Here is a 54,751-nt window from a genome sequence, read left to right as displayed (position 1 = left end):
GCTTGGCGGCGGCGTAGGACGACCAGGCCGCCACGTCCTCGCCCACGCCGGGCACGATGCCCACGCCGGTGCCGATCAGGCCCGAGCGCAGGATGGTGCGCCAGTACTGCAGCACGTCGCGCACCTTGGGGATCACGGTGTCGAAGGGGCTGATCTTCACGGGTGCCTGCCGTTCGCGCATGGCCGTCAGCAGCTCGGCGAAGCCGAAGGCGCCGACCAGCGCGGGCACCAGCTGGATGCCGCCGGCGAGGTCGCGCAGGCCCCAGGCGAAGCGCTCGTAGCCGTACTGCGGCTCCTGGCCGACGGTGGCGATGAACAGGCCCGCGATGCCGGCGATCCAGCCCTTGAGCGGGTCGTCGCCGGTGAGCGTGCCGGCGATGATGACGCCGAAGAACGCCAGCCAGAAGAACTCGTAGGCGCCGAACTTCAGCGCCAGGCCGCCGAGCACGGGCGTGAGCGTGGCCAGGAAGAACATGCCGATCAGCGTGCCCATGACCGAGCCAGTGGTGGCGATGCCCATGGCGCGGCCGGCCATGCCCTGGCGCGCGAGCGCGTAGCCATCGAGGCAGGACGCGGCCGAGGCCGGCGTGCCCGGGATGTTGAGCAGGATGGCCGAGCGCGAGCCGCCGTAGATGCAGCCCACGTAAGTGCAGATCAGGATCAGCAGCGCCTGGCTGGGCGGCAGCTTGAGCGTGAGCGTGGTCATCAGCGCCAGCGACATGGTGGCGGTGAGGCCGGGCAGGGCGCCCATGACCACACCGACCAGCGAGGCCAGCAGGGCGTAGGCAATCGTCTCGGGCCCGCTGAAGCGCGCGATCGACTGCCCGAACATGATCAGTCCGTCAAACATGGTGAGTCCCTAAGGCAGACGGACGAGGAAGACCTGCTCGAACACCAGGGTGACGACGGCCGAGGTGAGCAGGCCGGCCAGCAGCGCCACCGTGGCGCGGCGCGTGGGGGTCGTGTCGGTGGGGGTGAACACGGCCACGAAGGCCGCGACGAACAGGGCCGTGACCAGCCAGAACGGTGCGCGCCCGATCAGCAGGCCGGCGTACACCAGCGTGAGCGCCATGGTGATGCCGATGCGCCGGTTGAGCAGCGGTTCGACCGGTGTCGCCGCGTCCGTGGCGGCCTCATGGGCCCGGCGCGTCCAGCCGCGCAGCATCAGCACGAGGCCGAGCAGGGCCACCACGCCGCCGATCATGCCGGGCACGAAGCCGGGCATGGTGTAGAGCTGTGCGCCCATGGACTCGAAGCGCTCCATGCGAATGGAGCCGATCACGATCACCAAACCGAACACCACCCAGCCCGCACCGCCCCAGAGGTCGGAGCGGGCGGTTTTTCCACCCTCGCTCATGTTGTGTTCCGTGTGGGGGATCAGGGCTTGGGTATGCCGACGGTGTCGGGCGACACCTTGGCCTTGCCGGCGGCCTGCTGCGTCCAGGCGTAGGACTGGATGGCCGGGAACACGGCCTTCTGCGCCTCTTCACCCGCCATCGGCGCGAACATGGCGCCGCGCGCCTGCGCGTACTTGCGCAGGGCTTCGCTCTTGACCATCTCGGTGGCCCAGATCTTGTCCAGCGTCTGAGCCACCACCGGCGGCGCGGCCTTGGGCACGAAGATGCCGAAGTAGTTGATCGGGTCCTTGAAGCCCGGGATGAATTGCGACAGCGGCGGGATGGTGCCGAAGCCCTCGATCTCGATCGACTTGTCGCCCACCACCGCCAGCGGGCGGATCTTCTTGGCGCGGATCATGTCGGTCTGCTCGGCCGCGAGCTGCGTGGTCACTTCGGTTTCGCCCGAGGCGGCGGCCACGGCGGCCGGTGCGCCCCCGTCGTAGGTGACGTGCTTGTAGGTGACGCCGGCGGCGCGCGCGATGGCTTCGATGGCCGAGTGGCCGCTGGAGTTCACGCCCGCCGTGGCGACCGAGACCGCACCGGGCTTGGCCTTCATGGCGGCCAGCAGCTCGGTCATGGTCTTGTAGGGCGCATCGGCGTTGACGCCGACCACCGCGATGTGCGCCACGTTGAGGTACAGGTTCCAGTCGGTGGCGGAGGTGTCGAGCATGCCCAGCACCTTGTAGGTGCCCAGGTCCTTGGCGCCGCCGGCCGTCCAGGTGTAGCCGTCGGCCGGCGCGGCCATGGCGTTCTTGGTGCCCACCGAACCCGAGGCGCCGGGCTGGTTCATGACCACGATCTTCTGGCCCAGGTGTTTTTCCAGTTCGGCGGCGGTGACGCGCGTGACCTGGTCGGTGGAGCCACCGGGCGCCCAGGGCACGATCAGGGTGATCGGTCGGTCGGGTTTCCACTGGGCCATGGCGCTGGCCGAGACAACGGCCAGCAGGGAGGTGATCAACAGGTGGCGAAGGGGCAGGGCGGTCTTCATCGTTGTCTCCAGGGGTTTAATTCACCGAGCAGTTAATACTAGAAACCGCCCCCTGCGACGTCAAGCCGCCAGCCGCCTCAGCTCATCAGGACATACCCTAGGATCACGTCGCACATGTGGGAGAGCCGCTCGCTGTGCGCCTTGGGCGTCATGAGGTCGCGCCCGAAGATCGCCGAGAGCGTGTGGTTGTTCGAGAGGTAGAAGTAGGACAGGCCGGCGATCGACACGTAGAGCTGCAGCGGATCGACACCGCCGCGGAAGGTGCCGTCGGCGCGGCCGCGCTCGATGACTTCGGTGAGCGTGGCGATCAGCGGCGAGTTGAGCTGGCGCGCTCGCTCGGACTGCGCGAGGTGCCGCGCGCGGTGCAGGTTGGCGCTGTTGAGCAGCGTGAGGAACTCGGGGTGCTCCAGGTAGTAGTTCCAGGTGAACTCCACCAGCCGGCGCAGCGCGGTCTCGGGCTTGAGGTGCAGCAGGTTGAGCTGGCGTTCCTCTTCGCGGATGTCGCGGTAGGCCTGCTCCAGCACGGCCTGGAACAGGCGCTCCTTGTCCTCGAAGTAGTAGTAGATCAGGCGCTTGTTGAGGCCGGCGCGCTCGGCGATGCGGTCCATGCGCGCACCGCCCAGCCCGTGCTCGGAGAACTCGTCTCGCGCCGCGTTCAGAATGGTATTCTGCGATCGGTCCGCGTCTCTCAGACGCTCTTCCGCGACCGGTGTGGGTGGGATGCTCATGCCCAGATAATTCTCTAATTGGTTAATAAAGTCAAATGACCCGGATTGCTGGCCATCTGCTCGTGGAATGCCTCATTGTCCAGGGTGTGACCCATGCCTTCGGTGTGCCGGGCGAAAGTTATCTCGCGGTGCTCGATGGTTTTCACGTCCACGCCGATCGCATCCGCTTTATCACCAACCGGCAGGAAGGCGGCGCGGCCTTCATGGCCGAGGCCCACGGCAAGCTCAGCGGTCGGCCCGGCGTGTGTTTCGTGACGCGCGGGCCCGGTGCCACCAACGCCTCCATCGGCCTGCACACCGCGTTCCAGGATTCCACGCCCATGGTGCTGTTCGTGGGCGACGTGGCGAGCGAGGCGCGCGACCGCGAGGCCTTTCAAGAGGTGGACTACGCGGCCTTCTTCGGCCCGTCCACCAAGGGCATGGCCAAGCGGGTGGAGCGCATCGACGATCCGCGCCGCATCCCCGAGTACGTGGCGCGCGCCTTCGCCACCGCCATGAACGGCCGTCCCGGCCCGGTGGTGCTGGTGCTGCCCGAGGACATGCTCACGCAGGCGGTGGACGCCGAACCGCTGCCGCGCGTGGAGCCGGTGCAGGCCTGGAGCGACCCGGGCGCGCTGCGCGAGCTGCGCACGCTGCTGCTGGCGAGCGAACGGCCGCTGGTGATCGCCGGCGGCGGCGGCTGGACGCCGCAGTCCGCCGCCGCGCTGCAGCGTTTCGCCGAGAACTGGCAGCTGCCGGTGGCCAACGCCTTCCGCTTCCAGGACACCTTCGACAACCACCACGCGCTGTACGCGGGCGACGTGGGGCTGGGCATCAACCCCGCGCTGGCGCGCCGCGTGCGCGAGAGCGACCTGCTGATCGCCCTGGGTCCGCGCCTGGGCGAGGCCACCACCGGCGGCTACACGCTGGTCGAAGCGCCGGTGCCGGCGCAGAAGCTGGTGCACATCCACGCCAGCGCCGAGGAGCTGGGCCGGGTGTACCAGCCCACGCTCGCCATCCACGCCACCATGAACGCCGCCGCGCGCAGCCTGGAGGTGCTCACCGCGCCGCCCTGCGTGCCCTGGAGCGCCTGGGCGCAGGCCTGCCATGCCGACTACCTCGCCAACATCGACGTGGCCAACGGCGGCATCACGCTGCCCGGCACCATCGACATGCCGGCGATCATCCACACCCTGCAGCGGCACCTGCCGGCCGACGCCGTGCTCACCAACGGCGCGGGCAACTTCGCGAGCTGGCTGCACCGCTTCTTCCGCCACTACGGCCTGGCCAAGGGCCACAAGACGCAGCTGGCGCCCACCAATGGCGCCATGGGTTATGGCGTGCCGGCCGGCATCGGCGCGGCGATCGTCAGTGGGCGCACCGCGTTCACCATCGCGGGCGACGGCGACTTCCTCATGAACGGGCAGGAGCTGGCCACCGCCACGCAGCATGGCGCCAAGAGCATCGTGCTGCTGCTCAACAACGGCAGCTTCGGGACCATCCGCATGCATCAGGAGCGCGAGTACCCGGCGCACGTGAGCGGATCCGGCCTGGCCAACCCCGATTTCTGCGCGCTCGCCCGGGCCTATGGCTACGCGGCCGAGCGCATCACCCACACCGCCGAGTTCGAGCCCGCGCTGCAGCGCGCCCTGGCCGCGCCGGTGGGCACGGTGATCGAGGTGCTGCTGGACGTGGATGTGATCACCACGCGCGGCACGCTCGGCGCGATCCGCCAGGCCGCCCAGCGCACGGCCATGTGAATACGTCACAAAGTCCGGGGCAGCTTCACACACCCCGTCGGTAGCGCCCCTGCCTAGACTGGCCCATCCATCAACGGGGGTTGGTCATGTGGCAAGCAACGGACACGGTTTGGAATGGCGGCGCGGATGTCGCCGGCGGCATGGGCCTGCGTTCGGGCCTGGGCGCGCAGCACCTCATGCGGGTGTTCGACGAGATCGACTACGGCATGTTGATCATCGATGCGCAAGGGCACATCCTGCACGCCAACCACCTGGCGCGGCACGAACTGGCCAATGGGCGGGTCATCATGTCGTACGGCAACAGCCTGCTGGGCAGCAGCGCCGAATTCACCTCGCAGATCCAGCTGGCCATGGAGTCCTCGTTCCGCGGTCAGCGCAAGCTGCTCATGCTGGTCTCGGGCGAGAAAGAGCTGTCGCTGGCGTTCACGCCGCTGAGCCACCCGCTGGAGGCCGACGCGCCCTCGGTGCTGGTGCTGCTGTCGCGCCAGAACACCTGCGACAACCTTGCGGTGCGCATGTTCGCCCGCTCGCTCAACCTGAGCCCGAGCGAGGAGTCGGTGCTCATGGGCCTGTGCCGGGGCCTGCAGATCACCGAGATCGCCACGCAGCACGGCGTGGCCGAGTCCACCGTGCGCAGCCAGATCAAGACGTTGCGCGAGAAAGCCGGCGCGCCCAGCATCCGCCGCCTGCTGCATCGGGTCAACAGCCTGCCGCCGGTGGTCCCTGCCTTGCGCATCATCACGCCCATGCCTCACAATGCCACGGAGTTTTCCCACCCGTGACGTGAGCCTGGATGCCTGCCCCTGCCGTTTCCTTCGTAACCCCTCCCAACTCCCCCCACATTGAAGCGCTCGCGACCCTCGGGGTCGCGCGGCGCTATCGGCGTGGCGCGCTGCTGATCCAAGAAGGCGAAACCGGCGACACGCTGTACATCGTCCTGCAGGGGCGGTTGCGGGCCTTTGTGGCCGACAACCAGGGACGCGAGCTCACGCTGGGCATGTACGGCCCGCTGGAGTACGTGGGCGAGATGTCGCTCGACGGCGGGCCACGCTCCGCGAACGTGGAGGCCGCCGAGGCCAGCACCTGCGCGGTGGTGTCGCGCGCCACCTTGCTCGAGTACATCGCGGCCCACCCCGAGTTCGCGCTGGAACTCATGGCCCGCCTGATCCGGCGCGCGCGCCTGGCGACGGACAGCGCGCGCAGCGTGGCGTTGATCGACGTCTACGGCCGCCTGGTGCGCCTGCTCAACGAGCTGGCCAGCAGCAAGCCCGACGGGAACGGCGAGCGCCCCCTGAAGGAGCGCCTGACCCACCAGCAGATGTCGCAGCACCTCGCCTGCTCGCGCGAGATGGTGAGCCGCCTGCTCAAGGACCTGGAGACCGGCGGCTACATCGCGGTGCGCGAGCGCTGGATCGTGCTGCGCAAACCCTTGCCCGCGCGCTGGTAAACCGCCTCAGAGGCCGTTGACCATGTCCCTCGCCTGCAGGGGCGTGGCCGAGCTGGTGCCCGCCAACCGCACCACGCTGCCGCTGCGGCTGCCCGCGCCGAGCACACCCCAGAGGGCCGGGTTGTCGTCGCAAGGCTTCAGCGTCTCGGGCACGTTCTTCACGCCCGGGCGTTGCGGTCGGCCCGCGTCGGGGTCGGGCTTGCGCGGGGAATACAGCGCGAAATGCCCACCTGCCGAGGACTGCGCGCGCAGACCCCCCACGCTCACCGTGTTCTGGCCGGTCGAGAGGCTGTTGAAGGTGCCGCTGCGGCGCACGGGCGTTGGGTTGTCGGCGTGGTCCACGAAAGAGCCCAGGTTGCCGCTGGTGTCGTAGAACACGTCTTCCAGGTAGGACTGGCGCGCGCCCGTGTTCTGGCCGATCGCCACGTCGTCGCGTTCGATGTAGGCGTCGAACAGGGTCTCCGTCAGGCCGGTGTTGCTCAACACCACCTTCCAGGTGCCGAAAGGCCCGGTGACCACCGATCGCCGGCGGCTGAACGTGGGCGCCAGCGCCAGCAGGGCGCATGTGCCGTGGCTGCCCAGGGCCGAGGTGGTGGGGTAGATCAGGCCGCACAGCGGTGCGCCCTGCGCGTCCACCCAGGTGCCACCGTGGCCCATGGCCATGGGCGGCAGGGGCTGGGTGTGGCCCGGTGGCGTCACGCTGATGCGCACGTTCTGCGCGCCCGCGGGCAGCCAGATTTCCAGGTAGCTCTCGGTGCGGTCGTCGGGTTGCACGCGCCAGTGCAGTGCCACCGAACCGCCTGGCGGCAGCGTGGCGTTGGCGTGGGTGCGGCTCTGGTAGGCGTTGCCGGCGGGCACGGCGATCTGCAGGCGGCCGCCGAGCAGCGCGACCAACTGGTCCATCGCCGCTTCCAGCACCGAGGTGCCGTCGTGCGGACCGGCCAGCGTGCCCCAGCTGATGTTGACCACCAGCTGGGCGCTGGGCGCGCAACGCGCGAGGATGTACATGAGCCCGTCGAGCACGCTCACGTTCATCGCGCCGCCCGAGGTGTCGAGCACGTTCGACCAGTCGAGCTGCACCGCGACCAGGTCGCAGCGGCTGGCCTCGTCGTCCATCGGATGCAGCAGGTTGCCTTTGCCGCAGGCCAGGCTCATCACGTGCGTGCCGTGGTTGACCGGGCGGGTCAGGTCCCAGAGCTGCAGGTGGGCGTAGAGCGCGTCCTCGTCCAGCTGGCCGTGGCGCGTGTAGGTGGCCATGGCCGCGTCGATGTCCGCGCCCGAGAGTTCGTGGCCGTAGCCCATGTCATCGGGTGTCGGGCCGGCGCGGGCCGGGTCCAGCGGCACGCAGTGGTGCGGCTGGTTGCCGGGCCAGTTGCCATTCACCGTGTCGTCCTGGCGCCAGAAGTGCTTCACGCGCGTGTGGCCGAGGGCGTCGAGGAACTGGTCGTTGGCGAAAGCCAGGCCGCCGTCGATCAAGCCCAGCACCTTGCCGTCGAGCAGGTCGGGCGCGGAGACCGGTTGGCTCTCGGGCGTGCAGGGGTCGATCAGGGGATGCGTGTGGTGGCCCACCGGCAGGCCGAGTTCGAAGCGCAGGATCAGGCCGCGCAGGTGCGGGTTGCTGCGCAACTGGTCGAAGAAGCGCTTCTTCACCCGCGCGGTGCAGAAGCGCAGCCCGGGCACATTGAGGTACACGCGCGGAATCTGCAGCCAGGCGGTGGAGGAGGCCGCCACCAGCGCCGGCACATCGGCCTCGCTGGTGAGCTCGATCACGATCGGCAACCACTTGGGTGGCCTCTTGCCGCGGCCGAGGTGGTAGCCCGCGAACTGGTCGGCTTCCGCCCAGATCAGGTAGGGGTCTTCACCGTCGATGGCGCCCGGCGCGTTCCAGTCGATGCCGGTGAACTCACCGGTGGGCAGCGGTTGCCAAGTGGGGCCGCTCATGCCCACTCCTTGAGTGCTTCCCCCCAAAGCCAGGCCAGCAGTGGCGCGTTGCCCACGGCGGTGGACGTGGCCGAACGCGTGTAGGCGTTGCCGCTGGTGTGGTCCATCGACTGGTTCAGGCTGAAGTCCAGCGGCTCGCCGTTGGGGCCTTCGAACAGGCGGCCGTCAAAACCGCGTTCGTGCACACGCGTGCCGGTGGCGCGCGCCACCAGGAACTCGGCCAGCGCCGTGCCGAGCAGGCGCCCGCCCGCGCTGTCCACGGGGTAGTGCACGCCGGCCACCACGCGGTTGGTCGCGATGCGCGCGGCCAGCCGCTGCATCTGCTCGCGGTTCAGCGTGCCGTTGGGCGGCGAACCTGTACCCGGTACAGCATCCAACAAGGCCTCAAGAAGCGCGGCCACGGCAAAAGCCTCCGTGGCATGGCCGCTGGGCCAGCTGCCATGCCCCGGGGTCTCGATCATGGGCTGGATCTGCGGCGAAAACGCCACCGGCCGGATGCTGGCGAAGATCTGCTTGAAGCGCATCTCGACCAGCACGGCCAGGGAGAACACCAGGTCGATCAGCTGCAGGGTTTTCTTGTGGCGGTGTGCCGTGAGCCCGACCACGGACGACCAGAACAGGATCGGCGGGGTGCGCTGGTCCACGATCTCGATCGCGCGGTCGGCCCGCAGGTCCGCGTACGAGGCCACCAGATCGAGCTGCTTCTTGAACTGCGCCTTGGTGGGTGCGCGCATGCGCACGAGCGGCTTGCGCTGGATGGTGCTCGCCTGGAGGTTGGCGAACTCGAGCGTGGCGTCCTTGGGGCCGCTTCGGGTCTTGAACAGCAAGCCCTCGACGAGCTGGGAGAAGACGGCCTCGTGGCGCGGGCCTTCGGCCCACAGCGCGAGGTTGGGCGGGCTGTCGAACGCCGGCTCGTTGACGTGCAGCACCGCCCCGTTGAAGGGGCCCACGATGGCGGCGCGGCTGAGGATCAGGGCGTCGGCCGACACCATGGCGCCACCGCTGATACCTCCGCTGATGCCGCCGCTGATTCCCCCACTGATACCGCCGCTGATACCGCCGCTGATACCGCCGCTGATACCTCCGCTCATATGTATTCCCCTTGTTGGTTGGTTAATGCAATCGAAGACCGAGATGGGTGAGTGCTTTGGCGACACGCTGTCGAAGCGGGCTTTCGCCGCCAGCAGCCAAATACTGCTGCACCGTCAAATGCGGTTGCAGCTGCATCAACAGAGAGAAGGTTTCCTTTGCCTCGTTCTCGAAACCCAATTCATGTTGAGCGATCAGAAGCGTGCGTATGGTCGGTAGGTGGTAACGGTTTTTCTGGAGCGAAGAGCGACAGAGTTCGATGGCTCTTTCCCATTGCTCCAGGGACGCGCAACTCGTCGCCAGCATCATCTCAAAATAGTATTTCTGAGGATCCAGCGGAGACAGGTGCAATGCCTTCTCCGCCTCTGTCATCGAATCCTCGGGCGTGCCCCACATCGTTGACCACACGCTGTTGTACAGCCAGGCCATGGGATCGTTCGGGTTGCTCTGCGTGGCCTCCTGCAGCAGCCGGTGCGAGGCGTCCACGTCTTCGCCGAGGTGGCACAGCGCATGGCCCTTGATCGCCATGGCCAGCGAGCTGCTGGGTTCGAGGTCGAGCGCGCGGTCGGCGGTGTCGATGGCGCGCTGGAAGTCGCGCGCCGGCTCACTCGAGAGGCCTTGCACCACCTGCATGATGTGCCACTTGGCCAGCCAGGCCCAGGGCGTGGCCACGCGTTTGTGGCGCTCCACCACGGCCTCGATCAGCTGCAGGCTGCGCTGCAGGTCGCGCGGCGTGGAGCGGTGCATGAGCGTGATGCCGCCGAGCATCAGGGCATTGCTGTCGAGCTGTGGCACGGGCAGCACCAGCGTGCGCTGCACCACGTCGTTGAGCAAGGCCTTGGCGCAGGCGGCGCACAGGGCGTCGAGCAACTGGCTCTGGGCTTCGAGCAGGTCGCGCGTATCGCCGGTGAGCCGGTCGGCCCAGATCACTTCGCCGCGCTTGCGGTCGGAGAGCTCGGCCATGATGACAACCTTGTCGCCGTAGGTCACGTAGCTGCCGCCGAGCACGAAGGCCGCGTCCAGGCGCTGGCCGATCTCGTCCGTGCTGCTCTGGCGGCCACGGAAGGCGGTGGTGGACATGCGGGAGATCACGCGCAGGTTCTGGCTGCGCGCGAGTTGCGCGATCACGCCGTCGGCGATCAGCTCGCCGATCACGAACTGCTCGGCCGCGTGGCTGCGCGTCTCGAAGGGCACGACGGCGATGGAGGGGCGGAAGTCGGTGGCGGCGCCTTCGGGCACGCGCGGGCGCACGGCCGCCGACGTGCTGGAGACCGGGTACAGCTGCCAGGTGCGCACCGGCTCGGGCCAGTGCTTGAGGTAACTCTCCCCGCGGTCTTCGACCTCGGCGTCCACGCCGACCACGATGCCGTCGAACACGCTGGTGGTCACCAGGGTTTCACCGGGCGAGGCGAGGTCGGCCACGCGCGCGGCCAGGTTCACGCCGTGGCCGTACACGTCGTTCTCGTCCACATACAGATTGGTGGCGTTGAGGCCGGCGCGCAGGTGCAGTTGTTGGGCGGGCGGCAGCGTCTGGTTCAGTGGCGCGAAGTATTGGTGCAGGGCGAGGGCTGCCCGCACGCCGTCGGTGGGTTGGTCGAACTCGACCAGCATGCCGTCGCCCAGGCTCTTGACCAGGCGACCCCGGCACGCGGGCAGCACCTGAGAGGTGGCGTGGTGCATGAACCCGCGCCATTGGTTCACCACCGCAGCTTCGTTGGCCGCCATGAGCCGCACCGACTCCACCAGGTCGATCACCAGCACGACCTTGTGCCGTTGCTGTGGCAACGGAGGCATGGTCGTCGATGGTGGGTCCTGGCCTTCTTGAAATTTCGAAGCGGTCACGGGCTGGCGGGCGGTCATGCCTGAGGGATTGTCAAAATTTTGTTGCAGTTTCTCACATGTCGCGCGCGATGCTGAGACGCGAAGGCGCAAAAACAGCAAAGCCGGCTGGCGCCGGCTTTGCTGATCTTCATTGCACCCGTGAAGGTGAAGAAGGAAGGCTTACTTCAGGTGGTCGTTGACCAGCTTGGTCATTTCGAACATGGACGCCTGGGCCTTCTTGAAGATTTCCTTCAGCTTGGCGTCGGCGTTGATCATGCGGCGGTTGACCGAGTCCTGCAGCTTGTTCTTCTTGATGTAGTCCCAGATCTTCTTGGTGACTTCGGTGCGCGGCAGGGGCGAGCTGCCCACGATGGCGGCCAGAGCGGCGCTGGGGGTCAGCGCTTTCATGAACGCGGCGTTGGGGGTGCGCTTCTTGGCCGGAGCGGCCTTCTTCGCAGGAGCTGCCTTCTTGGCCGGAGCGGCCTTCTTCGCAGGGGCTGCCTTCTTGGCCGGAGCGGCCTTCTTCGCAGGGGCTGCCTTCTTGGCCGGAGCGGCCTTCTTCGCAGGAGCGGCCTTCTTGGCCGGTGCCGCCTTTTTAGCGGGCGCTTTTTTCGCAGTTGCCATGATTGAATTTCCTTCTAGAAGTTGACGATTCGCCAGCGGAAAACGCGCTTTCTCACTGGTGTCTCGGATGCTAATGGAGATGCACCCGCAATCCAAGGTGGAGAACGCGCTTTTTTCAAGCTTTGCGCAGGGGAGACGCGGGTTTTTGGCGGGGAAAACAACACTTCCTCGCGAGGAGGCCGCTCAGTGCCTTGGCGGGAGGGCGTTTTTGCACGGCTCCACGGCGGCTGGCTTCGTGTCTCGATCAGGCGGTGATGCCCTTGTAGAGCATGTAGGTGGCGAGCATGTACAGCAGGCCGGCGAACACGCGCTTGAGCGATTTCACCGGCAGCGCATGCGCCGCCTTCACGCCCACCGGCGCCATCAACACGCTGAAGAGCGCGATCACCACCAGCGCGGGCAGGTAGATGTAGCCGAACGAGCCGGCCGGCAGATCCTTCAGGCCCTGGCCCGCGATCACGTAGCCGACGGCGTTGGCCAGCGCGATGGGAAAACCGAGCGCCGCGCTGGTGGCCACGGCGTTGTGGATGCTCACGTTGCACCAGGTCATGAAGGGCACGCTGACAAAACCGCCGCCCGCGCCGACCAGCCCGGAGAGCATGCCGATGACGCCGCCGGCACCCACCAGGCCCGGGGTGCCGGGCAGGGTGCGCGTGGGCTTGGGTTTCTTGTCGAGCAGCATCTGCGTGGCTGAGAAGCCGACGAAGGCCGCGAAGAACAGCGCGAGCCACGAGCCCTTGAGCAAGGCGAAGATGCCCAGGCTGGCAATGGCGGAGCCCAGCACGATGCCGGGGGCGAGGCCCTTGACGATGTCCCAGCGCACGGCGCCGCGTTTGTGGTGCGCACGCACGCTGGAGATGGACGTGAAGATGATGGTGGCCATGGAGGTGGCGATGGCCATCTTGACCGCGAGATCCGCTTCCACACCGCGCCCCGCGAGGATGAAGGTGATGAAGGGCACCATCAGCATGCCTCCACCGATGCCCAACAAGCCGGCCAGGAAACCGGTGCCCAGGCCGAGCGCGGCCAACTCGAGAATCAGGAGGGGGTCTAAAGGCATGAAAGGTGTCTGCAAGTGCCGCCGGACCGGCATCCTGAACCGGGGTTCAGGTGGGCGAGGGCAGCGGGGCTTCGGGTTCGTCTGACGCGAGACGCTCGCACCAGCCACGCAATGTACCAAGCCCGGGCTCTATGAGCATTGGTTCAAGGAAATATAAAGCCCGACGCGCACTGCAGACGGTTCAAATTGTAGGCGCTGCATGCGGCCCACGAGGACCATCGGTCGATAAATTCTCGCGCAGTGACCAGCGGCGCGTCAGAGCAGGCGCCCGTCCTTGTCGAGCGTCTGGTCCAGGCGGCGCATCAGCTCTTCCACGCGGGCCTGCGTCTGGGGGTCGAGCGGCTCGCTGTCGAAGCCACCACCGGCTTCGGCGAACGCGCTCTGCTCGGGCTGGCCGAACGACGAGGCCTGGAAGCTCTCGGCTTCCTTCTGCGAGAGTTCGAACGCGAGGTTGAGCGAGGCCAGCACCGCGATGCGGTCGCGCGCCTTCACCTTGCCCGCATCGCGGATGCGGCACATGGCGGTGTCCACGCGCTCCACCGCGTCGAGCAGCGAGGCCTCGCCACCCGGTGGGCACGAGAGCAGGTAGCTCTGGCCCATGATCTGCACTTCAATCTGTTTGCTGCCGGGTTTGCTCATTGGAATACCTCCGTGCTTCGCACTGCGGTGCGAGCTGGCTTGGGGCGGCCCGACGCGGCGCTCATGACCGTTCCTTGCGGGTGTCGGGGGCGACATCGGTCATGCCGGGGGGCAGGCGATCGAGCAAGGCATCAATGCGGGCGCGGGCGGCCATCAGCCGGGACTTGAGCGAGTCGCGCTCGGCCTGCAGCGCATGCACCTGTTCCACCAGCAGGCTGTTGGTGCGCTGCAGTTCTTCGTGTCGCAGCAACAGGCGCTCGACACGTTCGGTGATCTGATCAAAGTGCTTGGGATCGGCCATGGTGGGACTCGAAGTTTTCACATTGTAGGGTTGCCCCGGGTGTGCGCGCCGTAGAATGCCGGTTGTTGGTGCTCGCGGTGTGGTTCACATGCCGCAGTTCAACGGGAAGCAGGAGGGTCACACCCCAGGGATGGGACCTAACCTGCGCTGCCCCCGCAACGGTAAGCAGACGAGTGGCCATGAGCGCATGCGCGAACGGTCTCTCAGCCTCCATCCGACAGCCACTGGACGACACGCCGTGTCATCTGGGAAGGCGATGGAGGTCGGTCTGTCAGCCCGGATACCGGCCAACAAGGTGGTGGTGCGTCTGGCGACAGACGCTCCACCGTGATGCCCATGCGCCGTCGGGGAAGATGGCGAGGGTCTCCTGTCTGTTTCTTCATCATGAAAAATCGCACCCTGCGCGCGCCCCTGGCCGCGCTACCGCTGGCGTTGCTGGCGGGCTTTGGCACGTCGGTCGCCCACGCTCAGTCCTCCTCTTCTTCCTCCGCTGACACCACCCTGAGGGAAACGGTGGTCACGGCCACCCGGGTCGAAACCCGCACCGATGCCGTGCTCAGCGACGTCGTCGTGATCGACGCCGACGTGATCCAGCAGTCCGCGGGCCGCTCGTTGTCCGAAGTGCTGTCGCGCAACGCGGGCCTGCAGATGTCGTCCAACGGCGGCCTGGGCAAGCAGTCGGGCCTGTTCATCCGCGGCACCGAAACCCGCCACGTGCTGCTGCTGATCGACGGCGTGCGCTACGGCTCCAGCACCTCCGGTGCGGCCGTGCTGGACAACATTCCGCTGAGCGCGATCGATCGCATCGAAGTGCTCAAGGGCCCGGCCTCGGGCCTCTATGGCAGCGATGCGGTGGGCGGCGTGGTGCAGGTTTTCACCAAGCGCGGCGTGAAGGGTTTCCATCCGCAGGCCAGCGTCACGCTCGGCAGCTTCGGGCACCGTGAAATCACCGCCGGCATCAGCGGTGGCAACGACACGATCACCTACAACCTCAGCCTGGGTTCCTTGCGCGAGGACGGCTTCTCGTCGACCAACCGAAACGTGGCCTTCGGCAACCACAACCCCGACAAGGACGGCTTCGACCAGGACAGCCTGTCGGCCTCGCTGCGCTGGGCCATCGCGCCGGGCTGGACGACCGATGTCAACTTCACCCAGGCCGACGGCGTCAGCCAGTTCGACCAGGGGCCGGGCACCTTCAACGTGCGCTCGGAAACCACCACCCGCGTGACGGGCTGGGGCCTGGAGCGCAAGTGGTCGGCCGATTCGCGCACCCAGCTGCGCCTCTCGCGCAGCGAGGACCGGTCCGACAGTTTCGAGACCTCGCCCACGCCCTCGGTGTTCAACACCGCGCAGACTCAGGCCACGCTGCAGCACGACTGGAACACCGCGCTGGGCAACCTGCTGGTGGGCCTGGAGTCGATCAAGGAAGAGGTGTCGGGCACGCAGGCCTACGCGGTGAACTCGCGCACCACGGACGCGGCCTTCGTGGGTCTGACCGGCCAGGCCGGCCAGCACCTCTGGCAGGCCAACCTGCGGCGCGACGACAACTCGCAGTTCGGCGGCGCCATCACCGGTTTCGCCAGCTACGGCTTCCAGCTCACGCCGAACTGGCGCCCGCACGTGGCCTACGGCACCTCGTTCAAGATGCCATCGTTCAACACGCTGTACTACGTCTCGGCGTTCTTCAACGGCAACCCCACCACGCAACCCGAGCGGGGCAAGAACCGCGAAGCAGGGCTGACCTACACCCAGGGCCTGCACGAAGTGAAGCTCATCCGCTTCGACAACCGGGTGCGCGGCTTCATCACGCTGCAGCCGGCGGTGGCCAACGTGCCTCGCGCGCGTCTCGAAGGCTGGTCGCTGGCCTACACCGGCTCGGCCGGTGCCTGGAGCTGGTTCACCAACCTGGAGCTGCTGGACGCGCGCAACGAGATCAACCAACGCAAGCTGCAGCGCCGCGCCGACGAGGTGTTGACCGCCAGCCTGGACCACCGCATCGGTGCCTGGAACTGGGGTGCGTCGATGCAGCTCGTGGCGGAGCGTTTCGACGACGCCGCCAACACGCGCCGCCTGCCGGGCTTCGGCACGCTGGACCTGCACGCCCGCTACGCCGTGAACAAGGACTGGTCCGTCGCTCTGCGCCTGAACAACGTGGGTGATAAGTTCTATGAGACCGCGTACGGCTACAACCAGCCGGGCCGCGCGGCCTTCGTCACCCTCAACTGGGCGCCGCAGCGGTGACGCGGCATTGCCCGGCCATGCTGGTGGCTGCCCCGGCTTCGGGCCAGGGCAAGACCACCGTGGCCGCGGCGCTCGCGCGCCTGCACACGCGCGCCGGTCGGCGTGTGCGGGCCTTCAAATGCGGGCCCGATTTCCTGGACCCGCACTGGCTCGCGCTGGCCACCGGGCACCCGGTGCACAACCTCGACCTGTGGATGACGGGCGAAGACGATGCCCGCGCCCGCCTGCACCAAGCCGCCACGCAGGCCGACCTGATCGTGGTCGAAGGGGTGATGGGCCTGTTCGACGGCGAACCCAGCGCGGCCGACCTGGCGCAGCGCTTCGGCCTGCCGGTGCTCGCGGTGATCGATGCCTCGGCCATGGCGGGCACCTTCGGTGCGCTGGCATTTGGCCTGCGCCATTTCCGCCCCGGCCTGCCCTGGGCCGGCGTGCTGGCCAACCGCGTGGGCAGCGAGCGCCATGCGCAGATGCTGCGCGAGGCGCTGGCCGGTGACGAGGCCCAGTTCCTGGGTGCGGTCATGCGCGACGCGGCGTTCTCGCTGCCCGAGCGCCACCTGGGCCTGACCGTGGCCGCCGAGCTGCCCGACGCGCTGGCCCGGCTCGACGCCGCCGCCGACGCGCTGTCGCGCACGCCGCTGGGCCGGATGGAGGGTGACGCGCTGGGGCGCTGGTCGGTGGCGTTCGACGCGCCCGCCGCCGTGCCTGCCCAGGCACCTCTGCTGGCCGGCAAGACCATCGCCGTCGCGCGCGATGCGGCCTTCTGTTTCATCTACCCGGCCAACCTGGATGTGCTGTGCGCGCTCGGCGCCGAGCTGGTCTTTTTCTCGCCGCTGGCCAACGAACCGCTGCCCCCGTGCGACGCGGTCTGGTTGCCCGGTGGCTATCCCGAACTGCACACCGACGCACTGGCGGCGGCCACCCGCACCCGCGACGGCCTGCGCGCGCATGCCCAGGCCGGGCGGCCGGTGTGGGCAGAATGCGGCGGCATGATGCCGCTGTTCGATCAAATGATGTCCAGCGACGGCCATGCCGCCGCCACCTGGGGCCTCTTGCCGGGCCAGGTGCTCATGCAGAAGCGGCTGGCGGCCCTGGGGCCGCAGCAACTGCCGCTGCCCGCGGGCACCTTGCGCGGCCACACCTTTCACTACTCGCGCTGCGAGACCCCGCTGCAGCCGGTGCGCCACGCCGAACTGGCGCGCGGTGGTGCCGGCGAAGCCGTGTACCGCGTGGGCCCGGTGCAGGCGAGTTACTTCCACGCCTGGTTCCCGTCCAGCCCGGCGGCGGCCGCCTCGCTGTTCCTTGCAGGAGGTGCCGCATGAACCCGCCGACCCTTGGCCCGCAGCGCATCGTCTGCCTGACCGAAGAAACCACCGAGTGGCTGTACCTGCTCGGGCAGGAGCACCGCATCGTCGGCATTTCCGGCTACACCGTGCGGCCGCGCCGGGCGCGCGACGAGAAGCCCAAGGTCAGCGCCTTCCTGAACGCGAAGATCGACAAGATCCTCGCGCTGCAACCCGACTGCGTGTTCGGCTTCTCCGACCTGCAGGCCGACATCGCCGCCGAACTCATCCGCGCGGGCGTGCAGGTGACGGTGTTCAACCAGCGCAGCGTGGAAGAGATTTTGTCCATGCTGTACCAGGTGGCGGCGATCGTGGGCTGTGCCGACGAAGGCCTGGCCTGGATCGAGGCCACGCGGGCCCGGCTCGATGGCATCCGCGCCGCCGTGCAGGCCCTGCAGGCCGGCGGCAAGCGCCGCCCGCGCGTGTTCTTCGAGGAATGGGACGAGCCGCACATCAGCGGCATCCGCTGGGTCTCCGAGCTGATGGGCATCGCGGGGGGCGACGACGTGTTCCCCGAACTCGCGCGCATGCCGCTGGGCAAGGACCGCATCATTGCCGACGGCGCCGAGATCGTGCGCCGCAACCCCGACATCGTGATCGGCTCCTGGTGCGGCAAGAAATTCCGGGCCGAGAAGGTGGCCGCGCGCGCCGGCTGGCAGGACGTGAACGCGGTGAAGCACGGTCAGCTGTTCGAGATCAAGTCGGCCGACATCCTGCAGCCCGGTCCGGCCGCACTCACCGATGGGGTGGCGCAACTGCACCGCATCGTCACCCAATGGATGGCGCAGCATGGCTGAGATCGCGCGCAGCGAATTCATCCTCGGCGGCCAGCGCAGCGGCAAGTCGCGCCGCGCGGAGTTGCTCGCGCGCCAGTGGCTGGCGACGGACACCGCCCACCGCGCGGTGATGATCGCCACCGGCCAGCCCTGGGACGAGGAAATGCGCGAGCGCATCGCGCGCCACCAGCGCGACCGTGCCGAGCGCGTGCCCGGCATGGTCACCGTGGAAGAACCGCTGGCCCTGGCCGAGGCCCTGCGCGAACACAGCGCGCCGCACACCCTGGTGGTGGTGGACTGCCTCACGCTGTGGCTGACCAACCTGCTGATGCCCGCCGAGGGCGCGGCGGCCGATGCCGCCGGGCCCACGCGCCAGCTGTGCCAGGCGATCGGGGCCGCGCGCGGTCCGGTGGTGCTGGTGGGCAACGAGATCGGCCTGGGCGTGATCCCCATGGGCCGCGAGGTGCGCGCCTTCGTGGACGCGCTCGGTGGCCTGAACCAGGCCGTGGCCGCTGCCTGCGAGCGCGTCACGCTGATGGCGGCGGGCCTGCCCCTGACCCTGAAATGAAAGCCCGATCCATGACCCGCTTCTGGCGCCTTCTCTCACTCGGCCTGCTGATCGGCGGCGCGGCGCACGCCGCCGGGGTGGAAGTGACCGACGACCGCGGCGTGACCGTGACGCTGGCGCAATCGCCGCAGCGCATCGTCTCCCTGCTGCCTTCGTTGACCGAAACCGTGTGCGAGCTGGGCCGGTGCGAACGGCTGGTCGGCGTGGACCGGTACTCCAACCACCCGGCCTTCGTGCGCACCCTGCCGCAGACCGGCGGCGGCATCGACCCCAACATCGAGGCCATCGTGGCCCTGAAACCCGACGTGGTGCTCATGGCCACCTCGTCGCGCGGCGTGCAGCGGCTGGAGTCGCTGGGCGTGAAGGTGCTGGCGATGGAGCCCAAGAGCTCGGCCGACGCGCAGCGCGTCATGGGCAAGCTCGGCCAGCTGCTGGAGGTGCCCGATGCGCAGCGCATCTGGCGCGCGATCGACGCCAGCGTGTCGGCGGTGGCGCAGTCGCTGCCGCCGGGCGCGCGCCAGCTGCGCGTGTACTACGAGGTGAGCACCGGGGGCTATGCCGCCGGCACCGGCTCCTTCATCGGCGAGCTGATGGCGCGCCTGGGCGTGCAGAACATCGTCGCGCCCTCGCTCGGGCCTTTCCCGCGCGTCAACCCCGAGTACGTGGTGCGCGCCAACCCCGACCTCATCATGATCGGCGCGCGCAACGTGCAGGGCCTGGAAACCCGGCCGGGCTGGCGCGGCATCCGCGCCCTGCGCGAGCGCCGCCTCTGCGTCTTCACGGCCGAGGAGTCCGACGTGCTGGTGCGCCCGGGCCCGCGCATGGCCGAGGCCGCGCGCCTCATGGCGCGCTGCATCACCGAAAAGGGCTTGAAGTGAGCGGCGCCCGCCACAGTCTCTGGCTCGGCAGCGCGCTGCTGATCGCGGCGGCGGCCGTGCTGCTGCTGGGCGCGGGCGTGGGCAGCACCGGCTTCGACAGCGTGCTGCACGCCCGGCACGACCCGGTGGCCTGGCAGATCCTGTGGGACATCCGCCTGCCGCGCACGCTCGGCGCCTGGGTGGCCGGCGGCCTGCTCGGCCTGGCCGGCGCGGTGGCGCAAGGCCTGTTCCGCAACCCATTGGCCGACCCCTATCTGCTGGGCAGCGCCTCGGGCGCGGCGCTCGGCGTGGCCCTGGCGCTGGCCCTGTTCGGCACCACGCCGTTCGCCACGCAATGGGCCGTGCGCCTGGGCCTGACCGGCGCGGCCTTCACCGGCGCGGTCGTCGGCGTGGTGCTCACGCTGGCGCTGGCCAAGGGCGTGCAGCACACCCTGCGCCTGCTGCTGGCCGGTGTGATCGTGGGCGTGGTGCTGGGCGCAGCGCGCGACCTCGTCACCATCGCCTCGCCCGACACCTTGCAGGCCATGCAGGGTTTCATGCTGGGCAGCACGGGTTTCGTGGGTTGGGCCGCCTGCGGCGTGATGGCCGCCATGGGGCTCGCCGCGCTGCTGGTGGCCGCCTCGCTCGGCCGCGTGCTCGACGGCCTGGCACTGGGTGAGGCCACCGCGATCAGCCTGGGCCTGCCGCTGGTGGCCGTGCGCGCCGTGCTGGTGGCGGTGCTGGCGCTGGCCACCGGCGCGGCCGTGGCGCAGACCGGCCTGATCGCCTTCGTGGGCCTGGCCTCGCCGCACCTGGTGCGCTCCATCGTGAAGACCACGCACGGCCGCCTGATCGTGCTGAGCGCCTTGATGGGCGGCCTGCTGTTGATGGCCGCCGATGTGCTCGCGCGCTGGATCATCGCGCCGCAGGAACTGCCGGTGGGCGTGCTCACCGCCGTGTTGGGCGGCAGCTACCTGCTGTGGCTGATGCATCGGCGGCGCCGACCGGGGAGTGGCTTGTGACGGCCGCGCTGCAGGCCCAGGGCATCGGTGTGGCGCTGGGCGGCACGCCGGTGCTGCACGGCATCGACGTGGCCTTGCCCGCCGCGCGCTGGACCAGCGTGGTCGGCCCCAACGGCGCGGGCAAATCCACCCTGTTGAAAACCCTGGCTGGCCTGCTGCCGCACAGCGGTGAAGTGCAGCTGCTGGACCGCCCGCTCGCGCAATGGCGCGGCCGCGAGCGCGCGCGCCGCCTGGCCTGGCTGGGGCAGGGCGAGCAGGGCGCGGACGACCTCAGTGTGTGGGACGTGGCCATGCTCGGCCGCCTGCCGCACCAGCCCTGGCTGGCCCCACCGTCCGAGGCCGACCGCGCTGCGGTCGAGCAGGCCCTGCGCGCCACCCAGGCCTGGGACTGGCGCGAGCGCCCGCTGGGCGCGCTCTCCGGCGGCGAGCGCCAGCGCGTGCTGCTGGCGCGCCTGCTCGCGGTGCAGGCCGAGGTGATGCTGATGGACGAACCGCTGGCCAACCTCGACCCGCCGCACCAGGCCGACTGGCTGCTGCTGGTGCGCGAGCTGGTGGCCCGGGGCAAGACCGTCGTCAGCGTGCTGCACGAAATCGGCATGGCGCTGCACGCCGACCAGATGGTGGTGATGGCCCAGGGCCGCGTGCACCACCAGGGCGCCTGCGACGACCCCACCACCCACCAGGCCCTCGAACAGGTCTTTGACCACCGCATCGCGATCCACCCGCTGGGTGACCAGTGGGTTGCCTTGCCCCGTTGACCTTTTTTTTTACGGAGCCCGAACCATGCAGATCGAAGCCCCTCCCGTCCTGCGAGACACCCCCAAACCCCAAGGCGAACGGCGCGGCCTGGTGCTGGTGCACACCGGCACCGGCAAAGGCAAGAGCACGGCCGCCTTCGGCCTGGCGCTGCGCGCCCATGGCCGGGGCAAGTCGGTCAAGGTCTACCAGTTCATGAAGGTGCCCTCGGCGCGCTTCGGCGAGCACCGGCTGTTCGAACAATTGGGCATTCCCATCGAAGGCCTGGGCGACGGCTTCAGCTGGAAGAGCCGCGACCTGGACCACTCCGCCGAGCTGGCGCGCGAGGGCTGGGCCAAGGCCGAGGCCACCATCCGCGCCGGTGAACACTTCATGGTGGTGCTGGACGAAATCATGTACCCGCTGCGCTACGGCTGGGTGCCGCTGGAGGCCGTGCTGACCTGCCTGCGCGAGCGCCCGCCGCACGTTCACGTGGTGCTCACCGGGCGCGGTGCGCCGGCCGAACTCATCGAGCTGGCCGACACGGTGACCGAGATGACGCTGATCAAGCACCATTTCAAGGCCGGCGTTCCCGCACAGCGAGGCATTGAAGACTGATGGGCGCGATGCCGCCCGTGCCGACGCTGGCGATGCTGGGGCTGCTCGGCGGCATGGCCGTGCCCGCGCTCGCCCAGCACCGCATCGTCACGCTCTCGCCGTCGCTCACCGAGGCCGTGTGCGCGCTCGGCCACTGCACCGAGCTGGTCGGCACCGACCGCTATTCGAGCTGGCCGGGCACGGTGGCGAAGCTGCCCAAGGTCGGCGGCCTGGCCGACGCGCAGATCGAGCACATCGTGGCACTGCGGCCCGACATGGTGCTGCTCGGGCCGCGCAGCCGCGCCGGTGAGCGCCTGACCGAACTCGGCGTGCCGGTGCAGACCTTCGACGCGCGCACCCACGCCGACCTCAAACGCATGCTGCTCGCGCTCGGCCAGTCGCTGGGCGAGACGGCGCGCGCCCACGAACTCGTGCGGCGCATCGACCAGGAACTCGAGGCCGCCGCGCGCCGCGTGCCGGCTTCCCTGCGCGGTCGCACGGTGTACGTGGAGGTCGGCATCGGCCCCACCGCCGCCAGCGCCAAGAGCTTCATCGGCGAAACCGTCGCGCGGCTCGGCCTGGTCAACATCGTGAGCGGCGACGCCGGCCTGTTCCCGCGCGTCAACCCCGAGATGGTGGTGCGCCGCTCGCCCGATCTGATCATCGGCCCCCAGTCCACGCTCTCGGGCATGGCCGAGCGCCCCGGCTGGGCCGGCCTGCAGGCGCTGCGCCGCCAGCAGGTCTGCCAGCTCGACGCCGACCGCATGGACCTGCTCTCGCGCCCCGGCCCCCGGTTGGGCGAGGCCGCGCAGATGCTGGTCGATTGCCTGCTCGCCTTGCCCACCCTTCGCCCCTGAATAGGAGACCCCTGATGCAAACCCGCAAGATCCCCGCCACCATCGTCACCGGCTTCCTCGGTGCCGGCAAGACCACGCTGCTGCGCCACCTGCTCACGAACGCGCAGGGCCGGCGCATCGCCGTCATCGTCAACGAGTTCGGCGAACTCGGCATCGACGGCGAGCTGCTGCGCGGCTGCGGCATCGGCTGCGACGAGAACGGCGAAGAGAACGGCCAGCTGTTCGAGCTGGCCAACGGCTGCCTGTGCTGCACCGTGCAGGAAGAGTTCGCGCCTGTGATGGAGCAGCTCGCCGCGCGGCGCGACCAGATCGACCACCTCGTCATCGAAACCTCCGGCCTGGCCCTGCCCAAGCCGCTGGTGCAGGCCTTCCAGTGGCCCGCGCTGCGCAACGCCTTCACGGTGGACGCCGTGGTGACCGTGGTGGACGCCCCGGCCGTGGCCGCCGGCCGCTTCGCCGAAGACCCGGTGGCGGTGGACGCGCAACGCCGTGCCGACGAGAACCTGGACCACGACTCGCCGCTGGCCGAGCTGTTCGAGGACCAGCTCGCCACCGCCGACCTGGTGGTGGTGCACAAGACCGACGGCCTGGATGCCGCCACGCTGGCCGAGGTGGAGGCCATCATCCGCGCCGAAACCCCCGCCGGTGTGAAGCTGGTGCACGCGCAGCACGGCAAGCTGGACCTGGGCGTGCTGCTCGGTCTGGAGCGCGCGGTGGAAGACGTGATCGACCAGCGCAAGACCCACCACGACGAGGAAGAGGACCACGACCACGACGAGTTCGATTCGGTCTCGCTCACGCTGGACGTGCCCGACCGCCAGCGCCTGCTGGACGCGCTCGTGGCCCTGGTGCAGCGCCACGAGATCTACCGCGTCAAGGGCTTCGTGGCCTTGCCCGATGCGGCCATGCGCCTGGTGGTGCAGGGCGTGGGCCAGCGTTTCGACAGCCACTTCGACCGCCCCTGGCGCGCCGACGAAGCGCGCGCGACGCGGCTGGTGTTCATCGGCGACCACCTCGACCGCGACACGCTGCAGAGCGAACTCCAGTCGGCCCTGAGCGCCGACACCAGCCTGGCCTGACATGCACCTGTTGTCCACGCGCCCGGGCGGCCATGTCGAAGACGGCGGGCAGGGCATCGTGCGCGTGGAACAGACCCCCGGCGACATCGTGGTGCTCAGCGCGGCCGACACCACGCTCTCGCTGCTGGCCGACGCGGCCGCCGGCCTGGGCGACGACTTCCCCAGCGTGCGGCTCTGCAACCTGATGTGGCTGCGCCAGCCCGCGTCCACCGACATGTACGTGGACGACGTGCTGCGCCACGCGCGCGTGGTCGTCATCGACCACCTGGGCGCACCGAGCGACTGGGCCTATGTGGTGGAGCAGGCGGTCTCGCTGGCGGCGAAACACGGCCAGTGGCTGGCCCTGTTCTCGGGCGACAACGCGCAGGACCCGCAACTGCTGATGCGCAGCACCGCCGCGCCCGAGGACTGCGACCGGCTCTGGCGCTGCCTGCGCGAAGGCGGGCGCGACAACGCGCTGGCCTTCTTCTCGCTCATCGGCCACGCGGCCTTCGGCCGGGGTCCCCGGCCGCCGCCGCCCCGGCCCCTGCCGCCGGTGATGCCCTACACGCCGCAGGCCGCCGCGCCCTGGCGCGCGGGCGCGCCGGTGGCGCTGCTGGTGTTCTACCGCGCGCACCTGCAGGCCGGCAACACGGCCGTGTTCGACGCCGTGCTCGCCGCCCTGGCCGAGGAAGGGCTCAACGCCCTCGCGGTGGCCGTGGACTCGCTGAAGAACCCGGACAGCCTGGCCACGCTGCAGGCCCTGGCCGCCGAGCGCGGCGTGGGTGTGGTGCTCAACGCCACCAGTTTCGCGGTGGCCTCGCTCGACGGTGAGAGCACCGAGGCGGTGGCGCTGGCCGGCGACGCCCCGGTGCTGCAGCTCATCACCGCCGGTTGCTCGCAGGAACAATGGCAGGCCGACCCGCACGGCCTGGCGCCACGCGACCTCGCCATGCAGGTGGTGCTGCCCGAGGTGGACGGCCGCATCGGCACGCGCGCCATCAGCTTCAAGGGCCTGGCCTGGCGCTGCGAGCGCACCGAGGTGGACGTGGTGCGCTACCAGCCCGAGCCCGAGCGCATCCGCTTCGTGGCCGAACTCGCGCGCCGCTGGTGCGCGCTGCGCGACAAGCCCCATGCCGACAAGCGCCTCGCGCTCATCCTCGCCAACTACCCCAACGACGACGCGCGGCTGGCCAACGGCGTGGGCCTGGACACGCCGGCTTCCACCGCGCTCATCCTGCGCGCCCTGCGCGACGCGGGGTACGCCACCGGCGAACTGCCCGAGGACGGCGACGCGCTCATGGCGCGGCTGGTGCAGGGCGTCACCAACGACACCGACGCCAACCACCACCGGCCGGCCGGCCAGAGCCTGGCCATGGCCGACTACCTGCGCGACTTCCAGACCTTGCCGCCCGAAAGCCAGGCCGCGGTGAACGCGCTCTGGGGCGCGCCCGAGCAGGACCCGATGCAACGCGGCGGCCGCTTCATGGTGCCCGGCCTGCGCCTGGGTCAGGTCTTCGTGGGCATCCAGCCCGCGCGCGGGCGCGACCTCGATCTCGTGGCCAGCTACCACGACGCCGACCTCGTGCCCACGCACGGCTACCTCGCCTTCTATTTCTGGCTGCGGCGCGCCTTCGCGGTGGACGCCGTGGTGCACGTGGGCAAACACGGCAACCTCGAGTGGCTGCCCGGCAAGAGCGTCGCCCTGGGCGCGGCCTGCTGGCCCGATGCCCTGCTGGGGCCGCTGCCGCACCTGTACCCCTTCATCGTCAACGACCCGGGCGAGGGCAGCCAGGCCAAGCGCCGCACGCAGGCGGTCATCATCGACCACCTCATGCCCGCGCTCACGCGCGCCGAGACCTACGGACCGCTGCAGGAACTCGAGCGCCAGATGGACGAGTTCTACGAGGCGCTCTCGCTCGACCCGCGCCGCGCCAGGCTGCTGCGCGAGGGCATCCTGGCGCAGGTGCTGAAGCACCAGCTGCACCGCGAGCTGGGCTTCCAGCCGCCGGCCGACGAGGCGCAGCGCGAACAGCTGCTCGCGAAGCTCGACGCCTACCTGTGCGAGATCAAGGAATCGCAGATCCGCGACGGCCTGCACATCCTCGGCCAGTCGCCGCAGGGCCGCCAGCGCACCGACACCCTGGTGGCGCTCGCGCGTTTCCCCGGCGGCCAGGCGGCAGGGCAGGGCAGCCTGCTGGTGGCGCTGGCGAACGACCTGGGCCTGGACGGCTTCGACCCGCTCAGCCCTGAATGGGCCGAGGCATGGGCCGGCCCCCGCCCCGAGGCGCTGCAAAGCCTGAGCGACGAGCCCTGGCGGCACGCCGGCCACACGCGCGAGCGGCTGGAGCTGCTGGCCGCCGCGCTGGTGGACCAGCACCTGGGTGCGGACGAAGCCCCACTCGATGCGCAGGCCTGGCCCCACACCGCCCCGGTGATCCAGCGCCTGAGGCAGACGCTCGCGCCCCGGCTCGACGCCTGCGGCCCGAACGAGATCGGCCAGCTGATGCGCGGCCTCGCGGGCCGGTTCGTGCCCGCCGGCCCGAGCGGCGCGCCCTCGCGCGGCCGGCCCGACGTGCTGCCCACCGGGCGCAACTTCTATTCGGTGGACACGCGCGCCGTGCCCACGCCCACGGCCTACGCCATGGGCGCGCTCGCGGCCGACCGCGTGATCGAGCGCCACCTGCAGGACCACGGCAGCTTCCCCACGGCGGTCGGCCTGTCGGTGTGGGGCACCAGCACCATGCGCACCGGCGGCGAGGACATCGGCCAGGCCTTCGCGCTGCTCGGTGTGCGGCCCAAGTGGGCGCCCGGCAGCAACCGGGTGGTGGACATCGAGGTGCTGCCCATGGCCATCAAGAACCGGCCGCGCATCGACGTGACGCTGCGCGTCTCCGGCTTCTTCCGCGACGCTTTTCCCAACGTGATCGACCTGTTCGACACGGCGGTGCGCGCCGTTGCCGCGATCCCGGAAGACGACGAGCCGGACGAGGTGAACCCCATCCGCGCGCGGGTGCGGCGCGAGGCCGCCGAAGCGGTGGCGGCCGGCGCGGCGGACGAGGACGCGCAGCGTCGGGCCACCTGGCGCGTGTTCGGCCCGCGCCCCGGCGGCTACGGCGCCGGGCTGCAGGAGCTGATCGACAGCCGGCGCTGGAGCGACAACGCCGACCTCGCGCAGGCCTACCTGCGCGCCGGCGCCTTCGCCTACGGGCAGGACGGGCACGGCACGGCCGCGCGCGACGCCTTCGAGCAGCGCCTGGCGCGCGTGGACGCGGTACTGCACAACCAGGACAACCGCGAGCACGACATCCTCGACTCGGACGACTACTACCAGTTCCAGGGCGGCATGGCCTCGGCCGTGCAGCACCTGGCCGGCGCCCCCGCCGCGCTGTACCACGGCGACTTCAGCACGCCCGGCGCGCCGCGCGTGCGCACGCTCGGCGAGGAAGTGGCCCGCGTGGTGCGCGCGCGCGCCGTCAACCCCAAGTGGATCGACGGCGTGAAGCGCCACGGCTACAAGGGCGCGTTCGAGATCGCCGCCACCGTGGACTACCTGTTCGCCTTCGACGCCACCACCGGCGTGGTCGGCGACCACCAGTACGCGCTGGTGGCCGAGGCCTACCTGCACGACGACGCCACGCGCGCCTTCCTGCAGCAACACAACCCGCTGGCCCTGCGCGGCATCGGCGAGCGCCTGCTCGAAGCCATGCAGCGCGGCCTGTGGGCCGAGCCGGGCGAGCACCGCGAACGCATCGAACAGCACCTGCTGGCGCTGGAACAGACGCTGGAAGACCAAGGACCCTGAGCATGATGAACACCGCCGTTCCCGAACTGCAGGCCGCGTCCCCGGCGGCCTTTCCCTTCACCGCCCTGGTGGGGCATGGCGACCTGCAGCGCGCGCTGCTGCTGGCCGCCATCGACCCCGGCATGGGCGGGGTGCTCATCAGCGGCCCGCGCGGCACGGCCAAGTCCACCTCGGCGCGCGCGCTGGCCGCGCTGCTGCCGCAGGCGCCCTTCGTCACGCTGCCGCTGGCCGCCAGCCTGGAACAGCTGGTGGGCACGCTCAACCTCGAAGACGTGCTGCGCGACGGCCAGGTGCGCCTGGCGCCCGGCCTGGTGGCGCGCGCGCACGGCGGCGTGCTGTACGTCGATGAAGTCAACCTGCTGCCCGATGCGCTGGTGGACGCGCTGCTCGACGTGGCCGCCAGCGGCGTGAACACCGTCGAGCGCGACGGCGTCTCGCGCCAGCACGCCGCGCAATTCGTGCTGGTGGGCACCATGAACCCGGAAGAGGGCGAGCTGCGCCCGCAACTGCTGGACCGCTTCGGCCTCTCGGTGTCGCTCACCAACCCGGACGATGCCGCGCAGCGCCAGGCCATCGTGCGCGCGCGCCTGGCCTTCGATGCCGACCCGCAGGCGCTGCTGGCGCGGCACGCCGAGGCACAGGCGGCACTCGTGGCGCGCCTGGCCAGCGCGCGCGCCGCCCTGAACGGGTTGCCGTGGACCGACGCCGTGGTGCAGCACGCCGCGAACCTCGCGCTGGCCGCCGGTGTCGACGGCATTCGCGCCGACCTCGTCATGCTGCGCGCCGCGCGCGCCCTGGCCGCGCTGGAGCAGCGCGATGCGGTCAGCGTGGACGACGTGGACGCCGTGGCCGAACTCGCACTGGCGCACCGCCGCTCGCCCGACAGCGCCGCCCCGCCGGCCCCTCGCGCATCCAGCCCGCCAGCGGGTGGGCAGGGTGCTGCTCCGTCGAACGGGAGCGCCCCCGAAGGCGACTGGGGCGCGTTGCCGCCGCAGCCCGAGGCCATGGCGCGGGTGAAACACACGGGGGCCTGGCCCCCAAAAAAAGCATGAGCCACCCCGGCCCGCGCGCGCCCACGGCGCCCGACGGTCGGCGGTGGCCCACCCCGAACCTCTCCCCGAAACCGAGCCTGGCCCGGCACGCGGCGCGCCCTGCCGAAACGGCGGGCGCCGGCATTCACTGGTTGCGCACGCTGGTGGCCAAAGGACCGCTGCGCCTGGTGCCCGCGCACCTGCGCCACCAGACCGTGAGCCAGCGCGTGCCCCCGCTGCACCTGATCGCGCTCGACACCTCGGGCTCGATGCGCCGGGGCGGGCGGCTGGCCTGGGCCAAGGGTTTTGCCGCGCGCCTGATCGAGCAGGCCGCGCGCGCGGGCGATCACGTGGCGCTGCTGTGTTTCGGCGGCCAGGGCGTGCAGCTGCTGCTGCCACCCGGCCCGGCCCGTGCGGCCGGCAGCGCGCGCGTGCGGCCGGTGGGCGGGGGCGGCGGCACGCCGCTGTCGGCCTGCCTGCAGGAGGCCGATCGCCTGCTGCGCAAGGCCCAGCGGCAGCGCGGCGCGGCGGGCGGTGATTGCCTGTGGCTGCTCACCGACGGCCGCACGCTCGAACAACCCACGGCCCCGCGCTCGGCGGGCCACATCGTCGTCGTGGATTTCGACGACCCCCTGCGGCCCCTGGGCCGGTGCGCGGCCTGGGCCGGGCGCTGGCACGCCGAACACCGCCTGCCGGCCTGACCACGCTGTTCACACCATGTCCCTGACACCCCTCACCGAAGTGATCGTCTGCACCACCTGCCGCCCACCCGGCGCCTCGCGCGACGAGCCCGCGGCCGGCGCGCTGCTGTTCGAGGCCGTGCAGGCCGCGCAAGGGCGCGACGCCGAGCCCCTGGTGCGGGTGCGTGGCATGGCCTGCCTCAGCAGCTGTTCGCGCGCCTGCTCGGTGGCCTTTCAGGCGCCGGGCAAACACACCTACCTGTTCGGCGATCTGGTGCCCGATGCCGAGACGGCCGAGCACGTGCTCGTCTGCGCCGGCATGCACGCGGCCGCGAGCGACGGCAACCTGCTGCGCAACGAGCGGCCCGCGCGCCTGCGCAGCGGCATCCTCGCGCGCCTGCCGCCCAACCTCATGGTGTCCGACGCATGAGCCCTCGTTTCCTGCCGGAGCGCCGAAAGGCGCGGCGCCCCGGCTTCCTTGTTCGCACGCCTCAACCCTTCTTGAAATGGAGCACCACATGAATGGAACCAGCACCACGGCGCCCTCGGGCGTCACGTCCGCCGTGCGCAGCCTGCTGCTGCAACTGGCCGCCGCCGCCGCCCTCGGGCTGGTGGTTCTCTACGGCGTGGCGTTCGCCGAGAGCCCGGTCGCGCACAACGCGGCGCACGACGTGCGCCACGTGACGGTCAAACCCTGCCACTGAAGGAGCCGCCATCATGATTTTTCAAAGACTGATCTGGGCCAGCCTGGCCGTGGCCTTCGCCGTGGGCGTCGTGCAGACCGGTGTGCAGCAGCTGCAGGCCGTGCCCATCATCCTGGCCGCCGAGGTCTACGAAGACCAGAAGATCGAAGCGCCCGCCACCACCACCGAGGCCGCACCGGCCGGCCACGCCGGTCATGAGGGCCATGCCATGGCCGAGGAAGCCGAAGAGTGGGCCCCGGCCGACGGCTTCGAGCGCACCGCCTGGACCTTCGCCGCCAACGTGCTGCACGCCTTCAGCATGGCGCTGCTGGTGTTCGCCGTGATGGGCGTGGCCCTGTGGCGCGGCACCACGCTGCGCGCGCTGCCACTGGCCCTGGCGACCGCCGCCGCCGGCTGGCTGGTGTTCCACTTCTGGCCCTCGATTGGCCTGCACGCCGAGATCCCCGGCATGGACGCCGCGCGCCTGGGTTCGCGCCAGGGCTGGTGGATCCTGGCCGCCGTGAGCGCGGCACTGGCCTGTGCCTCCGTGGCGGGCCTCAAGAGCCCTCTGCGCTGGCTGCTGGCGGCTGCGCTGCTGGCCTTGCCCTACGTGGTCGGTGCGCCGCACATCACCGCCGACCCGCTGGCCGGTTTCCAGGGCGAAGCCCAGGCCGTGCTGCGCGACCTCGGCACCCAGTTCGTCTGGGCGACCACCTGGGTCTCGCTGACGTTCTGGCTCTGCATGGGCCTGGCCACCGGCCTGGCGTTCCAGCGCTGGGTGCAACCGATCCTGCGCGCCACCTTCGGCGAAGCCGGCAAGCTGCCGCAAGCGGCCTGACAGGGCGGTGGTCTGCCTGCCCGCGAGGACAGGCAGAATACCGCTCCCCTAAGTCGAAAGGACTATGAACATGACGACCATCACCGACACCGCCCCGCCGCAGGCCGCCAGCGCCGCGCAGCCCCTGCATTTCCACGCCAAACCCGCGCCCCAGCCCGCCACCGACGCCGGCACGGACGCCTGGCGCGTGGAAGACGTGCAGGCGCTGTTCGACCTGCCGTTCTCCGATCTGCTGCACCGCGCGCAGACCGTGCACCGCGAACACTTCGACCCCGCCGAGGTCGAGCTCGCGACGCTGCTGTCGGTGAAGACCGGCGGCTGTCCGGAAGACTGCGGTTACTGCCCGCAGTCGGTGCATTTCGACACCGGCCTCACCGCCGGCAAGCTCATGGGCGTGGACGCCGTGCGCGAGGCCGCGCAGCGCGCCAAGCAGGCCGGCGCCACGCGCTTCTGCATGGGCGCGGCCTGGCGCGCGCCGAAAGACCGCGACGTCGATGCCGTGGCCGAACTCGTGCGCACCGTCAAGGCCGAGGGCCTGGAGGCCTGTGCCACGCTGGGCATGCTGTCCGACGGCCATGCCGAGATCCTGCGCGACGCGGGCTTGGACTACTACAACCACAACCTCGACAGCGCGCCCGACTTCTACGGCGAGATCATCACCACGCGCGACTACCAGGACCGCCTGGACACGCTGGCGCGCGTGCGCGGCGCGGGCGTGAAGGTCTGCTGCGGCGGCATCGTGGGCATGGGCGAGTCGCGCCTGCAGCGCGCCGCGCTGGTGGCCCAGCTCGCCAACCTCGCGCCCGACTACCCCGAGTCGGTGCCGATCAACCACCTCGTGAAAGTGCAGGGCACGCCGCTGGCCGATCAGCCCGACCTGGACCCGCTGGAATTCGTACGCACCATCGCGGTGGCGCGCATCACCATGCCGCGCGCGCGGGTGCGCCTGTCGGCCGGGCGCCAGCAGATGAGCGAGGCGGTGCAGGCCCTGTGTTTCCTGGCCGGCGCCAACTCCATCTTCTACGGCGAGAAGCTGCTCACCACCGGCAACCCCGACGTGGCGGCCGACATGGGCCTGCTGGCCAAGCTGGGCCTGCGGCCGCGCCACGTGTCGGCCGACTGAAGCCACCGCGCATGCCCTCGCTCAACGAGACCTGGCGCCAACGCAGCCTCGCGGCGGTGTGGCACCCCTGCACCCAGATGAAGCTGCACGCGCCCGAGGGCGCGGCCTTGCCGCTGGTGCCGGTGGCGCGGGCCGAAGGGGTCTGGCTGCACGACCACGAGGGCCGGCGCTACCTGGACGCGATCAGCTCCTGGTGGGTCAACCTGTTCGGGCACAACCACCCGGCCATCCGCGCGGCGCTGGTGGATCAGTTGAATCGGCTGGACCATGTGATGCTGGCCGGCTTCACCCACGCGCCGGTGGTGGAGCTGTCCGAGCGCCTGTCCTCGGCCACCGGGCTGGGCCACGCCTTCTACGGCAGCGACGGCGCCAGCGCCACCGAGATCGCGCTCAAGATGAGCGCGCACCACTGGCGCAACGCGGGGCGGCCCGGCAAGAGCCGCTTCGTCGGGCTGGCGGGCGGTTACCACGGCGAGACCGTGGGCGCGCTGGCCGTGACCGACATCGCGCTCTTTCGCGAGGCCTATGCGCCGCTGGTGCGCCTGGCGGCCACGGTGCCCAGCCCCGATGCCCGCGCGGCGGCACCCGGCGAGTCCGCCGCCGAGGTGGCCGAGCGCGCCGCCAAGGCGCTGGCCGACTGGCTGGCCGAACACCATGAGGACACGGCGGCGCTGATCGTCGAGCCGCTGATCCAGTGCGCCGCCGGCATGGCGATGCACGATCCCCACTACCTGCGGCGCGCGCGCGAGCTGTGCGACCGCTACGAGGTGCACCTGGTGCTGGACGAGATCGCCGTCGGCTTCGGCCGCACCGGCACGCTGTTCGCGCACCAGCAGGCCGGCATCCGGGCCGACTTCCTGTGCCTCTCCAAAGGACTGACCGGGGGCACGCTGCCGCTGTCGGTGGTGCTCACCACCGACGAGGTCTACGCCGCCTTCTACGACGACCAGGTCGCGCGCGGTTTCCTGCACTCGCACAGCTACACCGGCAACCCGCTGGCCTGCCGCGCCGCGCTGGCCACGCTCGACCTGTTCGAACAGACCGACGCGCTGCGGCGCAACGTGACCACCGCCGAGCGGCTGGCCGCGCAGTTCGCGCCCCTCTCGGCGCACCCGCGCGTGCGCCACGCGCGCCGCCAGGGCATGGTCTTCGCGTGGGACGTGGCCAGCAGCCTGCCCGACTTCGGCCGCCGCTACGCCCGCCACGCGCTGGACCGGGGGCTGGTGCTGCGGCCCATCGGCTCCACGCTGTACGCCATGCCGCCCTACGTGATCGACGAAGCCGAAGGCGACTGGCTGGCGCGGGGCGCGCTGGCCGCGTTGGAAGCCACGCTGGCGGAAGAGGCAACCGGCGCAAGCCTCGCTGGCATCGCGGAGGTGCGCGATGGCGTTTGACGGCTGCTTCGTCACCGGCACCGACACCGGCGTGGGCAAGACCCTGGTCAGCGCGGCCCTGCTGCACACGCTCGCGCGGCACCACCGCCGCGTGGTCGGCATGAAGCCGGTGGCGGCGGGCCTGATCGAGCACCAGGGGCAATGGGTCAGTGAAGACGTGCTGGCCTTGCGCGCGGCGTCCACGGTGGTGGTGCCAGCCGAACTCGACAACCCGGTGGCCCTGCCCGATGCCATCGCGCCCCACCTCGCGGCCGAGCGCGCGGGCCGCACCGTGACCGTGGCCGAACTGCTGGCCGCGCACCGCGCGCTGCGTGCGCAGGCCGACGTGGTGGTGGTCGAAGGCGCGGGCGGCTGGCGCGTGCCGGTCAACGACGACGAAACCCTGGCCGACCTCGCGCGCGCGATCGGCGCGCCGGTGGTGCTCGTGGTGGGCCTGCGCCTGGGCTGCCTGAACCACGCGCTGCTCACGGCCGAGGCGATCCGCGCCGACGGCCTCACGCTGGCAGGCTGGGTGGCCAACGCCATCGACCCCGACATGCCTTGCCGCGAAGAGAACATCGACACGCTGCGCCGCTGGCTGCCGGCACCGCTGCTGGGCCGCGTGCCCTGGCAGGCCGCCGCCCCGAAGGCCCATGACATTGCGCTGGAGCTGCCCCATGACCTGGTTGGATGAATTCGATGAGCGCCTGGCCGCGCTGGACGCGCAGTCGCTGCGCCGCCGCCGCCGCGAGGTGGTGCCGGCGCAGGGCGCGCGGTTGTGTGTCGACGGGGAGTCGCTGCTGGCCTTCTGCAGCAACGACTACCTCGGCCTGGCGCAGGACCCGCTGTTGCGCGAAGCGGTGCACGCCGCCGTGGACCGCTACGGCGTGGGGTCCGGCGCCTCGCCCATGGTCAGCGGCCACAGCGCGGCCAACGCGGCGCTGGAGCGCGAGCTCGCCCAGGCCGTGGGCCTGCCGCGCGCGCTCTATTTCTACGCGGGCTACGCCACCAACGCCAGCATCGTGCCGGCCCTGGTGGGCGAGGGCGATGCGCTGTTCTCCGACGCGCTGAACCACGCCTGCCTGATCGACGGCGCGCGCCTCTCGCGCGCCACGGTGCACCGCTACCCCCATGCCGACCTGGCGCGGCTCGACGCGCTGCTGGCGGCCAGCCCGGCGCGGCGCAAGCTGGTGATCAGCGACGCGGTGTTCAGCATGGACGGCGACGTCGCCGACATCGCGGCGCTGCACGCGCTGTGCGAACGGCACGACGCCTTGCTGCTGCTGGACGACGCGCACGGCTTCGGCGTGCTCGGGCCGCAGGGGCGCGGCGCCCTGGCCGCCGCCGGCCTGACCGGCCCGCAGGCCTCGCCGCGCGTGCTCTACATGGCCACGCTGGGCAAGGCCCTGGGCGTGGCCGGCGCCTTCGTGGCCGGCCCCGATCGCCTGGTGGAGTGGCTGCTGCAGAAAACCCGCAGCTACACCTACGCCACGGCCGCGCCCGCGCTGCTGGCCGAGGCGGTGCGCGCCGGCCTGCGCTGCGTGCTCGGCCCCGATGGCGACCGCCGCCGGCGGCATCTGCAGGCGCGCATCGCGCAACTGCGCGAAGGCCTGGCACCGGGGTCCGATGCCGCGCTCGACGCGGCCGGCTGGACCCTGATGCCCTCGGCCACCGCGATCCAGCCGCTGGTGATCGGCGACAACGCCGCCGCGCTGGCCGTGATGGCCGTGCTGCGCGAACAAGGGCTGTGGGTGCCCGCGATCCGCCCGCCCACCGTGCCGGCGGGCACCGCGAGGTTGCGCATCGCGCTCTCGGCCGCGCACCAGCCGGCGGACATTGACGCGCTGCTGCGCGCCCTGCGGATCGCCGCCGCCACCACGGTGGCGCTGCCGGCATGAGCTTCCCGATGGACCTCCCTCCTTGTCTGGCCCCGGCGTCCATTCTGGTGGCCCTGCTGGTGGACCGTTGCTGGGGCGAGCCGCCCGCGCGCTGGCACCCGGTGGTGGGGATGGGGCGCTACCTCGGGGCGCTGGGCCCGCGCATCGCGCCGGCCTGGGGCGCGCCCGCCGGCACGGTGCGGCCATTCGTGCTCGGGGCCTTGGCCTGGATGGCCGGAGCGCTGCTGGTGGTCGCCATCGCCTTCGCGCTGATGCGGTTGGTGAGCGGTGGGCCGGTGTGGTTGCAAGTCCTCGTCACGGGTCTGCTGCTCAAGCCCCTGCTGGCGTGGCGCATGCTGCGTCAGGAAGTGGTCGCGGTCGAGGCGGCGCTGGGCGAGTCCCTGGTGGCCGGGCGCGAGCGCCTGGGCTGGCTGGTGAGCCGCGACGTGGCCGCGCTGGACGAGGCGCAGGTGCGCGAGAGCGCCATCGAATCGCTGGCTGAAAACCTCAACGACTCGGTGGTGGCGCCGCTGTTCTGGTTCGCCATCGCCGGCCTGCCGGGCGCGGCGCTCTACCGCTTCGCCAACACCGCCGACGCCATGTGGGGCTACCGGGGTGAGCGCCAGGGCCGCGACTGGACCTGGGCCGGCAAATGGGCGGCGCGCGCCGACGACGTGCTCTCGTGGTTGCCCGCGCGCCTCACCGGGGTCCTGCTGGGCTTTCTGGGCGCTTTCCGGGGCTGGCGCGCGCTGCCGGCGCAGGCGCGCCGCACACCGTCGCCCAACAGCGGCTGGCCCATGGCCGCGATGGCGCTCGCGCTGAATGTGCGCCTGGGCAAACCGGGTGTCTATGCGTTGAACGCCGAGGGTCGCAGCCCTGAGGCCACCGATACCGCGCGGGCCCTGCAACTGGCGGGCGGGGTGGTACAAGCCTTGGCGGGCGGGGCCGTGTTGTGGGCCGCGTTCGCCTGGGGGAACACCGCATGACGCACGCACAGTCGACTTTCCACGGAGGCCCCGACGCGCTGGGCGTGCCGACCTGGGACTTCTCCACCAACGCCAACGCCTGCGGGCCCTGTCCTCCCGCGCAGGCCAAGGTGCTGCGGGCCGATGCGCGGCACTACCCCGACCCGGCCTACACCGCCTTGCGCGCATCGCTCGCGGCCTTCCACGCGGTGGCGGTCGAGCGCATCGTGATCGCCGGCAGCGCCAGCGAATTCATCGGCCGCATCACCGCCTGGGCGGCGCGCGAAGGCGGCCGGCGCGTCTGGCTGCCCGCGCTGGCCTACGGCGATTACGCCCGCGCGGCCAGTGCCTGGCGGCTGGAGCGCACGCCGGACCCGGCCCAGGCCGATCTGGCCTGGCTGTGCGAGCCGGCCAGCCCGCTGGGCCAGGCCGAGCCCCGGGCGCGCGCCGTGGCCGCGTCGGGCGCTGCCACGGTCGTGCTGGACCGCGCCTACGAACCCCTGCGCCTGAGCGGGCAGGGCAGCCTCGACCCGGAGGTCCTGGACCGGGTCTGGCAGCTCTGGACCCCCAACAAGGCGCTGGGCCTCACGGGCGTGCGCGGCAGCTACGCCATCGCCCCGGTGGGCGGGGAAAGCAGGGCGCGCGCGCTCGATCGGCTCGCGCCTTCGTGGCCGCTCGGCGCGCACGCCGTGGCCCTGCTCGAGGCCTGGACATCGCCCGACGCGCAGGCCTGGGTGGCGCAGACCCGGCCCACGCTGGCCCGTTGGACGGGCGACCTGCGGGCCTTGCTGGCCGGCCTGGGGTGGGCCGTGCAAGCCAGCGACGCACCTTATTTCTGTGCCACGCCACCGCAGGCACTGGACGCACCGGCCCTGCGCTCGCAAGGCATCAAGCTGCGCGACGCCAGCTCGTTCGGCCTGCCCGGCCAATGGCGCCTGAGTGCCCAGCCACCCGAGGCGCAGGCGGCCTTGCGCGCGGCCCTGGCGGCGCAAGAGGAGCGCGTGGCATGACGGCGCGTTGCGTGATGGTGCTGGGCACGACCAGCGGCGCGGGTAAGAGCTGGCTCACCACGGCGCTGTGCCGGCACTACGCGCGTATGGGGCTCAAGGTCGCTCCGTTCAAGGCGCAGAACATGAGCAACAACGCCCGGGTGGTTGAAGGCGGGGAGATCGGTTCAGCGCAGTACTTCCAGTCGCTCGCCGCGCGCGCCGAGCCCGAGGTGCGCATGAACCCGCTGCTGCTCAAGCCCGAAGCCGACACGCGCAGCCAGGTGGTGCTGATGGGGCAGGTGAACGAAGCCCTGTCCGGCATGCCCTGGCGCGGGCGCAGCCTGCACGTGTGGCCGCAGATCGCCGCCGCGCTCGATGAGCTGCGCGAGGAGAACGACGTGGTGGTGATCGAAGGCGCGGGCTCGCCGGCCGAGATCAACCTGCACGCCAGCGACATCGTGAACATGCGCGTGGCCCTGCACGCGCAGGCGCGCTGCCTGCTCGTGACCGACATCGACCGGGGCGGCGCCTTCGCCCACCTCTACGGCACCTGGGCCTTGCTGCCGCCCGAGGAGCGCGCGCTCATCCACGGCTTCGTGCTCAACAAGTTCCGCGGCGACGCCAGCCTGCTCGCTCCCGCGCCGCAACAGCTGCAGGAGCTCACCGGCGTGCCCACGGTGGCGGTGCTGCCCATGTGGTGGCAGCACGGCCTGCCGGAGGAAGACGGTGTGTTCGACGACCGCACGCGCGCCTCGGGCGCCGTGAGCCGGACCGTGGCGGTGATCGCCTACCCGCGCATCAGCAACCTCGACGAATTCCAGCCGCTCAAGAACGTGCCCGGCGTGCGGCTGGTGTGGGCGCGCGCGCCGGCCGATTGCGCCGGGGCCGACTGGATCGTGCTGCCGGGCAGCAAGGCCACCGCATCCGATCTCGCGTGGCTGCGGTCGCAGGGGCTGGACCGCGCCATTGCCGCGCATGCCGCGCAGGGCGGGGCGGTGCTGGGCGTGTGCGGCGGTTTGCAGATGCTGGGCGAGGCGCTGATCGACACGCACGGCATCGACGGCAACGCACCCGGCCTGGGCCTGCTGCCGCTGGTGACGCAGTTCGAGCCGCAGAAGACCGTGCGCCACACCCGGACCCGCTTCGGCCGCCTCACCGGCGCGTGGGCCGCGCTCTCGGGCGTGGACGCGGCGGGTTACGAGATCCACCACGGCCAGACGCTGCCGCACGCGGCCATGGCCGCCGCCGGCGACCTGGCGCGCGAAGCGCTGCCCGCTGGCCTGGGCTGGCAGAACGCGCAGGGCAACGTGCTCGGCGTCTACCTGCACGGCCTGTTCGAAGACCCGCGCGTGCTGCACGCGCTGTTTGGCGCCACCGCGCCCACGCTGGAGACCGTGTTCGACGGCCTAGCCGATTTCCTTGCCACCCACATCGAGCCTCGCGTGCTCGACCAACTCATCGGGAACTGACATGAACCCCCTCACCGACATCACCCAACCCGACCTCGCCCTAGCGCTGCAGCGCGCGCTGGACAACAAGACCAAGCCCATGGGCTCGCTGGGCCGCCTCGAAGCCCTGGCGCAGCGCATCGGCCTGATCCTCGGCACCGAGCGGCCCGAGCTGCGCGCGCCGCAGATGCTGGTGTGCGCGGCCGACCACGGCCTGGCCGCGCGCGGCGTCTCGGCTTTTCCGAGCGACGTGACCTGGCAGATGGTGGAGAACTTCCTGGCCGGTGGCGCGGCGGTGAGCGTGCTCGCGCGCCAGCACGGCATCGGCCTGAACGTGGTGGACTGCGGCGTGCGGCACGACTTCGCGGCGCGCGAGGGTCTGTTCATCCGCAAGGTCGCGCCCGGCACGGCCGACGCGCTCGAAGGCCCGGCCATGAGCGCGGCCCAATGCGCGCAAGCCATCGAGAACGGGCGCGAGGTGCTGCGCGGCCTGCCGGGCAACGCGCTGCTGCTCGGCGAGATGGGCATCGGCAACACCTCGGCGGCGTCGATGCTGCTCGCGCGCCTGGCCAGGCTGGACGTGGCCGACGTCACCGGCGCGGGCACCGGCCTGGACGCGGCGGCGGTGCAGCGCAAGATCGGCATCCTGCGCGAGGTGCTGGCGCGCCATGCCGAGGCCACCGCGCCGCTGGACGCGCTGGCCGCCTTCGGCGGTTTCGAGATCGCCACGCTCACCGGCGCGGTGCTGCAGGCGGCCGAAGAACGGCGCGTGATCCTGGTCGACGGTTTCATCGCCACCGCCGCCGTGCTGGTGGCCGCGCACCTGCAGCCGAACGTGCTGCAGCGCTGCGTGTTCGCGCACTGCTCGGGCGAGCGCGGCCACGCGCTGATGCTCGCGCACCTCAAGGCCGTGCCGCTGCTCGACCTGGGCCTGCGCCTGGGCGAAGGCTCGGGCGCCGCGCTGGCCTGGCCGCTGCTCGTGAGCGCCTGCGCGCTGCTGCGCGAGATGGCCAGCTTCGAATCGGCCGGCGTCTCGCGCCAGGACGAAACCACGCCCGCGCGCCATTGACATGACCGCTTTCGCGCGCCACTTCCTGCTCGCCTTGCAGTTCTTCACCCGCATCCCGGTCACGGGGCGGCTGGCCGCCTGGGTGGGCTTCAGCCCGGCCATGTTGCGCGCCAGCGCGGCGCATTTCCCCGGCGTGGGCTGGGTGGTGGGCGGGCTCACGGCGGGGGTGCTCTGGGGCCTGCTCGCGCTGCTGCCGCCGGTGCCTGCCGCGCTGTGGGTGGCGGTGGTGCTCAGCACCGTGTTCAGCGTGATGCTCACCGGCGCCTTCCACGAGGACGGCCTGGCGGACCTGGCCGACGGCCTGGGCGGCAGCGCGCAGCGCGAACGCGCGCTGGAGATCATGAAAGACTCGCGCATCGGCAGCTACGGCGCCATCGCGCTGGTGCTGGTGCTGCTCACCAAGGTGGCGCTGCTCGCGCTGCTGGCCCAAGGCAGCGGCTGGCTGGCGGTGGTGGCGCTGTTCGCGGCGCACGTCACCTCGCGCACCATGCCCTTGCTGGTCATCCGAACGCTGCCGCACGTGGGGGACACGCCGCAGTCCAAGAGCAAGCCGCTGGCCGAGAGCCTGTCCAACGCCGGCCTGTTCGCCGGCCTGCTCTGGTGGGCGCTGGCGATGGCGCTGGCGGGGTGGCTGCTGCCGGGCGCGCCCTGGGGGCCTGCCGTGCTGGGGGCCTTGGTCGGCCTGGCCTGGATGTGGCGCCTGCTGCAGCGCCGTTTGCAGGGTTTCACCGGCGACGGCCTGGGCGCCACGCAGCAGGTGTGCGAGTTGCTGTTCTACCTGGGGCTGGCCTTGGCGCTGCCGGTGCTCGCATGAAGCTCTGGCTGCTGCGGCACGCCCCGGTGATGCTGGGCCCGGGGCTGTGCTACGGGTCGAGCGATGTGCCGGCCCATGCCGCGCTCACGCGCGAAGCGGCCATGGCGGTCTCGCCCCTGCTGCCGCCGGGCACGCCGGTGTGGGTGTCGGGCCTGTTGCGCGCGCAGCAGCTCGCGGCCGCGCTGCAGGCCGAGCGCAGCGACCTGGGCGCCGCGCGCATCGACACGCGGCTCAACGAAATGGACTTCGGTGTCTGGGAGCTGCAGCGCTGGGACGCCGTGCCACCCGAGGCCTTCGACGCCTGGATGGCCGACTTCGCGCACCACCGCTTCGGCGGTGTCGAGAGCACGCAGATGCTGCTCTACCGCGTGGCCGCCGCGCTGGGCGAACTGCGACCCGCCACCAGCACCGACGTGCTCTGGATCACGCACGCTGGCGTGATCCGCGCGGTGCGGCACATCCTCGACAGTGGCGGTGTGCACATCCGCGAAGCGGCCGAGTGGCCCAAGGACGCGCCCGAGCCGGGCGGGTGGGTGACGGTCGAGCTCTGAGCGCAGGAGCGCCTACAGCCCGAGCCAGCCCAGCAGCTCGCGCAGCTTCTTCTCGGCGCTGGTGTCGAAGGCCTGGATGCCCACGCTCTTGAGCACGGCCTGGCCGGCCTCGGAGTCGGGCAGGGCGCGCAGGGCCTTCTGCATGGCATCGATCTGGGCCGGGGTGAACTCGCGGTCCACGATCAGCGGAAAGTAGGGCTGCGACACGCTGGTGTGCAGCACGCGGTGGCCCGTCTTGTCCAGCGACTTGGCCACGCCCGAGTACGAGGCCACGCCGCCCACGTCGGCGAACTTGTTGGTGAGGTAGAACGGCACCGCGCCCTGTTCGCGCACGCGCTGCACGTTCTCCTTGGCGATGTCGATGCCCGCGTCGCGCAGGGCCGAGGCGCAGAACTTGGCCATGTAGGCCGCCGGCTCGGGCAGCACCAGGCGCTTGCCCTTGATGTCCGCCACCGTCTTGTAGGCCGACTCCTTGGGCACGACGATCAGGCACTGCCCATCGGGCTTGGCCGAGGCCACGTACTGGTAGCCGTAGTCGCGCATGCCACGCGCCGGGAAATCGCTCGGGCGCGCCATCGCCAGGGCGAAGCGCCGCTCCTTCATGCCTTCCTCGAGCGAGGAGAACTCGCGGATGAACACCACGTTCACCTTCTGGTTGATGCTCTTGCCGATGACATCGGCCAGGCCCTGGTACTTGGCGATCACGCGCGCGTGGTCGGTGCCGCCGGACGTGCCTTCGCTGATGGCCAGGATCAGGTCTTTGGCATGGGCCGCTGTGCCCACGCAAAACGACAGGGCCAGCGCGGTGCGCACAAACAATGCTTTCATTCTGATATTCCCCCGGATGGAAGGTTGCCATCCTAGATGCACCAAAGGCGTGCGTCCCGGTGCGGCGACGAACGTGGCTTTCCAAGCGCCTGGAGGTGGCGCCCGGGGCGGCTCAGAGCGACGTGGTTTTGTCCTTGAAATCGCAACAGGCGATCACCGCGCAGCGCGGGCACAGCGGCTTGCGCGCCTGGCACACGTAGCGCCCGTGAAGGATCAGCCAGTGGTGCGAGTCCACCGCGTAGGCGGGCGGCACGCGCTTCATCAGCTGCAGTTCCACCGCCAGCGGCGTCTTGCCCGGCGCCAGGCCGGTGCGGTTGCTCACGCGGAAGATGTGCGTGTCCACCGCCATGGTGGGTTCGCCGAAGGCCACGTTGAGCACCACGTTGGCCGTCTTGCGGCCCACGCCGGGCAGGGCCTCGAGCGCCTCGCGCGTGCCGGGCACCTCGCCGCCGTGCTGTTCCACCAGCATGCGGCAGGTTTGCATCAGGTGTTTGGCCTTGCTGCGGTACAGGCCGATGGTCTTGATGTAGCCCTCCAGCCCTTCCAGCCCCAGGTCGAGGATGGCCTGCGGCGTGTTCGCCACCGGAAACAGCTTGCGCGTGGCCTTGTTGACGCCCACGTCGGTCGCCTGCGCCGAGAGCAGCACGGCGGCGAGCAGCTCGAACACGCTGGTGTACTCCAGCTCGGTCTGCGGGGTGGGGTTGGCGGCCTGGAGCGTGGCGAAAAAAGCTTCGATCTGGGTGGGCGTCATGGGCTGGGATTCTCGCTCAGCTCAGCCGCGCTCGGCCTCGGCGCGCAGCCAGTTCGCGAAGTCCAGCGCGTCGGGGTTGTCGTGCGCGTGCTCCGCCACTTCCACGTAATACCCCCGGCGCGTGGCCGCGCCGCCGCTGCGGAAGGGCGCGACCAGTTGCTTCTTGTCCAGCAGCGACTGCAGCAGCGGCAACCGGCCAATCACCACCCCCTGGCCGGCCACGGCGGCGGCCACCGCGTCGGCGTACTGGGTGAAGTGCATGGCGTTCTTCATGCGCATGTCCTGCAGGCCCATCACCTGGAACCAGGGGTCCCAGTCCGAGGTGATGGCGTGGCCGGCGGGTCTTTCCACGGTCAGCAGCGTGTGGTGGGCCAGGTCGGCGGGCTGGCGCAGCGGCGCGCCCGGCTGGCGCAGCAGGGCCGGCGCGCACAGGGGCTGCACCACTTCTTCGAACAGCGCCCGCCCGCGGCCAGCGCTGGACGGCACGAAGCGCACCGCCACATCCAGCCGATGGCGCTCCAGGTCCATCATGTCCATCGTGGCGGAGATGCGCACGTCCACCAGGGGATGGTCGGCGGCGAAGCGGGCCAAGCGGGGAATCAGCCAGAGCGAAGCGAAACCCTGTGTGCAGGTCATGGCGACCTGGCGCAGGCGCGGGCCGGGGCGCACGCGCGCCGAGGCGTCGCGCAGCCGCTCCAGCGCATCGCGCGTGGCCCGTTGCATCACCTCGCCGGCTTCGGTCAAGACCAGCGCGCGGTGCCGCCGCTCGAACAGCGGCGTGCCCAGGCTGTCTTCCAGCAGCTGGATCTGCCGGCTCACGGCCGACTGCGTGAGGTTGAGCTCCTGCGCGGCCAGCGTGAAGCTCAGCGTGCGCGCCGCCGCGTCGAAGCAGGGCAGCAGGTCCAGCCGCAGCATCTGCGAGCGCGGCAGCGGGAGCAGTTCGGCGCCGGTTTTCACATTCTTGAATGGCATGCGAAGCATTCGAAATGAACGTTTGTCCAGTATAGGACGGCTCCGTACATTCATGCACATCCCTGATGCGAAAGGAGCGTTCCATGACAACCGACACCTTGACCGTGGACCTGAACATGCCCCACCGGGCCGTGAAGGCCATCCCCTCGGGCGCCTTGCGCCTGGTCTGCCGCGAAGGCAGCGTCTGGATCACGCTGGACCACGACCAGCAGGACGTGATCCTCAACGCGGGCGAGCATTTCGTCGCCCAACCGCACCACCGCGTGATCGCCTACGCCCTGCAGACCGCCGTGCTGCGGCTGGAGCCGCTGCCCTGCGCGCGGCGCGCCACCGCCTCGCGCTGGAACTGGCTGCCCCGGCGCCGCGCGCGCGGTCTGGCCACCGCCTGAGGGCGCCCCACGTCGGTGCGCGAGAATGGAGGCCGTTGTCCATCACGACCTCACGGAAACCGCCACCATGCCCTTCACCATCCCCTTCGCCGACCGCCTCAACAACGTCGAAACCTCCGCCATCCGCGAACTCTTCAAGCTGCTGGGCAAGCCCGGCATCATCAGTTTTGCCGGCGGCTTTCCCGACAGCGCGATGTTCGACGTGGACGGGATCCGTGAAGCGGTGAACGCCGCGTTGACCGAAGAGGCCGGTGGCGCGCTGCAATACGGCGCCACCGAGGGCTACCAGCCCCTGCGCGAACAGCTGGCCGCCTTCATGGCCAGCAAGGGCGCGAAGGACGTGGGCGCGAACGACCTCATCGTCACCACCGGCAGCCAGCAGGGCCTGGACCTGCTGGGCAAGACCCTGGTCTCGCCCGGTGACAAGGTCATCGTCGAAGGCCCGACCTTCCTCGCCACCATCCAGTGCTTCCGCCTCTATGGCGCCGAGCTCATCAGCGCGCCGGTGGACGGCGACGGCGTGAAGACCGACGAGCTGGACAAGCTCATCGCCGAACACAAGCCCAAGTTCGTCTACCTGATCCCCACCTTCGGCAACCCCAGCGGCGGCCTGCTCAGCCTGGAGCGGCGCAGGCGGGTGCTGGAGATGGCGGTGAAGCACGACACGCTGATCGTCGAAGACGATCCATACGGCGACCTCTACTTCGGCGCGGCCCCGCCGCCCAGCCTGCTCGCGCTCAGCCCCAGCGTGCCCGGCAGCCGCGAGCGCCTGGTGCACTGCGGATCCTTGAGCAAGGTGCTCAGCCCCGGCCTGCGCGTGGGCTGGATGGTGGGCCCGGCCGAGCTGCTGGCCAAGGCCACCATGTGCAAGCAGTTCAGCGACGCCCACACCAGCACCTTCGCCCAGGCCACCGCCGCGCAGTACCTCAAGGCCGGCCGCATGCCCGCTACGCTGGACAAGGTGCGCAAGGTCTACGCCGAGCGCGCCATCACCATGGGCAACGCCCTGCGCCGCGAGCTGGGCGATGCGATCGACTTCGTGCAACCCCAGGGCGGCCTGTTCGTCTGGGCCAGCCTCACGGGTGCCGGCGGCAAGGTGAAGGACGGCGGTGAGCTGGCCAAGCGCGCGATCGAAAAAGGCGTGGCCTTCGTGCCTGGCGCGCCGTTCTTCGCGCGCAACCCCGACCACGCGACGCTGCGCCTGTCCTTCGCCACCGTGGGGCTGGAGAAGATCGAGGAAGGGATCGGGCGCCTGGGCCAGGCGGTCTGAGCGGCGTCGTCAGCCAGAGCGCTTCTTGGTGCGGCTCTCGGCCTTGCGGGATTCCAGCCGCTCCGCCTCGGCCACGGCCAGCACTTCTTCCAGTGCCGTGATGGCCAAGGCCATTTCCTGGCGAAAGAGCGGCGCTGCTTGCCTGGCGTTGTGCAGCACGTGCCTGGCGCGCTCCGGGTCGATCTCGCTGCCGTAGCGCCTGCGGCCCACGTGGCGAAAGCCGCGCAGATCATCCAGCAGTTGCTGCAGCGCTTCGCTGATCAAGGCATCGCGTGTCCCGGTGGCGGCAGCGGCGGTCTTGATCAACTTGGCGTGGTAGGCCGGGTCTTGCGCCATGGGCGGGTCCGTCCGCTTGAGGATCGCTTCCAGAATGGTCTCCATGCCGGTATAGACGCTGTTGACCGTGGCGCCGGCCAGCTTGCCGTAAGCCCAGTCCCCTGCGGCGGGGTTCTGAGCTTCCCAGCGCCCGAACTCCTCCAGCTCTTTGTCGAGCTTGGCCATCTCGGCCTCGAAGTCTCTTCTATGCATTCAGGCTGTCCTGTATGCGGGCAAAGGCGTCGGGTCCGATGGTCTCTTCGGCCACGACATCCACCGGGATGGTGAGGCGCTCGGCCAGCGTTTCGGAGACCGCGCGCATGGCCCCCAGCGGCCCGGGGTCGGTGATCAGCAGATCGATGTCGGAGTGGGGCGTGGTCTGGCCTGTTTTCATCGAGCCGAAGAGCCGGACCGTCACGCCTTTTTTCTTCATGGCCGCGATGATTGCGCGCGCCTCTTGCCGACCCAGGCGCAGACGCGCTTCGGCCTGCCGCTGTGTGCCGGCATCAGGTTGGTGGAGCGAGAGCCTGGGGTGGGCCCGCGTCTGCACGTGCATTGGGGGTTCAGGTGCCCTTGGTTTGGCGGGCCTGCCCCGGGGCAGCCTCGGGTCGGCCACATCCGAGGGGATGAGCCACAGGGTCAGCGGCCCCAGGCTGTGCTGGGCGGCGCCCGGGATTCGACCGGTGCGGCACAACTGCCGCACCCGTTCCGCGCTGATCCCATAGGCCTTGGCGTATTCCGCAGGCGAAAGCAGGGAGACGGGCGCACCCGATCCCCCGGAAGAAGGCCGGGCAGAGCGTCGAGCGGAGTGAACGGGAACCATGGCGCATTCTACAAAAAACGTAGACCCCCACAATATTTAATGAACCGCCGCTTGCCCTTCAGATGGACAGGACTTGGGCTTTCATATACTGTACGGAGATACAGTATTTTGAAGTTGCCCATTTTCCCCGCGCCTCCATCCCACCATGCTGCCCGCCGTTTTCTGGCAGGAGGACGATCCGTCCCCGGCCCCCACACCCGTTCGCCCGGTGCCGCCGCCCGCTGGTGGCCTGTCGGCGGCCGTGGCCGCGGCGCTGTGGCGGGGTGACCAGCTCGGCGCGCCGGTCTCGGCGGTGTGGCCCAGCGGCTTCGCCGCGCTGGACGCGCAGTTGCCTGGCGGTGGCTGGCCCGGCCACGGGCTGACCGAAATCCTCACCCCGCACAGCGGCACGCTGGAATGGCGCCTGCTCGGGCCGGCGCTGCGCCAAGTCTGTGCCGCCGGGCAGGCGGTGGTGGTGATCGGCCCGCCGCTGTCGCCGCACCTGCCCGGCCTGCGCTTCGAAGGCCTCGACGAGCGCCAGCTGGTCTGGGTGCAGGCCGACACGGCGGCCGAGCGCCTGTGGTCGGCCGAGCAGCTCATCAAGGCCCAGGCCGGCGGCGCGATCGTCGCCTGGCTGCCGCGGGCGAGGGCAGCGCAGATCCGCCGGCTGCAGGTGCTCGCCACCGGCTTCGAGTCGCCGGTGTTCGTGTGCCGGCCCATGCACGCCCTGGGCGAGTCGTCGGCCGCGCCGCTGCGCGTGCAGGCCTGCGTGGGGGTGGACTGGGAGCTGCAGTTGCGCATCGCCAAGCGCAAGGGCCCGCCGCTGGAGGCCACCCTGCACCTGCCCTCGGTGCCGGGTGGCCTGGCCACCATCCTCCCACCCCGGCTGCGTGAGCCCAGCCGGTGGATGCCCCGAACCGAAGAGAACGAGCATGTTGTGGTCCGCCCTGCTGCCCAGCCCGAGCGCCGGCACAGCCCCGCCCACTGAGGCCGCGCCGCAGCGCGCGCTGGCGACCTGGGCCTTGCAGTTCACGCCCCGCGTAGCCCTGGCCGACGAAGCCGTGCTCATGGAGGTGGCGGCCAGCGCGCGCCTGTTCGGTGGCCGCCGTGCCTTGCGCGAGCGCGTGTGGGGCGAAGCCCGCGAACTCGGCGTGGCGCAGCTGGCCTGGGCGCCCAACGGCCTGGCCGCGCTCGCGCTGGCGCGCGCCGGCATCGAGAACGGTTTCCAACGCCCGCTGGCCGCGCTGCTCGACACCCTGCCCATGGACACGCTGAGCGCCGTGCGGCCGCACCGGCTCACGCTCGAACACTTCGGCTGCCGCACGCTTGGCGACGTGCGCGCGCTGCCGCGCAGCGGCCTGGGCCGCCGCTTCGACCAGCTCCTGTTGCAGGCGCTCGACCAGGCCTACGGGACCGCGCCCGAGGCGCACGACTGGGTGGCGCTGCCCGAGCATTTTGAAGAGCGGCTCGAACTCATGGCCCGCGTGGAGCAGGCGCCGGCCCTGCTGTTCGGCGCGCGGCGCCTGCTGCGCGTGCTCAGCGGCTGGCTGGCCGCGCGGCGCGCGGGCGTCACCGCCTTCACGCTGCGCTGGGCACACGACGCGATGCGCGCGCGCGCGGCGGGCGAGGGCGGCGAGATCACCATCCGCACCGCCGAGCCCACGCGCGACATCGAACACCTCTGCCGCCTGCTGGGTGAGCACCTGGCGCGCGTGAAACTGCTCGCGCCCGTGGGCGACCTGGTGATGGTGGCCACCGAGGTGCGGCCGCTGCATGACGTGAGCGCCTCGCTGTTGCCCGACACCGTGCGCCAGGGCGAGCAACTGGGCCTGGTGCTGGAGCGGCTCTCCGCCCGCCTGGGGCCGCAGCGCGTGCTGCGCCCGGTGCTGTGCGAAGACCACCGCCCCGAATGGATGTGCCGCTGGCAGCCGGCCACGCTGCCCCTGCCGCGCCAGGGCGCGCCCGGCACCGAACTGCCACAGCCCGGCTTCGTGCTGCCCATGCCCTTGCGGTTGGCCGTGCGCGACCACCGGCCGGTCCACCACGACAGCGAACTGGTCATGCTGCTCGGGCCGCAGCGCGTGGAGGGCGGCTGGTGGGACCGCGTCGAAGGCGCCGAGCGCATGCGCAACGTGGTGCGCGACTACTGGGTGGCCCTGTCCCCGCAGGCCGGCGTGCTGTGGGTGTTCCAGACCCGGCTGGACGGCGCGCCCGCCTGGTACCTGCATGGGCACTTCGCCTGAAGGCATCGCCATGAACGCCGATGCCCTTCCCGATTACGCCGAGCTGCGCTGCCTCTCGAACTTCAGCTTCCTGCGCGGCGCCAGCCACCCCGAGGAACTCGTCGAGCGCGCGCAAGCCCTGGGCTACCGCGCCCTGGCCCTGGTGGACGAGTGTTCCCTGGCCGGCGTGGTGCGCGCCCACGTCGCCGCGAAAAAGCACGGCTTCAAGTTGCTGATCGGCAGCCAGTTCCAGGTGCGGTGCGACGCGCCCTTCACCCTGGTCGTGCTGGCCTGCAACCTCAACGGCTACGGCAACCTGTGCGAATTCATCACCCGCCTGCGCCGCAGCGCCCCCAAGGGCACCTACCGGTTGACGGTCGGCGACATCGATGCCGCGGCCCTGGCCGACTGCGTGGTGATCGCCGTGCCCGACCGCCACAGCGTCCAGGATCCGATGGACACCGTCGCGCGCTGGCTGCTGCAGCACTTCATGGGCCGCTGCTGGCTCGGCGTGGAACAGCTCTGCCGTTTCGACGACGAAATGCGCCTGCACCAGCTGCGCCAGAGCAGCGCGCTCACCGCCGTGCCGCTGGTGGCCGTGGGCGACGTGCGCATGCACGTGCGCTCGCGCAAACCCCTGCACGACGTGCTCACCGCCACGCGCATCGGCAAGCCGCTCACCGAATGCGGCTTCGCGCTGGAGCCCAGCGCCGAGCAGCGCCTGCGCGCGCGCCTCACGCTGGGCCAGCTCTACCCCGCCGACCTGCTGGCCGAAACCCTGGCGGTGGCCGCGCGCTGCGATTTTTCGCTCGACGAATTGCGCTACCAGTACCCGAGCGAGGTGATTCCCGAGGGAGAAACGCCGCAGAGCCACCTGCGCCAGCTGACCGAAGAAGGTGCCCGCAGGCGGTGGCCGCAGGGCACGCCCGAGGCGTTTGCGAAACAGATCGAGCACGAGCTGGAACTCATCGCCTACAAGCGGTACGAGCATTACTTCCTGACGGTGCACGACATCGTGGCCTTCGCCCGCTCGAAAGCCATCCTGTGCCAGGGCCGGGGCTCGGCGGCCAACAGCGTGGTGTGTTACTGCCTGGGCATCACCGAAGTGGACCCGGGGCGCACGGGCCTGCTGTTCGAGCGCTTCATCTCGCGCGAACGCGACGAACCGCCCGACATCGACGTGGACTTCGAGCACGAGCGGCGCGAGGAAGTCATCCAGTACCTGTACGGGAAATACGGCCGCGAGCGCGCCGCGCTCACCGCCACCGTCATCAGCTACCGCCCGCGCAGCGCGCTGCGCGACGTGGGCAAGGCCCTGGGCTTTGCGGAAGGCTCGCTCGATGTGCTGGCCAAACAGTCGCGCTGGTGGGACGGGCACGCGATCGCGCCCGAACGGCTCCAGGAGGCCGGCCTCGACACCGGGCAGCTGAAGGTGCGCCAGCTGCTGGAACTCACCTCCACGCTCATGGGGTTTCCGCGCCACCTCTCGCAGCACACCGGCGGCTTCGTGCTCACGCAGTTGCCGCTCTCGCGCCTGGTGCCGATCGAGAACGCCACCATGAAAGACCGCACCGTGATCGAGTGGGACAAGGACGACCTCGACGCCGTCGGCCTGCTCAAGGTGGACGTGCTCGCGCTGGGCATGCTCACCGCGCTGCGCAAGGCGATGGCCCTGCTCGGTGACAAAGACGGGCGGGCGTTCTGCATGCAGGATATCCCGGACAACGACAGCCCGACCTACGACATGATTTGCGCCGCCGACACCGTGGGCGTGTTCCAGATCGAGAGCCGCGCGCAGATGAGCATGCTGCCGCGCTTGAGGCCACGTTCTTATTACGACCTCGTGATCGAGGTCGCGCTGGTGCGGCCCGGGCCTATCCAGGGTGGGGCGGTGCATCCTTATCTGAACCGGCGGCAAGGCAAGGTGCCGGTGAGCTTTCCCGGGCCGGAGGGCGGAAAGGCCTTGAGGGCGGCGTTGGGCCGCACGATGGGCGTGCCCATCTTTCAGGAGCAGTGCATGCAGATTGCCGTGCTCTCGGCCGGCTTCACGCCCGGTGAGGCCGATGAACTGCGTCGCGCCATGGCCGCCTGGAAGCGCCACGGCAACGTGCAGAAATACGAGCAGCGGCTGGTCAAGGGCATGACCGATCGCGGGTACGAACTTGAATTTGCCCAGAGCATCTTCGAGCAGATCAAAGGTTTCTCCAGCTACGGCTTTCCCGAAAGCCACGCCGCCAGCTTCGCGCTGCTGGTCTATGTGAGCGCGTGGATCAAATGCCACCACCCGGCCGAGTTCCTCACCGCGCTGCTCAACAGCCAGCCCCTGGGCTTCTACACGCCCAGCCAGCTGGTGCAGGATGCGAAACGCCACGGCGTGGTCGTGCGGCCGGTGGATGTGCTGCACAGCGACCGCGACAGCACGCTCGAAGCCGACGGCGCGGTGCGCCTGGGCATGCGCCTGGTCAGTGGCATCGGCCACGAGGCGGCCGAGCGCATCGTGCAGGCGCGCGCGAAACAAGCCTTCCGCAACGCGCAAGACCTCGCGCGCCGCGCCGGCCTGGACCAGCCGCAGATGAAAGCGCTCGCCGCCGCCGACGCCCTCCTGGGCCTGAGCGGCCACCGCCGCCAGCAGGTGTGGGACGCCGCCGCGCTGCGCCCGCCACCGGCCTTGCTCAAGGGCGCGCCGGTGGACGAAGCCCCGCTGGCCCTGGCGCCCGCGCCCGAAGGCGAGGCCATCGTGTGGGACTACGCCAGCCTGGGCCTCACCCTGCGCCGCCACCCGCTCGCCCTGCTGCGCGAAGAACTCGCGAAACGCCGGCTCATGACCGCCGAACAACTCAAGGACGCGCCCAACGGCCGCCTCGTGCGCCACTGCGGCATCGTCACCCTGCGCCAGCAGCCCGGCACCTCTTCGGGCGTGGTGTTCGTGAGCCTGGAAGACGAAACCGGCGTGGTGCAGGTCATCGTGTGGCAGCGCATCCGCGAACGCCAGCGCGCCGTGCTCACCGGCGCGCGCCTGCTGGCCGTGCGTGGCGTGTGGCAGCGCGAGGGCGAGGCGCGCAACCTCATCGCCGGCCACCTCGAAGACCTCACGCCCCTGCTCAACGGCCTGTCCACCGTGAGTCGGGATTTCCATTGAGGCCCATCGGCGCTAGCATCGCCCCCATGAACCTCGACACCTGGCTCATCTACCTGCTGGCCGCCGCCGGCCTGTCCCTCTCGCCCGGCCCCAACGGCCTGCTCGCGCTCACGCATGGGGTGCTGCACGGCCAGCGCAAGACGCTGTTCACCATCTTCGGCGGCACGCTGGGCTTCGTGGCGGTCATCGCGCTGTCCATGTTCGGCATCGGCGCGCTGCTGCAGACCTCGCTGGTGTGGCTCACCGCGCTGAAGTGGCTCGGCGGCGCCTACCTCGTGTGGCTGGGCATCCAGGTCTGGCGCTCGCCGCCCGTGGGCGTGCAGCTCACCGAAGGCGACCGGGCCGGGCCGGCGCGCTCAGGCGGCTCGCTGTTCCGGCAGGGGGCCCTGTCCGCCGTCACCAACCCCAAGGGCATCCTGTTCTTCGCGGCCTTCCTGCCGCAGTTCATCGACCCGCACCGCAGCCTGCTGCTGCAGTTCCTGATCATGGCCGGCACCTTCGCGCTGGTCGAGGCCATCACCGAGCTGTTCATCGCCGGCATGGCCGCGCGCATCAGCCCCTGGCTGCGCCGCGTGGGCAAGCGCTTCAACCAGGTCTGCGGCGGCATCTTCGTGACCATTGGCCTGGCGCTGCCACTGCGCGGCTGAGGGGGCGGCTCAAAAAAACCGCCCCGAAGGGCGGTTCGCGCGATGGGAGAAGCTGTTTAAGCCTTTTCCTTGGCGGCCTTCACAGCACGGTCGTGAACCGCCTTGGCGTCCGCCTTGCACACCTTCTGGGCGTCACCGGCCTGGTCTTCGCATTTTTCCTTGGCGAGGTCGTAGGTGGTGTCCGCCTTGACTTCCTCGAGCTTGCGGGCGTTGCCCAGCGTGGCCTTGTACTTGTGCTCCAGCTCGGCCTTCTCGACCTTTTCCTTGCCCTTGGCTTCGACTTCGCAAATGTCCTTGGCGTTGTCCTTAAGGGCATCGCAGGACTTCTTGGCGGTCTTGTAGTTCATCTCGACGCGGTCTTTGGCCGCGTCGTATTCGGCCTTGGTCATGGCCTGGGCCGATGCGATGGCAGAGGCGGCGCACAGGGTGATGGCGGTGAGTGTCTTGATGTACATGGTTTTAATCTCCTGAGGGTTTCGAGAAACTTCATCTTCGCCCTGCGGCTGCATGCCCTCCGTAGGAAAAGCGCGCCGAGCCATGTAGGAGAAGCAGCAACGCTGGCCCGGCGCGGTCTTTCCATCCTTCGTGATTTTTGCCCTGATATGCCGCTGGCCATCCAGGAAGCGCGGCGAAGGCACCGCACAATGCCACGGCCCGACCGCGTTCCACAGGAGATTCGATGTACCAGGTATTCGACACGGACATGGAGATGTCTTCCATGATCGACAAGGTGTCCTTCCAGTTCAAACAGAAACTGTTCGAACACCCCGCGTTGAGCCTGGAAAACATCCAGCGCGCCATCCCCGAAATCAACAAGGATCTCATCTATTTTTCGGGCCACAAGATGAGCAAGGACGAGGACTTCGAGACGGCCATCACCGAGGGGCGCAAAGCCTTGCCGATCGAAAAGATCGTCGAGCACCTCCCGACGTCGAACTCGTACATCATGATCCGGGAGCCGGAAAGCCACCCCGCCTTCCGCGGGCTTCACGACGACCTGGTGAAGGACATCGCCCGGACCGTGAAAGCGCGCGGCCATGGCGTGCCCATCGAGCCCCGCTCCTACATTTTTCTCTCGTCGCCCCACAGCATCACGCCCTTCCATTTCGATCGGGCATCGAATTTCCTGCTGCAGATCGCGGGCTCGAAAGAGGTCACCGTTTTTCCGCCCTTGGACAAGCGCGTCATCACGCAGCCCGAGTACGAATCGCACATGGAGCGCGAGGTGGGCGCCCTCAAATGGAAGCCCGATTGCGAGGGCCTGGGGGTGTCGTACCACTGCGCACCGGGGGACGCGCTTCATATCCCTTTCCTGGCCGGGCATCACGTGAAAAATGGTCCCGAGGTGTCGGTGACCTTGTCGATTTTCTTCAACGACACCCGAACGCTCAAGCAGCTCAACGCGATGAGGTTCAACCACCGGGTGCGGAAGAAATGGGGGGCCTCGCCCATGGCGGTGGGCCAGAGCCATCGCATGGATTCCTTGAAGGCCTTGGCATTTCGAGGGTACGCGCGCTTGACCGCGTAAACGACGATGGGTCCCAGAGGCGCTGCTGTGTTCACCTGGGCATCGCTGGCCCTGGTGGCGCTTCTCGCGGCGTGCGCCACACCGCGCACCACCACCGTCGATTCCCTCGGCATTTCGTTCGTTCGAGTGCCGGCGGGCGAGTTCCTGATGGGCAGCGACGAATCGGTGCAGGCGCTGGCGGCGGCCTATCCCGCCTTGGAGCGGTCCCGCTTCGAGGGCTTGTCGGACGAAGCCCCGGTGCACCGCGTGCGCATCACCAAGCCCTTCGAGATGAGCCGGCACGAGATCACGGTGGGTCAGTTCCGGGCGTTCCTGCGGCGCTCGGGCCATGTGCCTGAATCGGTCGCGGATGGCACCGGGGGCTATGGCTACAACCCGGCCTACGACCCCGCCACCAGCACCCGGCGCGATGCGTTCGAGGGGCGGTCCCCGCGCTACTCCTGGCAAAACCCCGGCTTCGCGCAGGGCGACGACCACCCGGTGGTGAACGTCACCTGGAACGACGCGGTCGCGCTGGCCCGCTGGCTGTCACAGCAGGAAGGCCGCACCTACCGCCTGCCGACGGAGGCCGAGTGGGAGTACGCGTGCCGCGCCGGCGGCACGGGCCGCTACCAGCATGGCGACGACCCGGCGGGGCTGATCGGGGTGGGCAACACGTTCGATGAAGACGCTGCCGTGAACTGGCCGGCCTGGCGCGATCGGGCGGTGCCCGGCCGCGATGGCCATGCGTTCACGGCGCCCGTGGGCGCCTACACCGCGAACGCCTTTGGCCTGCACGACATGCATGGCAACGTGTGGGAGTGGGTGTCGGACTGGC

At 70.3% G+C, this 54,751-nt stretch carries 54 protein-coding genes, 1 other RNA gene and 1 riboswitch (2 of these 56 running past the window's edge); of the genes, 37 read left to right on the top strand and 18 right to left on the bottom strand.

Going from position 1 to position 54,751, the window contains the following annotated elements; all coding sequences use genetic code 11:
- The 4 genes from AC1Q9M_RS09845 to AC1Q9M_RS09830 all read right to left on the bottom strand — a co-directional run.
- Positions 1-850: the 5' portion of a tripartite tricarboxylate transporter permease gene (locus tag AC1Q9M_RS09845; protein ID WP_382326462.1), read on the bottom strand. 650 nt of this gene lie to the left of the window's left edge; only the first 850 of its 1,500 coding nucleotides appear in the window; it begins with the start codon at positions 848-850; its stop codon lies off the left edge, out of view.
- 9 nt (positions 851-859) lie between these two features.
- Complete coding sequence (locus tag AC1Q9M_RS09840; protein WP_444686820.1) at positions 860-1,357, bottom strand: tripartite tricarboxylate transporter TctB family protein; 498 nt, start codon at positions 1,355-1,357, stop codon at positions 860-862.
- Positions 1,358-1,377: 20 nt separating this feature from the next.
- Complete coding sequence (locus AC1Q9M_RS09835) at positions 1,378-2,385, bottom strand: Bug family tripartite tricarboxylate transporter substrate binding protein (RefSeq protein ID WP_382320354.1); 1,008 nt, start codon at positions 2,383-2,385, stop codon at positions 1,378-1,380.
- A gap of 77 nt (positions 2,386-2,462) precedes the next feature.
- On the bottom strand, positions 2,463-3,113 hold the full coding sequence (locus tag AC1Q9M_RS09830; RefSeq protein ID WP_382157020.1) for a TetR/AcrR family transcriptional regulator: 651 nt from the start codon (positions 3,111-3,113) through the stop codon (positions 2,463-2,465).
- Positions 3,114-3,148: 35 nt separating this feature from the next.
- Here AC1Q9M_RS09830 and AC1Q9M_RS09825 point away from each other — a divergent pair, with 35 nt between their 5' ends.
- The 3 genes from AC1Q9M_RS09825 to AC1Q9M_RS09815 all read left to right on the top strand — a co-directional run bounded on the left by AC1Q9M_RS09825 (position 3,149) and on the right by AC1Q9M_RS09815 (position 6,299).
- On the top strand, positions 3,149-4,852 hold the full coding sequence (locus tag AC1Q9M_RS09825; protein WP_492433550.1) for a thiamine pyrophosphate-binding protein: 1,704 nt from the start codon (positions 3,149-3,151) through the stop codon (positions 4,850-4,852).
- 86 nt (positions 4,853-4,938) lie between these two features.
- Complete coding sequence (locus AC1Q9M_RS09820; protein ID WP_444686817.1) at positions 4,939-5,634, top strand: helix-turn-helix transcriptional regulator; 696 nt, start codon at positions 4,939-4,941, stop codon at positions 5,632-5,634.
- An 11-nt stretch (positions 5,635-5,645) separates the two neighbouring features.
- Positions 5,646-6,299, top strand: a complete 654-nt coding sequence (locus AC1Q9M_RS09815; protein WP_291111322.1) for a Crp/Fnr family transcriptional regulator — start codon at positions 5,646-5,648, stop codon at positions 6,297-6,299.
- 6 nt (positions 6,300-6,305) lie between these two features.
- Here the strand turns inward: AC1Q9M_RS09815 and AC1Q9M_RS09810 are convergent, their stop codons facing one another.
- From AC1Q9M_RS09810 to AC1Q9M_RS09775, 8 genes are all read right to left on the bottom strand, one after another.
- Positions 6,306-8,240, bottom strand: coding sequence for a S8/S53 family peptidase (locus tag AC1Q9M_RS09810; protein ID WP_492433547.1), 1,935 nt, complete (start codon positions 8,238-8,240; stop codon positions 6,306-6,308).
- The gene (locus AC1Q9M_RS09805) at positions 8,237-9,331 is read right to left on the bottom strand and encodes a phosphatase PAP2 family protein (protein ID WP_492433545.1); all 1,095 of its coding nucleotides are present in this window, start codon (positions 9,329-9,331) and stop codon (positions 8,237-8,239) included. Before AC1Q9M_RS09805 ends, AC1Q9M_RS09810 begins: the two co-directional genes overlap by 4 nt.
- Positions 9,332-9,353: 22 nt before the next feature.
- Positions 9,354-11,123, bottom strand: coding sequence for an adenylate/guanylate cyclase domain-containing protein (locus tag AC1Q9M_RS09800; protein WP_382325474.1), 1,770 nt, complete (start codon positions 11,121-11,123; stop codon positions 9,354-9,356).
- A 207-nt stretch (positions 11,124-11,330) separates the two neighbouring features.
- Complete coding sequence (locus AC1Q9M_RS09795) at positions 11,331-11,774, bottom strand: SWIB/MDM2 domain-containing protein (RefSeq protein WP_291111314.1); 444 nt, start codon at positions 11,772-11,774, stop codon at positions 11,331-11,333.
- A 244-nt stretch (positions 11,775-12,018) separates the two neighbouring features.
- A complete protein-coding gene (locus tag AC1Q9M_RS09790; RefSeq protein WP_291111312.1) occupies positions 12,019-12,834 on the bottom strand; it encodes a sulfite exporter TauE/SafE family protein in 816 nt (271 codons plus the stop codon).
- Positions 12,835-12,836: 2 nt separating this feature from the next.
- Positions 12,837-13,016, bottom strand: a non-coding RNA gene (gene ssrS, locus AC1Q9M_RS09785) — 6S RNA.
- A gap of 73 nt (positions 13,017-13,089) precedes the next feature.
- Positions 13,090-13,473, bottom strand: coding sequence for a cell division protein ZapA (locus tag AC1Q9M_RS09780; RefSeq protein WP_297401080.1), 384 nt, complete (start codon positions 13,471-13,473; stop codon positions 13,090-13,092).
- 61 nt (positions 13,474-13,534) lie between these two features.
- Entirely contained in the window at positions 13,535-13,774 is a 240-nt protein-coding gene (locus AC1Q9M_RS09775; protein ID WP_492433542.1) for a DUF904 domain-containing protein, read from the bottom strand.
- Between the two features lie 49 nt (positions 13,775-13,823).
- Positions 13,824-14,080: riboswitch (cobalamin riboswitch) on the top strand.
- Positions 14,081-14,158: 78 nt separating this feature from the next.
- Here AC1Q9M_RS09775 and AC1Q9M_RS09770 point away from each other — a divergent pair.
- From AC1Q9M_RS09770 to AC1Q9M_RS09645, 26 genes are all read left to right on the top strand, one after another.
- Positions 14,159-16,015 carry a TonB-dependent receptor domain-containing protein gene (locus AC1Q9M_RS09770; protein WP_492433540.1) on the top strand — a complete coding sequence of 619 codons (1,857 nt, stop codon included), beginning with the start codon at positions 14,159-14,161 and terminating at the stop codon, positions 16,013-16,015.
- 17 nt (positions 16,016-16,032) lie between these two features.
- The gene (locus AC1Q9M_RS09765) at positions 16,033-17,334 is read left to right on the top strand and encodes a cobyrinic acid a,c-diamide synthase CobB (protein WP_492433538.1); all 1,302 of its coding nucleotides are present in this window, start codon (positions 16,033-16,035) and stop codon (positions 17,332-17,334) included.
- Positions 17,331-18,152, top strand: coding sequence for a cobalamin-binding protein (locus AC1Q9M_RS09760; protein ID WP_492433536.1), 822 nt, complete (start codon positions 17,331-17,333; stop codon positions 18,150-18,152). The genes AC1Q9M_RS09765 and AC1Q9M_RS09760 overlap by 4 nt, the downstream gene beginning before the upstream one ends.
- Positions 18,145-18,699 carry a bifunctional adenosylcobinamide kinase/adenosylcobinamide-phosphate guanylyltransferase gene (locus AC1Q9M_RS09755; protein ID WP_382157038.1) on the top strand — a complete coding sequence of 185 codons (555 nt, stop codon included), beginning with the start codon at positions 18,145-18,147 and terminating at the stop codon, positions 18,697-18,699. Before AC1Q9M_RS09760 ends, AC1Q9M_RS09755 begins: the two co-directional genes overlap by 8 nt.
- Positions 18,700-18,710: 11 nt before the next feature.
- Positions 18,711-19,577: an ABC transporter substrate-binding protein gene (locus tag AC1Q9M_RS09750; RefSeq protein WP_382157040.1), complete on the top strand. Its 867-nt coding sequence runs from the start codon at positions 18,711-18,713 to the stop codon at positions 19,575-19,577.
- Positions 19,574-20,578, top strand: a complete 1,005-nt coding sequence (locus AC1Q9M_RS09745; RefSeq protein ID WP_492433534.1) for a FecCD family ABC transporter permease — start codon at positions 19,574-19,576, stop codon at positions 20,576-20,578. The genes AC1Q9M_RS09750 and AC1Q9M_RS09745 overlap by 4 nt, the downstream gene beginning before the upstream one ends.
- Positions 20,575-21,336, top strand: a complete 762-nt coding sequence (locus AC1Q9M_RS09740; RefSeq protein ID WP_492433532.1) for an ABC transporter ATP-binding protein — start codon at positions 20,575-20,577, stop codon at positions 21,334-21,336. The genes AC1Q9M_RS09745 and AC1Q9M_RS09740 overlap by 4 nt, the downstream gene beginning before the upstream one ends.
- Before the next feature lie 25 nt (positions 21,337-21,361).
- Positions 21,362-21,931, top strand: a complete 570-nt coding sequence (gene cobO / locus AC1Q9M_RS09735; protein ID WP_382325458.1) for a cob(I)yrinic acid a,c-diamide adenosyltransferase — start codon at positions 21,362-21,364, stop codon at positions 21,929-21,931.
- Complete coding sequence (locus tag AC1Q9M_RS09730; protein WP_492433530.1) at positions 21,931-22,767, top strand: ABC transporter substrate-binding protein; 837 nt, start codon at positions 21,931-21,933, stop codon at positions 22,765-22,767. The genes cobO and AC1Q9M_RS09730 overlap by 1 nt, the downstream gene beginning before the upstream one ends.
- Before the next feature lie 14 nt (positions 22,768-22,781).
- On the top strand, positions 22,782-23,846 hold the full coding sequence (cobW, locus tag AC1Q9M_RS09725) for a cobalamin biosynthesis protein CobW (protein ID WP_492433528.1): 1,065 nt from the start codon (positions 22,782-22,784) through the stop codon (positions 23,844-23,846).
- A 1-nt stretch (position 23,847) separates the two neighbouring features.
- Positions 23,848-27,630 carry a cobaltochelatase subunit CobN gene (gene cobN, locus AC1Q9M_RS09720; RefSeq protein WP_492433526.1) on the top strand — a complete coding sequence of 1,261 codons (3,783 nt, stop codon included), beginning with the start codon at positions 23,848-23,850 and terminating at the stop codon, positions 27,628-27,630.
- Between the two features lie 5 nt (positions 27,631-27,635).
- Complete coding sequence (locus AC1Q9M_RS09715; protein WP_382325637.1) at positions 27,636-28,682, top strand: magnesium chelatase ATPase subunit I; 1,047 nt, start codon at positions 27,636-27,638, stop codon at positions 28,680-28,682.
- A complete protein-coding gene (locus AC1Q9M_RS09710; RefSeq protein WP_492433524.1) occupies positions 28,679-29,362 on the top strand; it encodes a vWA domain-containing protein in 684 nt (227 codons plus the stop codon). Before AC1Q9M_RS09715 ends, AC1Q9M_RS09710 begins: the two co-directional genes overlap by 4 nt.
- Before the next feature lie 16 nt (positions 29,363-29,378).
- Positions 29,379-29,771 (top strand): DUF1636 domain-containing protein, encoded by a 393-nt coding sequence (locus tag AC1Q9M_RS09705; RefSeq protein WP_382157054.1) that lies wholly within the window; start codon positions 29,379-29,381, stop codon positions 29,769-29,771.
- A gap of 88 nt (positions 29,772-29,859) precedes the next feature.
- Positions 29,860-30,045 carry a CbtB domain-containing protein gene (locus AC1Q9M_RS09700; RefSeq protein WP_382157056.1) on the top strand — a complete coding sequence of 62 codons (186 nt, stop codon included), beginning with the start codon at positions 29,860-29,862 and terminating at the stop codon, positions 30,043-30,045.
- Positions 30,046-30,058: 13 nt separating this feature from the next.
- Complete coding sequence (locus tag AC1Q9M_RS09695; RefSeq protein ID WP_492433521.1) at positions 30,059-30,862, top strand: CbtA family protein; 804 nt, start codon at positions 30,059-30,061, stop codon at positions 30,860-30,862.
- Positions 30,863-30,932: 70 nt separating this feature from the next.
- Positions 30,933-31,985: a biotin synthase BioB gene (bioB, locus tag AC1Q9M_RS09690; RefSeq protein ID WP_444686810.1), complete on the top strand. Its 1,053-nt coding sequence runs from the start codon at positions 30,933-30,935 to the stop codon at positions 31,983-31,985.
- 11 nt (positions 31,986-31,996) lie between these two features.
- A complete protein-coding gene (bioA, locus tag AC1Q9M_RS09685; protein WP_492433519.1) occupies positions 31,997-33,379 on the top strand; it encodes an adenosylmethionine--8-amino-7-oxononanoate transaminase in 1,383 nt (460 codons plus the stop codon).
- Positions 33,369-34,052: a dethiobiotin synthase gene (gene bioD / locus AC1Q9M_RS09680; protein WP_492433517.1), complete on the top strand. Its 684-nt coding sequence runs from the start codon at positions 33,369-33,371 to the stop codon at positions 34,050-34,052. Before bioA ends, bioD begins: the two co-directional genes overlap by 11 nt.
- Positions 34,036-35,256, top strand: a complete 1,221-nt coding sequence (locus tag AC1Q9M_RS09675; RefSeq protein WP_492433515.1) for an aminotransferase class I/II-fold pyridoxal phosphate-dependent enzyme — start codon at positions 34,036-34,038, stop codon at positions 35,254-35,256. The genes bioD and AC1Q9M_RS09675 overlap by 17 nt, the downstream gene beginning before the upstream one ends.
- On the top strand, positions 35,253-36,221 hold the full coding sequence (cbiB, locus tag AC1Q9M_RS09670; RefSeq protein ID WP_382325442.1) for an adenosylcobinamide-phosphate synthase CbiB: 969 nt from the start codon (positions 35,253-35,255) through the stop codon (positions 36,219-36,221). The genes AC1Q9M_RS09675 and cbiB overlap by 4 nt, the downstream gene beginning before the upstream one ends.
- Entirely contained in the window at positions 36,218-37,210 is a 993-nt protein-coding gene (locus AC1Q9M_RS09665) for an aminotransferase class I/II-fold pyridoxal phosphate-dependent enzyme (protein WP_382157070.1), read from the top strand. The genes cbiB and AC1Q9M_RS09665 overlap by 4 nt, the downstream gene beginning before the upstream one ends.
- Entirely contained in the window at positions 37,207-38,658 is a 1,452-nt protein-coding gene (locus AC1Q9M_RS09660) for a cobyric acid synthase (RefSeq protein ID WP_382325440.1), read from the top strand. The genes AC1Q9M_RS09665 and AC1Q9M_RS09660 overlap by 4 nt, the downstream gene beginning before the upstream one ends.
- 1 nt (position 38,659) lies before the next feature.
- Complete coding sequence (cobT, locus tag AC1Q9M_RS09655; RefSeq protein WP_382325438.1) at positions 38,660-39,706, top strand: nicotinate-nucleotide--dimethylbenzimidazole phosphoribosyltransferase; 1,047 nt, start codon at positions 38,660-38,662, stop codon at positions 39,704-39,706.
- Between the two features lies 1 nt (position 39,707).
- Complete coding sequence (locus AC1Q9M_RS09650; RefSeq protein WP_382325436.1) at positions 39,708-40,520, top strand: adenosylcobinamide-GDP ribazoletransferase; 813 nt, start codon at positions 39,708-39,710, stop codon at positions 40,518-40,520.
- Entirely contained in the window at positions 40,517-41,071 is a 555-nt protein-coding gene (locus tag AC1Q9M_RS09645) for a histidine phosphatase family protein (protein ID WP_382325434.1), read from the top strand. Before AC1Q9M_RS09650 ends, AC1Q9M_RS09645 begins: the two co-directional genes overlap by 4 nt.
- A gap of 12 nt (positions 41,072-41,083) precedes the next feature.
- Here AC1Q9M_RS09645 and AC1Q9M_RS09640 read toward each other — a convergent pair whose 3' ends face one another.
- The 3 genes from AC1Q9M_RS09640 to AC1Q9M_RS09630 all read right to left on the bottom strand — a co-directional run bounded on the left by AC1Q9M_RS09640 (position 41,084) and on the right by AC1Q9M_RS09630 (position 43,622).
- Positions 41,084-41,899: a phosphate/phosphite/phosphonate ABC transporter substrate-binding protein gene (locus tag AC1Q9M_RS09640; protein ID WP_382325426.1), complete on the bottom strand. Its 816-nt coding sequence runs from the start codon at positions 41,897-41,899 to the stop codon at positions 41,084-41,086.
- A gap of 112 nt (positions 41,900-42,011) precedes the next feature.
- On the bottom strand, positions 42,012-42,650 hold the full coding sequence (gene nth / locus AC1Q9M_RS09635; protein WP_382157082.1) for an endonuclease III: 639 nt from the start codon (positions 42,648-42,650) through the stop codon (positions 42,012-42,014).
- A gap of 21 nt (positions 42,651-42,671) precedes the next feature.
- Positions 42,672-43,622 carry a LysR substrate-binding domain-containing protein gene (locus AC1Q9M_RS09630; protein WP_382157084.1) on the bottom strand — a complete coding sequence of 317 codons (951 nt, stop codon included), beginning with the start codon at positions 43,620-43,622 and terminating at the stop codon, positions 42,672-42,674.
- 83 nt (positions 43,623-43,705) lie between these two features.
- Between AC1Q9M_RS09630 and AC1Q9M_RS09625 the strand changes: the two genes are divergently transcribed.
- Both AC1Q9M_RS09625 and AC1Q9M_RS09620 read left to right on the top strand, forming a co-directional pair.
- Positions 43,706-44,011 carry a DUF2917 domain-containing protein gene (locus AC1Q9M_RS09625; protein ID WP_492433510.1) on the top strand — a complete coding sequence of 102 codons (306 nt, stop codon included), beginning with the start codon at positions 43,706-43,708 and terminating at the stop codon, positions 44,009-44,011.
- 79 nt (positions 44,012-44,090) lie between these two features.
- Complete coding sequence (locus AC1Q9M_RS09620) at positions 44,091-45,281, top strand: aminotransferase-like domain-containing protein (RefSeq protein WP_492434008.1); 1,191 nt, start codon at positions 44,091-44,093, stop codon at positions 45,279-45,281.
- A gap of 9 nt (positions 45,282-45,290) precedes the next feature.
- On the opposite strand, the gene AC1Q9M_RS09615 is transcribed toward AC1Q9M_RS09620, so the two are convergent.
- A complete protein-coding gene (locus tag AC1Q9M_RS09615) occupies positions 45,291-45,809 on the bottom strand; it encodes a ribonuclease toxin HepT-like protein (RefSeq protein ID WP_492433508.1) in 519 nt (172 codons plus the stop codon).
- Positions 45,802-46,152 (bottom strand): nucleotidyltransferase domain-containing protein, encoded by a 351-nt coding sequence (locus AC1Q9M_RS09610; protein ID WP_382157089.1) that lies wholly within the window; start codon positions 46,150-46,152, stop codon positions 45,802-45,804. The genes AC1Q9M_RS09615 and AC1Q9M_RS09610 overlap by 8 nt, the downstream gene beginning before the upstream one ends.
- Positions 46,153-46,564: 412 nt before the next feature.
- On the opposite strand from AC1Q9M_RS09610, the gene imuA reads away from it, so the two are divergent.
- From imuA to AC1Q9M_RS09590, 4 genes are read left to right on the top strand one after another with little or no spacing between them, the layout of a single operon-like run.
- A complete protein-coding gene (imuA, locus tag AC1Q9M_RS09605) occupies positions 46,565-47,386 on the top strand; it encodes a translesion DNA synthesis-associated protein ImuA (RefSeq protein ID WP_382325421.1) in 822 nt (273 codons plus the stop codon).
- Entirely contained in the window at positions 47,331-48,641 is a 1,311-nt protein-coding gene (locus AC1Q9M_RS09600) for a Y-family DNA polymerase (RefSeq protein WP_492433506.1), read from the top strand. The genes imuA and AC1Q9M_RS09600 overlap by 56 nt, the downstream gene beginning before the upstream one ends.
- Entirely contained in the window at positions 48,625-51,759 is a 3,135-nt protein-coding gene (locus AC1Q9M_RS09595; RefSeq protein ID WP_492433504.1) for an error-prone DNA polymerase, read from the top strand. The genes AC1Q9M_RS09600 and AC1Q9M_RS09595 overlap by 17 nt, the downstream gene beginning before the upstream one ends.
- A gap of 26 nt (positions 51,760-51,785) precedes the next feature.
- Entirely contained in the window at positions 51,786-52,406 is a 621-nt protein-coding gene (locus AC1Q9M_RS09590; RefSeq protein ID WP_492433502.1) for a LysE family translocator, read from the top strand.
- Between the two features lie 56 nt (positions 52,407-52,462).
- Here the strand turns inward: AC1Q9M_RS09590 and AC1Q9M_RS09585 are convergent, their stop codons facing one another.
- The gene (locus AC1Q9M_RS09585; RefSeq protein ID WP_382157099.1) at positions 52,463-52,861 is read right to left on the bottom strand and encodes a hypothetical protein; all 399 of its coding nucleotides are present in this window, start codon (positions 52,859-52,861) and stop codon (positions 52,463-52,465) included.
- A 224-nt stretch (positions 52,862-53,085) separates the two neighbouring features.
- Here AC1Q9M_RS09585 and AC1Q9M_RS09580 point away from each other — a divergent pair, with 224 nt between their 5' ends.
- Positions 53,086-53,934, top strand: a complete 849-nt coding sequence (locus AC1Q9M_RS09580) for a cupin-like domain-containing protein (RefSeq protein ID WP_492433500.1) — start codon at positions 53,086-53,088, stop codon at positions 53,932-53,934.
- Positions 53,935-53,940: 6 nt separating this feature from the next.
- Positions 53,941-54,751 carry the 5' portion of a formylglycine-generating enzyme family protein gene (locus AC1Q9M_RS09575; protein WP_492433498.1) on the top strand. Its footprint extends 194 nt past the window's final position, so the window shows 811 of its 1,005 coding nt (coding positions 1-811); it begins with the start codon at positions 53,941-53,943; its stop codon lies beyond the right edge, outside the window.

Source organism: Hydrogenophaga sp. GW823-FHT04C09 (assembly GCF_058796355.1).
This window is presented reverse-complemented; position numbering and strand designations above follow the sequence as displayed.

Bases quoted from the DNA above. Each gene is read 5' to 3' on its own strand.
- AC1Q9M_RS09705 (WP_382157054.1), top strand. From the start codon at position 29,379: ATGTCCCTGACACCCCTCACCGAAGTGATCGTCTGCACCACCTGCCGC.
- bioB (WP_444686810.1), top strand. From the start codon at position 30,933: ATGACGACCATCACCGACACCGCCCCGCCGCAGGCCGCCAGCGCCGCG.
- AC1Q9M_RS09750 (WP_382157040.1), top strand. From the start codon at position 18,711: ATGACCCGCTTCTGGCGCCTTCTCTCACTCGGCCTGCTGATCGGCGGC.
- AC1Q9M_RS09580 (WP_492433500.1), top strand. From the start codon at position 53,086: ATGTACCAGGTATTCGACACGGACATGGAGATGTCTTCCATGATCGAC.
- AC1Q9M_RS09600 (WP_492433506.1), top strand. From the start codon at position 47,331: ATGTTGTGGTCCGCCCTGCTGCCCAGCCCGAGCGCCGGCACAGCCCCG.
- AC1Q9M_RS09790 (WP_291111312.1), bottom strand. From the start codon at position 12,834: ATGCCTTTAGACCCCCTCCTGATTCTCGAGTTGGCCGCGCTCGGCCTG.
- AC1Q9M_RS09760 (WP_492433536.1), top strand. From the start codon at position 17,331: ATGAACCCGCCGACCCTTGGCCCGCAGCGCATCGTCTGCCTGACCGAA.
- AC1Q9M_RS09800 (WP_382325474.1), bottom strand. From the start codon at position 11,123: ATGCCTCCGTTGCCACAGCAACGGCACAAGGTCGTGCTGGTGATCGAC.
- AC1Q9M_RS09805 (WP_492433545.1), bottom strand. From the start codon at position 9,331: ATGAGCGGAGGTATCAGCGGCGGTATCAGCGGCGGTATCAGCGGCGGT.
- AC1Q9M_RS09625 (WP_492433510.1), top strand. From the start codon at position 43,706: ATGACAACCGACACCTTGACCGTGGACCTGAACATGCCCCACCGGGCC.
- AC1Q9M_RS09595 (WP_492433504.1), top strand. From the start codon at position 48,625: ATGGGCACTTCGCCTGAAGGCATCGCCATGAACGCCGATGCCCTTCCC.
- AC1Q9M_RS09585 (WP_382157099.1), bottom strand. From the start codon at position 52,861: ATGTACATCAAGACACTCACCGCCATCACCCTGTGCGCCGCCTCTGCC.
- cobT (WP_382325438.1), top strand. From the start codon at position 38,660: ATGAACCCCCTCACCGACATCACCCAACCCGACCTCGCCCTAGCGCTG.
- AC1Q9M_RS09630 (WP_382157084.1), bottom strand. From the start codon at position 43,622: ATGCCATTCAAGAATGTGAAAACCGGCGCCGAACTGCTCCCGCTGCCG.
- AC1Q9M_RS09695 (WP_492433521.1), top strand. From the start codon at position 30,059: ATGATTTTTCAAAGACTGATCTGGGCCAGCCTGGCCGTGGCCTTCGCC.
- AC1Q9M_RS09665 (WP_382157070.1), top strand. From the start codon at position 36,218: ATGACGCACGCACAGTCGACTTTCCACGGAGGCCCCGACGCGCTGGGC.
- AC1Q9M_RS09820 (WP_444686817.1), top strand. From the start codon at position 4,939: ATGTGGCAAGCAACGGACACGGTTTGGAATGGCGGCGCGGATGTCGCC.
- AC1Q9M_RS09780 (WP_297401080.1), bottom strand. From the start codon at position 13,473: ATGAGCAAACCCGGCAGCAAACAGATTGAAGTGCAGATCATGGGCCAG.
- AC1Q9M_RS09610 (WP_382157089.1), bottom strand. From the start codon at position 46,152: ATGCACGTGCAGACGCGGGCCCACCCCAGGCTCTCGCTCCACCAACCT.
- AC1Q9M_RS09615 (WP_492433508.1), bottom strand. From the start codon at position 45,809: ATGCATAGAAGAGACTTCGAGGCCGAGATGGCCAAGCTCGACAAAGAG.
- AC1Q9M_RS09640 (WP_382325426.1), bottom strand. From the start codon at position 41,899: ATGAAAGCATTGTTTGTGCGCACCGCGCTGGCCCTGTCGTTTTGCGTG.
- imuA (WP_382325421.1), top strand. From the start codon at position 46,565: ATGCTGCCCGCCGTTTTCTGGCAGGAGGACGATCCGTCCCCGGCCCCC.
- cobW (WP_492433528.1), top strand. From the start codon at position 22,782: ATGCAAACCCGCAAGATCCCCGCCACCATCGTCACCGGCTTCCTCGGT.
- AC1Q9M_RS09830 (WP_382157020.1), bottom strand. From the start codon at position 3,113: ATGAGCATCCCACCCACACCGGTCGCGGAAGAGCGTCTGAGAGACGCG.
- AC1Q9M_RS09815 (WP_291111322.1), top strand. From the start codon at position 5,646: ATGCCTGCCCCTGCCGTTTCCTTCGTAACCCCTCCCAACTCCCCCCAC.
- AC1Q9M_RS09835 (WP_382320354.1), bottom strand. From the start codon at position 2,385: ATGAAGACCGCCCTGCCCCTTCGCCACCTGTTGATCACCTCCCTGCTG.
- AC1Q9M_RS09810 (WP_492433547.1), bottom strand. From the start codon at position 8,240: ATGAGCGGCCCCACTTGGCAACCGCTGCCCACCGGTGAGTTCACCGGC.
- AC1Q9M_RS09755 (WP_382157038.1), top strand. From the start codon at position 18,145: ATGGCTGAGATCGCGCGCAGCGAATTCATCCTCGGCGGCCAGCGCAGC.
- AC1Q9M_RS09775 (WP_492433542.1), bottom strand. From the start codon at position 13,774: ATGGCCGATCCCAAGCACTTTGATCAGATCACCGAACGTGTCGAGCGC.
- cobN (WP_492433526.1), top strand. From the start codon at position 23,848: ATGCACCTGTTGTCCACGCGCCCGGGCGGCCATGTCGAAGACGGCGGG.
- AC1Q9M_RS09650 (WP_382325436.1), top strand. From the start codon at position 39,708: ATGACCGCTTTCGCGCGCCACTTCCTGCTCGCCTTGCAGTTCTTCACC.
- AC1Q9M_RS09825 (WP_492433550.1), top strand. From the start codon at position 3,149: ATGACCCGGATTGCTGGCCATCTGCTCGTGGAATGCCTCATTGTCCAG.
- cbiB (WP_382325442.1), top strand. From the start codon at position 35,253: ATGAGCTTCCCGATGGACCTCCCTCCTTGTCTGGCCCCGGCGTCCATT.
- AC1Q9M_RS09675 (WP_492433515.1), top strand. From the start codon at position 34,036: ATGACCTGGTTGGATGAATTCGATGAGCGCCTGGCCGCGCTGGACGCG.
- AC1Q9M_RS09770 (WP_492433540.1), top strand. From the start codon at position 14,159: ATGAAAAATCGCACCCTGCGCGCGCCCCTGGCCGCGCTACCGCTGGCG.
- AC1Q9M_RS09660 (WP_382325440.1), top strand. From the start codon at position 37,207: ATGACGGCGCGTTGCGTGATGGTGCTGGGCACGACCAGCGGCGCGGGT.
- nth (WP_382157082.1), bottom strand. From the start codon at position 42,650: ATGACGCCCACCCAGATCGAAGCTTTTTTCGCCACGCTCCAGGCCGCC.
- AC1Q9M_RS09710 (WP_492433524.1), top strand. From the start codon at position 28,679: ATGAGCCACCCCGGCCCGCGCGCGCCCACGGCGCCCGACGGTCGGCGG.
- AC1Q9M_RS09765 (WP_492433538.1), top strand. From the start codon at position 16,033: ATGCTGGTGGCTGCCCCGGCTTCGGGCCAGGGCAAGACCACCGTGGCC.
- AC1Q9M_RS09795 (WP_291111314.1), bottom strand. From the start codon at position 11,774: ATGGCAACTGCGAAAAAAGCGCCCGCTAAAAAGGCGGCACCGGCCAAG.
- AC1Q9M_RS09840 (WP_444686820.1), bottom strand. From the start codon at position 1,357: ATGAGCGAGGGTGGAAAAACCGCCCGCTCCGACCTCTGGGGCGGTGCG.
- AC1Q9M_RS09715 (WP_382325637.1), top strand. From the start codon at position 27,636: ATGAACACCGCCGTTCCCGAACTGCAGGCCGCGTCCCCGGCGGCCTTT.
- bioA (WP_492433519.1), top strand. From the start codon at position 31,997: ATGCCCTCGCTCAACGAGACCTGGCGCCAACGCAGCCTCGCGGCGGTG.
- AC1Q9M_RS09700 (WP_382157056.1), top strand. From the start codon at position 29,860: ATGAATGGAACCAGCACCACGGCGCCCTCGGGCGTCACGTCCGCCGTG.
- AC1Q9M_RS09590 (WP_492433502.1), top strand. From the start codon at position 51,786: ATGAACCTCGACACCTGGCTCATCTACCTGCTGGCCGCCGCCGGCCTG.
- bioD (WP_492433517.1), top strand. From the start codon at position 33,369: ATGGCGTTTGACGGCTGCTTCGTCACCGGCACCGACACCGGCGTGGGC.
- AC1Q9M_RS09645 (WP_382325434.1), top strand. From the start codon at position 40,517: ATGAAGCTCTGGCTGCTGCGGCACGCCCCGGTGATGCTGGGCCCGGGG.
- AC1Q9M_RS09730 (WP_492433530.1), top strand. From the start codon at position 21,931: ATGGGCGCGATGCCGCCCGTGCCGACGCTGGCGATGCTGGGGCTGCTC.
- cobO (WP_382325458.1), top strand. From the start codon at position 21,362: ATGCAGATCGAAGCCCCTCCCGTCCTGCGAGACACCCCCAAACCCCAA.